Annotated in this window: 54 protein-coding genes, 1 tRNA gene and 1 riboswitch (2 of these 56 cut by a window edge); of the genes, 42 read left to right on the top strand and 13 right to left on the bottom strand. The window is 57.6% G+C overall.

Features of this window, described 5'->3' with window-relative positions:
- The 10 genes from FHW16_RS11515 to FHW16_RS28840 form a co-directional block, all read left to right on the top strand.
- Positions 1-1,088: the 3' portion of an acetolactate synthase 3 large subunit gene (locus FHW16_RS11515; RefSeq protein ID WP_182549324.1), read on the top strand. The gene continues 718 nt to the left of window position 1, outside the view; the window shows 1,088 of its 1,806 coding nt (coding positions 719-1,806); the start codon falls outside the window, past its left edge; its stop codon occupies positions 1,086-1,088.
- 23 nt (positions 1,089-1,111) lie between these two features.
- Positions 1,112-1,684 carry an acetolactate synthase small subunit gene (ilvN, locus tag FHW16_RS11510; RefSeq protein WP_091877790.1) on the top strand — a complete coding sequence of 191 codons (573 nt, stop codon included), beginning with the start codon at positions 1,112-1,114 and terminating at the stop codon, positions 1,682-1,684.
- Between the two features lie 112 nt (positions 1,685-1,796).
- Positions 1,797-2,390 carry a LysE family translocator gene (locus tag FHW16_RS11505; RefSeq protein WP_182549323.1) on the top strand — a complete coding sequence of 198 codons (594 nt, stop codon included), beginning with the start codon at positions 1,797-1,799 and terminating at the stop codon, positions 2,388-2,390.
- 37 nt (positions 2,391-2,427) lie between these two features.
- Entirely contained in the window at positions 2,428-3,045 is a 618-nt protein-coding gene (gene nthA, locus FHW16_RS11500; protein WP_182549322.1) for a nitrile hydratase subunit alpha, read from the top strand.
- Positions 3,042-3,701, top strand: coding sequence for a nitrile hydratase subunit beta (gene nthB / locus FHW16_RS11495; RefSeq protein ID WP_182549321.1), 660 nt, complete (start codon positions 3,042-3,044; stop codon positions 3,699-3,701). Before nthA ends, nthB begins: the two co-directional genes overlap by 4 nt.
- Positions 3,688-4,050, top strand: a complete 363-nt coding sequence (locus FHW16_RS11490; RefSeq protein ID WP_281410109.1) for a nitrile hydratase accessory protein — start codon at positions 3,688-3,690, stop codon at positions 4,048-4,050. Before nthB ends, FHW16_RS11490 begins: the two co-directional genes overlap by 14 nt.
- Before the next feature lies 1 nt (position 4,051).
- Positions 4,052-4,498: a hypothetical protein gene (locus FHW16_RS11485; RefSeq protein WP_182549319.1), complete on the top strand. Its 447-nt coding sequence runs from the start codon at positions 4,052-4,054 to the stop codon at positions 4,496-4,498.
- Between the two features lie 61 nt (positions 4,499-4,559).
- Positions 4,560-5,687, top strand: coding sequence for an ATP-dependent DNA helicase (locus tag FHW16_RS11480; protein WP_182549318.1), 1,128 nt, complete (start codon positions 4,560-4,562; stop codon positions 5,685-5,687).
- A gap of 24 nt (positions 5,688-5,711) precedes the next feature.
- Positions 5,712-6,113, top strand: coding sequence for a GNAT family N-acetyltransferase (locus FHW16_RS11475; RefSeq protein WP_182549317.1), 402 nt, complete (start codon positions 5,712-5,714; stop codon positions 6,111-6,113).
- Between the two features lie 82 nt (positions 6,114-6,195).
- Positions 6,196-6,879: a DUF930 domain-containing protein gene (locus FHW16_RS28840; protein WP_348643876.1), complete on the top strand. Its 684-nt coding sequence runs from the start codon at positions 6,196-6,198 to the stop codon at positions 6,877-6,879.
- Here FHW16_RS28840 and tenA read toward each other — a convergent pair.
- Positions 6,873-7,574, bottom strand: a complete 702-nt coding sequence (gene tenA, locus FHW16_RS11465) for a thiaminase II (RefSeq protein ID WP_182549316.1) — start codon at positions 7,572-7,574, stop codon at positions 6,873-6,875. The two genes, FHW16_RS28840 and tenA, sit on opposite strands and share 7 nt — an antisense overlap.
- 142 nt (positions 7,575-7,716) lie before the next feature.
- Here tenA and FHW16_RS11460 point away from each other — a divergent pair, with 142 nt between their 5' ends.
- From FHW16_RS11460 to ilvC, 5 genes are all read left to right on the top strand, one after another.
- Entirely contained in the window at positions 7,717-8,457 is a 741-nt protein-coding gene (locus tag FHW16_RS11460; protein ID WP_182549315.1) for a pyridoxine 5'-phosphate synthase, read from the top strand.
- A gap of 142 nt (positions 8,458-8,599) precedes the next feature.
- Positions 8,600-10,525, top strand: a complete 1,926-nt coding sequence (locus FHW16_RS11455; protein WP_182549314.1) for a potassium transporter Kup — start codon at positions 8,600-8,602, stop codon at positions 10,523-10,525.
- A 74-nt stretch (positions 10,526-10,599) separates the two neighbouring features.
- Entirely contained in the window at positions 10,600-11,823 is a 1,224-nt protein-coding gene (locus FHW16_RS11450) for an FAD-dependent oxidoreductase (protein ID WP_182549313.1), read from the top strand.
- 105 nt (positions 11,824-11,928) lie between these two features.
- Positions 11,929-12,573: a TetR/AcrR family transcriptional regulator C-terminal domain-containing protein gene (locus FHW16_RS11445; protein ID WP_182549312.1), complete on the top strand. Its 645-nt coding sequence runs from the start codon at positions 11,929-11,931 to the stop codon at positions 12,571-12,573.
- A 35-nt stretch (positions 12,574-12,608) separates the two neighbouring features.
- On the top strand, positions 12,609-13,628 hold the full coding sequence (gene ilvC / locus FHW16_RS11440; RefSeq protein WP_182549311.1) for a ketol-acid reductoisomerase: 1,020 nt from the start codon (positions 12,609-12,611) through the stop codon (positions 13,626-13,628).
- A gap of 53 nt (positions 13,629-13,681) precedes the next feature.
- On the opposite strand, the gene FHW16_RS11435 is transcribed toward ilvC, so the two are convergent.
- Positions 13,682-14,026 carry a BA14K family protein gene (locus FHW16_RS11435; RefSeq protein ID WP_246711719.1) on the bottom strand — a complete coding sequence of 115 codons (345 nt, stop codon included), beginning with the start codon at positions 14,024-14,026 and terminating at the stop codon, positions 13,682-13,684.
- Positions 14,027-14,196: 170 nt separating this feature from the next.
- Between FHW16_RS11435 and FHW16_RS11430 the strand changes: the two genes are divergently transcribed.
- The 11 genes from FHW16_RS11430 to FHW16_RS11380 all read left to right on the top strand — a co-directional run bounded on the left by FHW16_RS11430 (position 14,197) and on the right by FHW16_RS11380 (position 23,013).
- Positions 14,197-15,312 carry an endonuclease/exonuclease/phosphatase family protein gene (locus FHW16_RS11430; RefSeq protein WP_182549309.1) on the top strand — a complete coding sequence of 372 codons (1,116 nt, stop codon included), beginning with the start codon at positions 14,197-14,199 and terminating at the stop codon, positions 15,310-15,312.
- Positions 15,313-15,315: 3 nt separating this feature from the next.
- Complete coding sequence (locus FHW16_RS11425; protein WP_182549308.1) at positions 15,316-16,026, top strand: NUDIX hydrolase; 711 nt, start codon at positions 15,316-15,318, stop codon at positions 16,024-16,026.
- 89 nt (positions 16,027-16,115) lie between these two features.
- Positions 16,116-17,033 carry a PhzF family phenazine biosynthesis protein gene (locus FHW16_RS11420; protein WP_182549507.1) on the top strand — a complete coding sequence of 306 codons (918 nt, stop codon included), beginning with the start codon at positions 16,116-16,118 and terminating at the stop codon, positions 17,031-17,033.
- 103 nt (positions 17,034-17,136) lie between these two features.
- Positions 17,137-17,212: transfer RNA gene (locus FHW16_RS11415), tRNA-Lys, on the top strand.
- Positions 17,213-17,298: 86 nt separating this feature from the next.
- Positions 17,299-17,643, top strand: a complete 345-nt coding sequence (locus FHW16_RS11410) for a RidA family protein (protein ID WP_182549307.1) — start codon at positions 17,299-17,301, stop codon at positions 17,641-17,643.
- 250 nt (positions 17,644-17,893) lie between these two features.
- Complete coding sequence (gene rpsU / locus FHW16_RS11405; RefSeq protein WP_182549306.1) at positions 17,894-18,169, top strand: 30S ribosomal protein S21; 276 nt, start codon at positions 17,894-17,896, stop codon at positions 18,167-18,169.
- A 204-nt stretch (positions 18,170-18,373) separates the two neighbouring features.
- Positions 18,374-18,943: an NADPH-dependent FMN reductase gene (locus FHW16_RS11400; protein ID WP_182549305.1), complete on the top strand. Its 570-nt coding sequence runs from the start codon at positions 18,374-18,376 to the stop codon at positions 18,941-18,943.
- Positions 18,944-19,033: 90 nt separating this feature from the next.
- A riboswitch (TPP riboswitch) is annotated at positions 19,034-19,150 on the top strand.
- Positions 19,151-19,250: 100 nt separating this feature from the next.
- Positions 19,251-21,083, top strand: coding sequence for a phosphomethylpyrimidine synthase ThiC (gene thiC / locus FHW16_RS11395; protein WP_182549304.1), 1,833 nt, complete (start codon positions 19,251-19,253; stop codon positions 21,081-21,083).
- A complete protein-coding gene (gene thiO / locus FHW16_RS11390; RefSeq protein ID WP_182549303.1) occupies positions 21,083-22,036 on the top strand; it encodes a glycine oxidase ThiO in 954 nt (317 codons plus the stop codon). Before thiC ends, thiO begins: the two co-directional genes overlap by 1 nt.
- Before the next feature lie 2 nt (positions 22,037-22,038).
- Positions 22,039-22,236, top strand: a complete 198-nt coding sequence (gene thiS, locus FHW16_RS11385) for a sulfur carrier protein ThiS (RefSeq protein ID WP_182549302.1) — start codon at positions 22,039-22,041, stop codon at positions 22,234-22,236.
- Positions 22,237-22,239: 3 nt separating this feature from the next.
- Complete coding sequence (locus tag FHW16_RS11380; protein WP_182549301.1) at positions 22,240-23,013, top strand: thiazole synthase; 774 nt, start codon at positions 22,240-22,242, stop codon at positions 23,011-23,013.
- Here FHW16_RS11380 and FHW16_RS11375 read toward each other — a convergent pair whose 3' ends face one another.
- Both FHW16_RS11375 and FHW16_RS11370 read right to left on the bottom strand, forming a co-directional pair.
- Positions 23,014-23,613 carry a class I SAM-dependent methyltransferase gene (locus FHW16_RS11375; RefSeq protein WP_182549300.1) on the bottom strand — a complete coding sequence of 200 codons (600 nt, stop codon included), beginning with the start codon at positions 23,611-23,613 and terminating at the stop codon, positions 23,014-23,016.
- Positions 23,614-23,845: 232 nt separating this feature from the next.
- Positions 23,846-24,295: an RrF2 family transcriptional regulator gene (locus FHW16_RS11370; RefSeq protein ID WP_182549299.1), complete on the bottom strand. Its 450-nt coding sequence runs from the start codon at positions 24,293-24,295 to the stop codon at positions 23,846-23,848.
- 304 nt (positions 24,296-24,599) lie between these two features.
- Here FHW16_RS11370 and FHW16_RS11365 point away from each other — a divergent pair, with 304 nt between their 5' ends.
- The 4 genes from FHW16_RS11365 (at position 24,600) to cysW (ending at position 27,863) form a co-directional block, all read left to right on the top strand.
- A complete protein-coding gene (locus FHW16_RS11365; protein WP_182549519.1) occupies positions 24,600-24,791 on the top strand; it encodes a hypothetical protein in 192 nt (63 codons plus the stop codon).
- A 276-nt stretch (positions 24,792-25,067) separates the two neighbouring features.
- A complete protein-coding gene (locus FHW16_RS11360) occupies positions 25,068-26,072 on the top strand; it encodes a sulfate ABC transporter substrate-binding protein (protein ID WP_182549298.1) in 1,005 nt (334 codons plus the stop codon).
- Positions 26,073-26,173: 101 nt separating this feature from the next.
- Complete coding sequence (gene cysT / locus FHW16_RS11355; RefSeq protein WP_182549297.1) at positions 26,174-27,016, top strand: sulfate ABC transporter permease subunit CysT; 843 nt, start codon at positions 26,174-26,176, stop codon at positions 27,014-27,016.
- A 19-nt stretch (positions 27,017-27,035) separates the two neighbouring features.
- Complete coding sequence (cysW, locus tag FHW16_RS11350; protein WP_432652025.1) at positions 27,036-27,863, top strand: sulfate ABC transporter permease subunit CysW; 828 nt, start codon at positions 27,036-27,038, stop codon at positions 27,861-27,863.
- A 15-nt stretch (positions 27,864-27,878) separates the two neighbouring features.
- On the opposite strand, the gene FHW16_RS11345 is transcribed toward cysW, so the two are convergent.
- The 5 genes from FHW16_RS11345 to FHW16_RS11325 all read right to left on the bottom strand — a co-directional run bounded on the left by FHW16_RS11345 (position 27,879) and on the right by FHW16_RS11325 (position 34,623).
- Entirely contained in the window at positions 27,879-28,442 is a 564-nt protein-coding gene (locus FHW16_RS11345) for an alpha/beta fold hydrolase (RefSeq protein ID WP_182549506.1), read from the bottom strand.
- 148 nt (positions 28,443-28,590) lie between these two features.
- Positions 28,591-29,541, bottom strand: coding sequence for a lysylphosphatidylglycerol synthase domain-containing protein (locus FHW16_RS11340; protein ID WP_182549295.1), 951 nt, complete (start codon positions 29,539-29,541; stop codon positions 28,591-28,593).
- Positions 29,542-29,618: 77 nt separating this feature from the next.
- Positions 29,619-31,376 carry a YbaL family putative K(+) efflux transporter gene (gene ybaL / locus FHW16_RS11335; RefSeq protein WP_182549294.1) on the bottom strand — a complete coding sequence of 586 codons (1,758 nt, stop codon included), beginning with the start codon at positions 31,374-31,376 and terminating at the stop codon, positions 29,619-29,621.
- A 186-nt stretch (positions 31,377-31,562) separates the two neighbouring features.
- Positions 31,563-34,097, bottom strand: a complete 2,535-nt coding sequence (gene secD, locus FHW16_RS11330; RefSeq protein ID WP_182549293.1) for a protein translocase subunit SecD — start codon at positions 34,095-34,097, stop codon at positions 31,563-31,565.
- 109 nt (positions 34,098-34,206) lie between these two features.
- Positions 34,207-34,623, bottom strand: coding sequence for a hypothetical protein (locus tag FHW16_RS11325; protein ID WP_182549292.1), 417 nt, complete (start codon positions 34,621-34,623; stop codon positions 34,207-34,209).
- A gap of 233 nt (positions 34,624-34,856) precedes the next feature.
- On the opposite strand from FHW16_RS11325, the gene FHW16_RS11320 reads away from it, so the two are divergent.
- The 4 genes from FHW16_RS11320 (at position 34,857) to FHW16_RS11305 (ending at position 39,675) form a co-directional block, all read left to right on the top strand.
- Entirely contained in the window at positions 34,857-35,555 is a 699-nt protein-coding gene (locus tag FHW16_RS11320; RefSeq protein ID WP_246711717.1) for a 2OG-Fe(II) oxygenase, read from the top strand.
- A 263-nt stretch (positions 35,556-35,818) separates the two neighbouring features.
- Entirely contained in the window at positions 35,819-37,048 is a 1,230-nt protein-coding gene (locus FHW16_RS11315) for a urate hydroxylase PuuD (protein ID WP_182549290.1), read from the top strand.
- Positions 37,045-38,361, top strand: a complete 1,317-nt coding sequence (gene guaD, locus FHW16_RS11310) for a guanine deaminase (RefSeq protein WP_182549289.1) — start codon at positions 37,045-37,047, stop codon at positions 38,359-38,361. The genes FHW16_RS11315 and guaD overlap by 4 nt, the downstream gene beginning before the upstream one ends.
- 96 nt (positions 38,362-38,457) lie before the next feature.
- The gene (locus tag FHW16_RS11305; protein WP_182549288.1) at positions 38,458-39,675 is read left to right on the top strand and encodes an NAD(P)/FAD-dependent oxidoreductase; all 1,218 of its coding nucleotides are present in this window, start codon (positions 38,458-38,460) and stop codon (positions 39,673-39,675) included.
- 14 nt (positions 39,676-39,689) lie between these two features.
- Here the strand turns inward: FHW16_RS11305 and FHW16_RS11300 are convergent, their stop codons facing one another.
- From FHW16_RS11300 to FHW16_RS11290, 3 genes are read right to left on the bottom strand one after another with little or no spacing between them, the layout of a single operon-like run.
- Positions 39,690-40,277, bottom strand: a complete 588-nt coding sequence (locus FHW16_RS11300; RefSeq protein WP_182549287.1) for a sarcosine oxidase subunit gamma family protein — start codon at positions 40,275-40,277, stop codon at positions 39,690-39,692.
- Entirely contained in the window at positions 40,270-43,260 is a 2,991-nt protein-coding gene (locus FHW16_RS11295) for a sarcosine oxidase subunit alpha family protein (protein WP_182549286.1), read from the bottom strand. Before FHW16_RS11295 ends, FHW16_RS11300 begins: the two co-directional genes overlap by 8 nt.
- Positions 43,257-43,544, bottom strand: a complete 288-nt coding sequence (locus FHW16_RS11290) for a sarcosine oxidase subunit delta (protein ID WP_182549505.1) — start codon at positions 43,542-43,544, stop codon at positions 43,257-43,259. Before FHW16_RS11290 ends, FHW16_RS11295 begins: the two co-directional genes overlap by 4 nt.
- A 315-nt stretch (positions 43,545-43,859) precedes the next feature.
- On the opposite strand from FHW16_RS11290, the gene FHW16_RS11285 reads away from it, so the two are divergent.
- From FHW16_RS11285 to FHW16_RS11255, 7 genes are all read left to right on the top strand, one after another.
- Complete coding sequence (locus FHW16_RS11285; RefSeq protein ID WP_246711716.1) at positions 43,860-46,418, top strand: mechanosensitive ion channel family protein; 2,559 nt, start codon at positions 43,860-43,862, stop codon at positions 46,416-46,418.
- A gap of 154 nt (positions 46,419-46,572) precedes the next feature.
- Positions 46,573-46,836, top strand: a complete 264-nt coding sequence (locus tag FHW16_RS11280) for a hypothetical protein (RefSeq protein ID WP_182549285.1) — start codon at positions 46,573-46,575, stop codon at positions 46,834-46,836.
- 179 nt (positions 46,837-47,015) lie between these two features.
- Positions 47,016-48,461 carry a UbiA family prenyltransferase gene (locus FHW16_RS11275; protein WP_432652019.1) on the top strand — a complete coding sequence of 482 codons (1,446 nt, stop codon included), beginning with the start codon at positions 47,016-47,018 and terminating at the stop codon, positions 48,459-48,461.
- Positions 48,458-49,771, top strand: a complete 1,314-nt coding sequence (locus FHW16_RS11270; protein ID WP_182549283.1) for an FAD-binding oxidoreductase — start codon at positions 48,458-48,460, stop codon at positions 49,769-49,771. Before FHW16_RS11275 ends, FHW16_RS11270 begins: the two co-directional genes overlap by 4 nt.
- 99 nt (positions 49,772-49,870) lie before the next feature.
- On the top strand, positions 49,871-50,299 hold the full coding sequence (locus FHW16_RS11265; protein ID WP_182549282.1) for an EamA family transporter: 429 nt from the start codon (positions 49,871-49,873) through the stop codon (positions 50,297-50,299).
- Positions 50,300-50,311: 12 nt separating this feature from the next.
- Complete coding sequence (locus FHW16_RS11260; protein WP_182549281.1) at positions 50,312-51,322, top strand: NAD-dependent epimerase/dehydratase family protein; 1,011 nt, start codon at positions 50,312-50,314, stop codon at positions 51,320-51,322.
- Positions 51,323-51,334: 12 nt separating this feature from the next.
- The gene (locus FHW16_RS11255) at positions 51,335-52,786 is read left to right on the top strand and encodes an aspartate aminotransferase family protein (protein ID WP_182549280.1); all 1,452 of its coding nucleotides are present in this window, start codon (positions 51,335-51,337) and stop codon (positions 52,784-52,786) included.
- Positions 52,787-52,818: 32 nt separating this feature from the next.
- Here FHW16_RS11255 and FHW16_RS11250 read toward each other — a convergent pair whose 3' ends face one another.
- Complete coding sequence (locus FHW16_RS11250) at positions 52,819-54,543, bottom strand: hypothetical protein (RefSeq protein ID WP_246711715.1); 1,725 nt, start codon at positions 54,541-54,543, stop codon at positions 52,819-52,821.
- Between the two features lie 244 nt (positions 54,544-54,787).
- On the opposite strand from FHW16_RS11250, the gene FHW16_RS11245 reads away from it, so the two are divergent.
- Positions 54,788-57,237, top strand: partial view of a GcvT family protein gene (locus tag FHW16_RS11245; protein WP_182549279.1) — the 5' portion only. Its footprint extends 67 nt past the window's final position; 2,450 of the gene's 2,517 nt are visible here — the first part of the coding sequence; the start codon lies at positions 54,788-54,790; its stop codon lies beyond the right edge, outside the window.

Here is a 57,237-nt window from a genome sequence, read left to right as displayed (position 1 = left end):
TGCGTGAACTGGTCGAATTGACCAATTTTCCGATCACGTCGACCCTGATGGGACTCGGTGCCTATCCCGCATCCGGCAAGAACTGGCTCGGCATGCTGGGTATGCACGGTACCTATGAGGCCAACATGACGATGCATGATTGCGACGTCATGGTATGCATCGGTGCGCGCTTCGATGATCGTATCACCGGGCGTCTCAATGGGTTCTCGCCGAATTCCAAGAAAATCCACATCGATATCGATCCATCCTCGATCAACAAGGCGGTTCGCGTCGATATCCCTGTCATTGGCGATGTTGGCCGGGTTCTGGAAGATATGGTCCGGTTGTGGCGCGCATCATCCGAAAAGCCCGACAAGAAGACGATGGGCGAATGGTGGTCGCAGATCGACAAATGGCGGGCGCGCAAATCCTTGTCCTATACCCGCAACAAGGATGTGATCATGCCGCAATATGCGCTGGAGCGGCTGTATGAACTGACCAAGGATCGCGACACCTTCATCACCACGGAAGTGGGTCAGCACCAGATGTGGGCGGCACAGTTCTATGGTTTTGAAAAGCCAAACCGCTGGATGACCTCGGGCGGCCTCGGGACCATGGGCTACGGACTGCCCGCAGCGCTGGGCGTGCAGATTGCCCATCCGAATTCGCTGGTTATCGACATTGCCGGCGATGCTTCGGTGCAGATGACCATGCAGGAGATGAGTGCAGCGGTGCAGTATGAAGCGCCTATCAAGATTTTCATCCTGAACAACCAGTACATGGGTATGGTGCGCCAGTGGCAGCAATTGCTGCATGGCAACCGCCTGTCGCATTCCTATACGGAGGCCTTGCCGGATTTCGTCAAGCTGGCGGAAGCTTATGGCGGCCATGGCATCCGCTGCGAAAAACCGGATCAACTGGATGATGCCATCCAGGAAATGATCGACGTAAAGAAGCCGGTTCTGTTCGATTGCCGCGTGGCCAATCTGGCAAACTGCTTCCCGATGATTCCTTCCGGCAAGGCACATAATGAGATGCTTCTGCCTGATGAAGCCACGGATGAAGCTGTTGCCAATGCCATCGATGCCAAGGGACGGCAGCTCGTTTAAGAAACCGGAGAGGAAACACTATAATGAACGCTCAAAATCTAGCCTCCGGCTCGGCATATTTCATTGCCAAGGAGACCGAGCTGCCGATCACCACAGTGCTATCGGTTCTCGTTGACAACGAACCCGGCGTTCTAGCCCGGGTGATCGGCCTGTTTTCCGGCCGTGGCTACAACATCGAAAGCCTGACCGTGTCGGAAACCGAACATGAACAGCATCTGTCGCGCATCACCATCGTGACGCGCGGCACGCCGCACGTGCTCGACCAGATCCGCCATCAGCTGGAGCGCATCGTGCCGGTGCACCGTGTCGTCGATCTTTCCGTTCGTGCCGATGAACTCGGCAATGACAAGCCGATCCAGCGCGAACTCGCACTGGTCAAGGTGGCGGGGCTTGGCGAGAACCGCAATGAGGCGCTGCGTCTTGCCGATGCGTTCCACGCCAAGGTGGCTGATGCCACGACGGAGCATTTCATCTTTGAGATTACCGGTAAGGGCTCCAAGCTCGACCAGTTCATCGCGATCATGAAACCGCTTGGTCTCGTGGAAATCTGCCGGACCGGCGTTGCGGCAATGAACCGCGGTCCGCAGGGCATGTAAGCTTCCGCTGCGATCAAACTCAGGGATGCGCAATTGTATCCCTGACAAGATTGCGATTGAGCCACATGCACCCGAAGCCTAAATCTTTGCCACGCATCAGGTCTGGTTTGTCATGTCGCTCGAAATCTTTTTCACGCTTGTCGTTTTTGCTTTTGTCACGTCGATCACCCCGGGACCGAACAATCTGATGCTGCTTGCGTCAGGCGTGAATTTCGGCTTCAAACGCACCATTCCGCACATGTTCGGTATTGGCAGCGGGTTTTTTTCCCTGCTGATCGCTGTCGGGCTCGGATTGGGTGCACTGATCCAGACCATTCCGCTGATTTATACAATCCTGAAATTCGCGGGCGGCGCCTATCTCGTCTATCTCGCCTACAAGATCGCCACGTCGCGTTCGCTCGGAACGGTCGACGGCAATGCGCGTCCCATGACATTCATGGAGGCGGCGGCTTTCCAGTGGATCAACCCGAAGGCGTGGGTGATGGCGGTGACGGCCATGGCGACCTACACTTCGCCAGAGGCCTATTTCGTCACGGTGCTGATCGTGGGCATCGCGTTTGCAGTGGTCAATGTGCCGTCGGTTTCGAGCTGGGCGGCTTTCGGCCAGTTCATGCGCGGCTGGTTGTCGGACCCGGCGCGGCTGAAATGGTTCAATATCAGCATGGCCGCCTTGCTCGTTGCCAGTCTCTGGCCGATGCTTCGATGATCTTGCACTCCAGACTATAGACGCATAGGTTTTCGCTATGTCCCATGATCACGATCACCACCATGATAATGAGCTCGACCCCATGGCTGCGCGGGTGCGAGCACTCGAAACCATCCTGACCGAAAAAGGTCTTGTCGATCCCGAGGCAATCGGTGTCATTGTCGAGACCTACGAGACCAAGATCGGGCCGCGCAACGGTGCAAAAGTTGTGGCAAAGGCTTGGGTCGATCCGGAGTTTAATGCCTGGTTGAGACGCGATGCAACCTCAGCGATCGCATCGCTGAGCTATACAGGCCGGCAGGGCGAGCACATGCAGGCGGTGTTCAATACACCGGATACCCACAATCTCGTCGTGTGTACGTTATGTTCCTGCTACCCGTGGTCAGTACTCGGCCTGCCGCCCGTCTGGTACAAGTCACCGCCTTACCGGTCGCGTGCCGTCATCGATCCACGCGGCGTCCTGGCGGAGTTTGATCTGGTCTTGCCTGATACCACCAGCATCCGTGTGTGGGATTCGACCGCAGAGCTGCGCTATCTGATCATACCGCTGCGCCCGGAAGGAACGGAGGGCTGGAGCGAAGAACAGCTTGCCGCGCTGGTGACCCGCGATTCGATGATCGGGACGGGTTTGGCGTGCGCGCCGGAGGCCGCATGAACGGGCCGCAGGATCTTGGCGGGCAGATGGGCTTCGGTCCGGTCAATCCGGAAAAAGACGAGCCTTATTTCCATGCCGCGTGGGAAAGGCAGGCGCTGGGCCTGACCCTCGCTGCGGGGGGCATGGGTCACTGGAACATCGATGAAAGCCGCCATGCCCGCGAAAACCTGCATCCCGCCGACTATTATTCGTCCAGCTATTACGAAATCTGGACCAAGGCGCTGGAAGTGCTGCTCAAGCGCCATGGTTTCGTGACCGACGAGGAATTGGCGCAGGGGCACTCGCTCGGCAAGGGAACGGAGCCCAAACGTATCCTGAAAGCGGAAAATGTCGCTGCAGTTCTGGCAAAGGGTGGTCCCTGTGACCGCCCGCTCGAACAGGAACCGCGTTTCCAGCCGGGTGATCATGTTAAAACCCGCAACTTCAGCCCGCAGACGCATACGCGGCTGCCGCGCTATGCCCGTGGTCGAACGGGTGTCGTGGAAGCCGTGCGTGATGGCTTCGTCTTTCCGGATACAAATGCCCATGGGGAAGGCGAGAACCCGCAATATGTCTACACCGTCGTATTCACCGCTTCCGAAATCTGGGGTGACGGCGCCGATCCGGCCCTGACGGTCAGCATTGATGCCTGGGAGAGCTATCTTGAGTTTGCGTGACCTGATCGCGCATTCACAGGGCCTGGGCGAAGGAATCGATGCGCCGGTCTTTGCCGAACCCTGGCAGGCAGAAGCCTTTGCCATGGTACTCGCCTTGCACAATCAAGGTCTGTTTGACTGGGATGAGTGGGCACAGGCGCTTTCCACCGAGCTGAAACGGCCCGGCGCACTGGATGATGGCAGTGATTATTATCATCATTGGGTCGCGGCGCTGGAATCTCTCGTTGCTGCAAAGAAGGTGACAAGTTCCGCTGATATTGATGATCTGGCTGCTTCATGGCAACGTGCGGCCCATGCAACCCCGCATGGTCAGCCGATCAGGCTGGAAAACGATCCGGAAAGGTTTTGAGATGCATGGAGCTTTGACGGTGCGCCGTGCAGCGATTGCATTGATGCTGCTGGCGATGGGATGTTTCTCCACGCCAATACGGGCACAGGATGGTTCCTGGCCCGCGACCACCGAACAGGATCTGCGCAAGCTTCTTACGGGCGCCACGATCACCGGTGAAGTCAAAGCGGTGCCACCGTTCAACTTTACCGAGTTTCTGGGCACGGACGGGAAGTCGCGCGGCAAGCTGATCGAATGCTGCAAGCCGGACAAGGTGCTGACCAACGGCATGGCCTATGCGGGTGAGTGGACGCTGGAGAATGATACGCTCTGCCTGCTCTATGAGGGTGAAGAGCAGAAGGTCTGCTGGCGTTTGCAGGTCAAGGGCGACGAATTCCGCATGACGGACACGGAAACCGGCTATTCCGGCGCGGGCAAAATCCGGCCCGGCAATCCGGATAATCTATAGTCTAATGCCGGTACGGACCATTTTCCTTGCCCTTTGAGGCCGAATCCTGTCAGTCAGGGCGATGCAATTATCACCACAACAGGATGAGGCGCTGGGCGCTGTTTCCAAATGGCTGAAAGACGGGCGCAGCCCGATTTTTCGGCTTTTCGGCTATGCCGGTACGGGCAAGACGACGCTTGCCCGCTATTTCGCCGAGCATATTGACGGCGACGTCCAGTTTGCCGCTTTCACCGGCAAGGCGGCGCAGGTTCTCCGCTCCAAGGGTGCGGCCAATGCACGGACATTGCATTCGCTGATCTATCGTCCGCGTGGCGAAGAGGCGGTCGAGGATGAAACGACGGGGAAGACCAGCATTGCGCCGACATTTTCGCTGAACCGGCAGAGCCCCGTTTCCAAGGCGAAGCTGATTGTCGTTGACGAATGCTCGATGGTGGACGAGCAGCTCGGCCGCGATCTCATGAGCTTCGGCACGCCTATTCTTGTGCTGGGCGATCCCGGCCAGCTGCCACCCATATCCGGCGGCGGATTCTTCACGGAACATGAACCGGATTTCCTGCTCAGCGAAATTCATCGGCAGGCGCGCGACAATCCCATTCTCCGACTTGCACTCGATGTGCGGGAGGGGCGTGAGTTCGGCTACGGCGATTTCGGCGCGGCCAAGGTCATTTCCAAGAACGACGTCACGCAGGAACTGGTGCTCGGTGCCGATCAGGTTCTGGTGGGCACCAACCGGACACGCCGCCGCTACAATCAGCGCCTGCGCGAACTCAAAGGGTTCAGCGCATCTTTTCCGCAAGCGGGCGACAAGCTTGTGTGCCTGCGCAATGATCCGGCCAAGGGGTTGCTGAACGGTTCCTTGTGGAAGGTCATGACCTCATCACGGGAGACCGTCAAACCCGGCATCAATCTGCTGGTGGCGCCGGAAGATGAGGAACCGGGCAGAGGCGTCGCCAAGATCAAGCTGCTCAAGGCGCAGTTTGAAGATCCAGAGGCGGAAATTCCGTGGCAGACCAAAAAACGCTACGACGATTTCGACTATGGCTACGCGCTGACGGCCCATAAGGCGCAGGGCTCGCAATGGAACGAAGTCGTGCTGTTCGACGAGAGCTTTGCTTTCCGCGACACGCGCGACCGCTGGCTTTATACGGCCATCACCCGTGCGGCGGAACGGTTGACGGTGGTGCGTTAAGGCTTGTCTGCCGGGGGAGCGGGTATGGATTTGCAGTGGATCGACCGCATTGAAGGCAGGCATCAGCAGGAGCTTCATACGCTCTACCAGAACGAATGGTGGACCAAGAACCGGCAGTTCGACGATGTGGTGCGCATGCTGGACCACTGCGATATTGTCATTGGTTGCTGTGCAGAAGGAAGGCTGGTCGGTTTTGCCCGCGTTCTGACTGACTATGTCTACAAGGCCATGATCTTCGATGTGATCGTCGATACGACGTTCCGCGGAACCGGACTGGGGCAAAAGATCATGGAGCGCATCAAGGGGCATGAGAAGCTGCAATCCATGGCAAGCTTCGAGCTTTACTGCCCGGATCGCCTTATCCCGTTCTATGAGAAAATGGGCTTTATGACGGGCACATCCTCTCTGCTGCGGCATCAACCCTGACTCTGATCCCGGAGTTGCGTTCGCTCGAAGAGCGTGTCTTTGTTCTGCCTGATGTGAACAGTCGGCCGGGAGAGAGATTTCGGTGAGCTTGGTGGCAGGCGAAACCTTTGCGAATGTCCCGTCAAGGGAAGCAAGCACGAGCGGCGTTGTCGTCTCTGCCGTGCTGCATCTTCTGCTTGTGCTTGCACTGATCGCCCTGGCGAGGCCATTTCGTTTCAATGCGCCCGTGGAAGAAACCATTGATCTTCAGATCGTACCGGCAGTGCCTCCGGAAACAAAACCCGCCGCTCAGCCTATTCTCCCACCTGCGTCAACGCCGCTTCCCGATGTCCTGCCGGCACCAAGACAGGAGGCCGCGCCTGATGCAACAGAGCAACCAGCCATGCACAAGGCGACGACCATGCTGTCGGCCGGTGTGCTGGCCGATCCGCGCAGCCGGCAGACACGCGAAGCCCTGCCGACGCTGGAACTTGGCACAAGGCTCGAACAGATCTGCAATCTGGAGGCCATGGCACAGGTGGCGAAATGGGACAAAAGCTTCAAGCCGGATCGGGTTATCGCCTATGCCATGGCCAATACGAAGGTTAAGTCCGGTGTCATAACCGCCACGGGCGCGGCCATGCGCAGCGGCGGAAACTGGTACAATCTTGCATTCAACTGCGCAATATCTCCGGAAACGCAGCAGGTTCAATCCTTTGAATTCACTGTGGGCAAGCCCATTCCGCGCGAGCAATGGGCCGGTCACGCGCTTGCCCCGGTCTATTGAGCAGATGGCGCACCCCGCATTCCCATAGACCAGAATCCGGCTTCCAGCCGGGTCGCCACACGAAACCGGCGATTGAGTGTCTTCCAGCGGCCGGATGTTTCAGGCGATGAGCCGAGACGGGCATGCACACTGCTTTCTATAAGCCGGCCGACCGCGTGGCAGGCGTCCTGATATTCCTTGCCGGCATAGGTATCGATCCATGGCTGGTAGGGATTGCCCGCTGACGCGGTGGCTGCGAGGCGGGTGCCGATTTCGCCATAGCCCATGACGCAGGGTGCAAGAGCAGCGATGAGATCAAGGAAGTCTCCTGACAATCCGGCATCGATGACATAACGGGTATAGGAGAGGTTTTCTGGCTCCTCCTCGGTGTCCAGCAGCATCGCGCGGGAAATTCCTGCTTTCGCGCATAGTTCCACATGCAGTGGCATTTCGTGGTTGACCAGTGCGTTGACAGTCGCCGAGGCCAGTTCCAGTTCCTCATGGCTTTCCGCCTTCAGGACGGCCATTCCCCAGGCCCGCGAGAAGTGGAAAAGAAAGATGTAGTCCTGCACCAGATAATGCAGAAAAATCTTCCGGGGCAGAGTTCCGTCGCCGAGTCCGCGCACGAAGGCGTGGTCCACGTAGGTCGACCAATCGGCGGCCGCGTGCGCGCGCCATTGGGCAAAGATGGGAGATGAAAAGTTGTTCGGTTCCATGAAACTGCACTCTTTGCGGGCAAGAAATTGCGGGGCGGGGGCCTGGCCGGTGACCATCTTGCGAGGAAGACCAGATTCCAATGTTTAATGTTCTTTTTCTGCTGTAAAGATCAGGACAACATTTCCTGCAGTGGATTCCAGCATGACAGCTTCTCTTTCGGTGAACCTCAACGCAATTGCCATGTTGCGCAATCGCCGTGACCTGCCGTGGCCCAGTGTGACCGGTCTCGGGCGCATCGCCCTGGCCGGCGGTGCGGGTGGATTGACCGTGCATCCGCGTCCGGACGAGCGGCACATCCGTTTCTCCGATCTGCCTGATATCCGCGCTTTGATCGACGACGAATTTCCGCAGGCCGAGTTCAACATCGAGGGATATCCGACGGCGGAATTCCTGCAACTCGTCATCAAGAACGAGCCCGAGCAGGTCACTCTGGTGCCCGATGATCCGGCACAGGTGACGTCGGATCATGGCTGGGATCTGGAGAAGCATGCTGATTTTCTGCGGCCAATCATCCAGCAGTTGAAACACCAGTCAGCCCGCGTGTCCCTGTTCATCGATGCCGATCCAAAAGCACCTGAACTGGCAAGGGCGCTCGGGGCCGATCGTGTCGAACTTTACACCGGGCCCTATGGCGGCGCGCATGACGATCCGCGCCGGGAGGCGCTGGAACTCGACAGGCTTGCGCAGACGGCCGAAGCCGCTGTGAAAGCCGGAATTGCGGTCAATGCCGGGCATGATCTGACGGTCGCCAATCTGCCTGCACTCGTCAAAAAAGTGCCGAATCTGGTGGAAGTTTCAATCGGTCACGGACTGACGGCCGACGCTTTGACGCATGGTATGGCGCGTGCTGTGGAAAGATTCATGAATGCGCTTCAGGCCTAGCGCCTTGATTCGCGTACAGGATTTGCGTTGCCATGCGTTTTTGCATAACGTGGGATGACAGCTATGTTAAAATGGCGATTGATATTGCGGTGCAACACGACTAACTCGTCCGCCCACGCTGTCAGAGCGAGGGAAAACCTGTATGAGTGACCAGCAAGTTGGCGACGAGAACTGTTTAAACGGTACCGCCGCCTATGAACCGGAACCGCATCACAAAGAAGCATTTCCGGTTCTTGTGCTTGGCGCCCTCGGCGTTGTCTATGGCGACATCGGGACAAGCCCGATCTACGCCTTTCGCGAAGCGCTTCATGCCGCATCGCTGGATGGATTCCTGAGCCGCACCGATGTGCTCGGCGTTGTCTCCATGATTTTCTGGGCACTGACCCTGATTGTTACGATCAAGTATGTTTTTTTCGTGCTGCGTGCCGACAATGACGGCGAAGGCGGCATTCTTTCGCTGATGGCGCTGGCACGATCCAGTTTCAAATCCCGTCCGCAGCTTATTCTCGGCCTTGGCATTGTCGGCGCGTCGCTGTTTTACGGCGATGCCGTCATTACGCCGGCCATTTCAGTGCTCTCGGCGGTTGAAGGTCTTGAGATCGTCACTCCGGCGCTGGAGCCATTCATCGTCCCCATTACGCTGGTCATCCTGCTGACCCTGTTTTCGGTCCAGCGCTTTGGTACCGCCCGCGTTGCAACGATTTTTGGCCCCATTACCCTGTTGTGGTTCCTTGCCATCGGTTTCTTCGGCGCCTGGCACCTGTTCGATGATCTGAGCGTCTTTGCCGCTGCAAATCCCTATTATGCCGTTGAGTACATCATCCAGAATCCGGGCACGGCGTTCCCGACCATCGGTACGGTGTTTCTTGCGGTGACCGGCGCGGAAGCGCTCTATGCGGATCTTGGTCATTTCGGCCGCAAGCCCATTGCGACGGCCTGGGTCTGGGTCGTGTTCCCGTGCCTTCTCCTGAACTATTTCGGACAGGGCGCCTTCATTCTGGCGCATGCGGAATCGGCCAAGAATCCATTCTTCGAAATGTTCCCGCATTGGGCGCTTCTGCCCATGGTGCTATTGGCCACAGCAGCGACCGTTATCGCCAGTCAGGCGGTTATTTCAGGAGCCTATTCGCTGTCGCGTCAGGCGGTACAGCTCAATATTCTGCCACGCCTCAACATCGAACATACGTCAGAAAAGCAATCTGGGCAGGTCTATCTCCCACGGGTCAATATGCTGCTTGGTCTCGTGGTGGTCCTTCTCGTGCTTGGCTTCGAACGCTCAACCAATCTCGCATCAGCGTATGGCATCGCGGTTACCGGCAATATGCTTGTGACAACCATCCTGCTCTTCATTGTCATGACACGCATCTGGAAATGGCGTTTGTGGGTTGCCGTCAGCCTGACTGCCTGCTTCCTGATTATCGATCTGACATTTGTCAGCGCGAATCTGATCAAGGTCGTGGATGGCGGTTGGGCTTCCCTGGTTGTCGCGTTCCTGATCATTTTGATCATGTTCACCTGGGTACGTGGCAGCCGCCAGCTGTTCGAAAAAACCCGCAAGGGCGAAGTACCGCTTGATCTCATCTCAAAGAAGATGGCGCAAAATCCGCCGCCGCTCGTCCCCGGAACTGCTGTGTTCCTGACGGGCGATCCCAAGAGTACCCCAACAGCCCTGATGCACAGCCTGAAACACTACAAGGTTCTGCATCAGAACAATGTGATCCTGACGGTCATCACAGCGCCGTCACCGCTGGTCAAGAAAAGCGAGCGGGTCAAGATCGAACCCATCAATGACCTCTTCATGCGGGTCACGCTGACCTTCGGCTACATGGAACGCCCGAATATTCCGCGCACGCTGGCGATCTGCCGCAAGCAGGGCTGGAAGTTCGACATCATGACAACCTCCTTCTTCCTGTCACGCCGCTCGCTCAAGGCATCGGCGCGCTCGGAAATGCCGCATTGGCAGGACCGCCTGTTCATTGCGCTGGCGCGTACGGCCAGCGACGCCACCGAATATTTCCAGATTCCGACCGGCCGTGTCGTCGAAATCGGAACACAGGTGAACATCTGAACCGCTAGACGCGATATCAGGTTGAAAGACCCGTATCGCGTCTGTATGCCCGTACCAGCAGAGGGACGGGCAGATTGAAAAAACAGCAGATTGCCATTGTTGGTGCGGGGCCCGCAGGGCTCGCCGCCGCGCTCTATCTTCATCGCGCCGGTCATGAGGTAAAACTGCTTGAACGGTTTGCCGCCCCGTCGCCTGTTGGGTCCGGGCTCATTCTTCAGCCAACGGGCTTGACGGTGCTTGACGATCTGGGGCTGTTCGATCGCATTGCATCCCTTGGCAGCCGCATCGACCGGCTCTATGGCGCCGATGCGCTGTCAGGACGCGCGGTGCTCGATGTCAGATATTCCGCGTTAAAGGGTGGGCGTTACGGTATTGCTGTGCATCGTGCTGCCCTGTTTGAGCTGCTGTATCAGGCGGTTCTGCAGGAGCGCATCGACATCGAGACCAATGTCAACGCGATTTCCATGCAGGCGGGCAATGGCCGGGCGTGGTTGATGACCGATACCGGACGCAGCATCGGTACGTTCGATCTGGTCATCGATGCGAGCGGATCACGCTCCAGGCTCAAGCGCTTTGCCATCCACCCCTGCGAGCCCGCGCCCTTGGCTTACGGAGCATTCTGGACATCGTTGAAATGGCACGGTCAGGGCTTTGACGAACGCTCGCTGTTGCAGCGTTACCGGAAAGCCGGCGTAATGATCGGTGTTCTGCCGATTGGCAGAACTGATCCTGCCGGTGATCCCATGGCAGCCTTTTTCTGGAGCACGAAGCCGGATGAGGCGGATGCCCTGCGTGCCGCGGGGATCGAGAGCTGGAAGGACCGGGTATTTTCGCTTTGGCCGGAATGCTCGGTCTATACCGATCAGATCGGCGGGTTCGATGATATGACGCTGGCGCGCTATGGGCACCACACGCTTGCCATGCCTGTTGGTCGCCGTCTCGCAGTCATCGGTGACGCAGCCCATTCCACGAGCCCGCAACTGGGGCAGGGCGCTAACATGGCGCTTCTAGATGCACGGGCGCTCGCCCATGCGCTGACCACGTCCATGGAGCTTGATGCGGCGCTGTCTGCCTACGCAGCCTCCCGCCGGGCGCATGTGCGCGGCTTTCAGGCCCTGTCGCGAGCGTTCACACCGTTCTATCAATCGGATTCAACGGTTCTGCCTTTCGCGCGGGACTGGGTGGTGCCGACAGTGGCGCGCGTTCCACCGGCACCGCAACTTCTGGCATCCATGGTATCGGGTACCCTGATCGACCCGTTCCGGCCAATAGGCTTGCGGGAAAAAGCCTGGATTTAGAAATCTTTTTCATCCCCACTTGCCAAACGATTTTCATCGCTTTAGAACCGAACCGTAACGTACGGTACGGCATTGGAACCGTACAGATTGATTGGAAAAAGCCTCGTGCAATCGGTAGCAGAACCCAGTGACAGCCCATTGACAGAGCGTCAGCGCGACGTTCTCGATGCGGCGCTTGGCTTGCTGGTTGAGGCGGGCGATACGCTGACAATGACGAGTGTGGCGCGCCGCGCCAGCTGCTCCAAGGAAACCCTCTACAAATGGTTTGGCGACAGGGACGGGCTGCTGACGGCGACTGTCCAGTGGCAGGCGTCAAAAGTACGCGGCGTCACTGTCAAACGCGACGGGCTCGACCTGATATCGCTGACATCAGGGCTCGAACGCTTTGCCTCAGATTGGCTGCGCGTTCTCTCCGGCAAGATCTCCGTGGCGCTCAATCGCATTGCCGTGAGCCATGCAGGCAGTGACAAGCGTGATCTTGGTGCCATCGTTCTGGAGAATGGCCCGTTTGCCATGGCGCGCCGCCTGATGCCGCTGCTCGAGGTCGGGCGCGAAGCCGGCCTGCTGGCGTTTGACGATACGGAAGAAGCATTTCGCACCTTTTTCGGACTGGTCGTCCGGGATGTGCAAATCCGGCTGCTGCTTGGCGACCGGTTCGAGTTGACTGAGGTGGCAATCGACGGCGAGGCCCGGCGCGCGACACAGCAGTTTTTCGCTCTTTATGGAGCTCATACCAACGGGGCCGGTTAAGGCCGCTGTACGCAACGCTTGAAGGGAAGAAACCAATGCGCGTATATTATGACCGCGATGCAGACATCAACCTGATCAAATCGAAGAAGGTTGCCATTATCGGATACGGTTCGCAGGGCCGCGCCCATGCGCTGAACCTGAAGGACTCCGGCGCCAAAGACGTACGCATTGCCCTGCGTCCGGGCTCGGCAACCGCCAAGAAGGCCGAAGCTGATGGCTTCCAGGTCGTCAGCGTTGCGGAAGCTGCAAAATGGGCCGACCTGATGATGATGGCGACCCCGGACGAACTGCAGGCCGACATCTACAAGGATCACATCGCCGACAACATCCGCGATGGTGCTGCGATTGCTTTCGCCCATGGTCTCAACGTGCATTTCGGCCTGATTGAGCCAAAGAAGACGGTTGACGTTGTCATGATCGCCCCGAAGGGCCCGGGCCACACCGTTCGCGGCGAATACCAGAAGGGCGGCGGCGTACCCTGCCTCATCGCCATCCATCAGGATGCATCGGGCAACGCGCATGATCTCGCGCTTTCCTATGCCTGCGGCGTCGGCGGCGGCCGTTCCGGTGTTATCGAAACCAACTTCCGCGAAGAGTGCGAAACCGATCTGTTCGGTGAGCAGGTTGTTCTGTGCGGCGGTCTGGTAGAACTGATCCGCGCCGGTTTCGAAACGCTGGTTGAAGGCGGCTATGCGCCCGAAATGGCCTATTTCGAATGCCTGCACGAAGTGAAGCTGATCGTCGACCTGATCTATGAAGGCGGTATCGCCAACATGAACTACTCGATCTCCAATACTGCCGAGTGGGGCGAATATGTCTCCGGTCCGCGTATCATCACGGCTGAAACAAAGGCCGAGATGAAGCGTATCCTGACCGACATCCAGACCGGGAAGTTCACGTCCGACTGGATGCAGGAATACAAGGCCGGCGCATCGCGCTTCAAGGCCATCCGCCGCAACAACGACAGGCACCAGATTGAAGAAGTTGGTGAAAAGCTGCGCGGCATGATGCCATGGATCGGCAGCAACAAGCTCGTCGACAAGGCAAAGAACTAAGGTTTCCGGACCTTTCGAAAACGGGGCCGGTAGAGCAATCTACCGGCCTTTTTTCATCGCAGCGTGCACGTACGGCGCGGGCCGCTCAGGGGTTGATAGGTGTTGTCGAAGGCGCGGTAGGATTGATAGCGATCCTGACAGATTTGCGACCGCGTGCGTGTCGGGGGCGAGATGATGGGCCGGCTGGTGCGGAAATCATTGCAGCGCGACGATCCCGTGCAATTGGGGCTGGCAAGATTGGCCGGGCTGTTGTTACCCAGAACCAGCGGCTGCCTTGGAACGACATCATTGCCGCGCGGTGCGGGGCGATACGGCTGCACCTGTGCCGACGCGACACCCGCACCAACGGTCAGGACAAGGCCGAGGGCGGCAAGGGCGGTGATCAGGGTCTTTTTCATCGTCATATCCATTTTGTTCCCCTCAATATAGGCATTCGCACAGCCTGCTGCTACCGCTTTGCGGAAATCCTTGCGGTAACGGTTTCGGCACTGGTTGTAGTGCGGCAATCAGGCTAGGCTCGCGTCAACGTCCTGCTTCGACCATTGGTTTCATAATTCAGGGTATTTGAATGTCTGTACGCATCGCCACGTTCAATGTCGAAAATCTGATGAACAGGTTCGATTTCTCAGGCTTCAAGAACAATCTGAACAAGGACCGGACGCTGCAGCTGTTCCAGATCAACGACGAGGAACAGTACCGTCAACTGGAACAGGCCCGGGCGATCGCTCATGCGGACGATACGCGGCAATTGACGGCACTGGCGATCGCCGAAACCCATGCGGATATTCTCTGCCTGCAGGAAGTCGATAATATCGGTGCACTGAATGCCTTCGAGTTCGGTTACCTGTTCAAGATGGTTGGGGAAGGCTACCGGCACAAATACATGCTGGAAGGCAATGACAGCCGCGGCATCGATGTCGCCGTGCTGATGCGCGACCAGACACGGCATGGCGAGCCTATCGAATTCATCGAAATGACCAGCCACGCGCATGTGACGTATAATGATTTCGGCCTCTACAATGCCGATCTGGCGGCGCTTGGCCTTGAGCCGCACGAGCGTATTTTCAAGCGGGACTGCCTGGAGATCGATGTCCGCATCGGCGGCCGGCCGCTGACCTTGTTCGTCAGTCACTTCAAATCCATGGGGCCTCCGCGCAACGGGCTTGACGGGCGCACGGCATCGATGCCGGTCCGTACGGCGGAAGCGCGGGCGGTGCGGCGGATCATCGAGGATCGGTTTGCCGATAGCGGCGGTTCGGCCAGCAAACATTGGGTCATCTGCGGTGATTTCAACGATTACCGCGAGCGCGTGATTATCGGCGGGGATTCGCTCGCCGGATACACGTTCAATCCGGTGCGTGAGCCAGCCAGCAGTGTGGATGTCTTGCTGGAGGGCGGGTTCTGCGAAAATCTGGTGGAGCGCCGCCCGGTGATGGATCGCTGGACACTGTACCACACGCGCGGCCCGGAGGAGCGCCATCTGTGCCAGCTGGACTATATCCTGGCGTCTCCGGCACTGGCCCGGACCAACGGCGATGCCGTCCCCGATATTATCCGGCGCGGCCAGCCATACCGCACGATTTTCCCGCCCGACCAGAAGGTTGAGATGTTTCCGCGTATCGGCTGGGACCGCCCCAAGGCAAGTGATCATTGTCCCGTCGCCGTCACCTTCAACGTTGTCTGACTCATGCTCGATGTTCCCGAAGAAACCGTCATTCCGATCACGCGGGCTGTTGTGCGCGTGGAAGAGGGGCCCCTCGCCTATGTCGTCGCGCATCGCGATGCCATCGCGGCGAACTGGATACAGGAAGTTTCCGCAAATCCCGCGCTCTTTGACGGTTCGTTCTTCATGGCCGAGCAGGCGGAGATCGACGATGGTATCTTTCATGCTGTTTATAAACGCACCACCTTTGCCACGATGATGCACTGGAAGCGCAATGCGAGCAGTAACAAACCGTGGCACATATTCGGCGTGGGCGTCATTGTCTCCAGCGACAACCAATTGATAGCCGGACAGATGGGTACAACGACGTCCGCTGCGGGACGCGTGTATTTCCCGGCGGGCTCGTTTGATGCAAACGATCTGGTGGGTGATCAGGTCGATTTTGATGGCAATGCATTGCGCGAAGTCGCGGAGGAAACCGGGCTCGATCTTGCCGAAGCCGGACGGCGCGATGCGACACCCTTTCTCGTAAAGGTTGGCCGCAGTATTGCTGTGTTCCGGCGTTATTATTTCCCCAGACCGGCCGATGAACTGCTCGCCGCCATTCGCGCCACGATAGCATCGCAGGCGGAACCGGAGCTGGACGGTGTTTGCGCAATTTCCGCAGCCGGCGAGATGGGCGAGGCAACGCCACGTACATTCAGCACGTTCGCCGATTGGCATTTTACACCCTAACCACACTGGAATGTCACCGTCACAAGGTTTAACTTGAACAGCTTCCTCCAGTCTCTACTTTCGCCACAGGTTTGACGAGGAGCTTCATGATGGGCGGCAGGCACTACCAGGTTTATGATGTTTTCACCGACACGGTCCTGACGGGCAATCCACTTGCTGTCGTTCACGATTCGGCAGATCTTGACGACGATGCCATGCAAAGGATCGCCCGGGAGTTCAATTTTTCCGAGACGGTTTTCGTTCTGCCCGCGCAAAACCCAGCCCATACGGCACGTATCCGGATTTTTACACCCGAATATGAAATGCCGTTTGCCGGGCACCCGACCGTGGGCTCCGCAGTCGCTCTGGCCCAGAAGCGATTCGCCGATGTTTCACAGGATCAGGAAGCACTGATCATTCTGGAAGAAAACGTCGGCCCCGTTCGCTGCGGCGTCAAATTGACCAAAGGCGGGGCATTTGCCGAGTTTGATCTGCCAAAGCTGCCGGAACCGATGCCCTATGACTACGACAAGATCGCGCTGGCGCGGGCATTGGGTCTGGAGCCGAAAGAAATCGGCTTTGAGAATCACGTTCCAATGATCTGGGATGCGGGCGTGCCTTATCTCCTGATCCCGGTTCACGGACTGGCGGCGGCGGGCCGCATTCGGATCGATCAGGCCGCCATGAAAAATGTGGCGCCGACAATCGGCCTGCGCCAGCTTCCTGCCTATGTTTATTGCCGTGAGACCAGCCTGCATGACAGCAATTTTCACGCGCGCATGTTTGTCAGCGATGACGGGACTTATGAGGACCCGGCCACGGGATCGGCCACCGCGGCATTTGCCGGTGCGATCCATTATTTCGATGCACCGCTTGACGGGTTGTTGCGGCTGTGGCTGGAGCAGGGGCAGGAAATGGGCCGTCCGTCGCGTCTGCGTCTGGAACTGGATATCGCCGACCAGAAGCTTGTGGGCGGGCGTATCGGCGGTTCGGCGGTCAAGACGGCTGAGGGACAGCTTTTCGTTTAAACGACTTATTGTTCAAAGCTGACATAAAGTTTTCAAGAAGGGCTGGACAGGCCGGATTTGCCCCGTTATAGAGCCCCCACCTTCGGTCGTCACAACGGCTGACGGGCACATAGCTCAGTTGGTAGAGCAGCTGACTCTTAATCAGCGGGTCGTAGGTTCGATCCCTACTGTGCCCACCAATTCTTTGAAAAAAGGGCCGTATGGCCCTTTTTTCTTGTACGCCAGTCAAACATCGATCTACCCAAGCCGCTAGAGGAGACTTTCCATGAGCATTCGTCGTATTGAAGTCGGTCCACGCATGAGCCAGGCCGTTATCCATGGCAACACGGTTTATCTCGCAGGTCAGGTAGGCACACCCGGCAAGAGCGTTACCGAGCAGACAAAGGATGTTCTGGCTTCGGTCGACCGTCTCCTGAAGGAAGCGGGCTCCGACAAGTCCAAGCTCCTGCAGGCCATTATCTGGATGGCTGACATGAAGGACTTTGCCGAAATGAATGCGGTTTGGGATGCCTGGGTCGATCCGGCCAACACACCTGCCCGCGCTACCGGCGAAGCCAAGCTCGCAACGCCTGACTATCTGGTTGAAATCATCATCACTGCTGCGATCTGATTCCCCGGGCAATTTTGCCCGGTACATCAGCATCTGCAGGAGTAACTGCTTCATCCTGTCATAAATCGAACGATTTGCGGGATGAAGTGAGGTGCAGGGCAGTAATTCTGCACCGGTGCACTGGATTTTTGGCGCGGGAATGAATAAAGTCCGCGCTTCTCGTGATTACCACTGTGGTAATTCATCAAACGCTTGTCTGATTGTGCCGCTTGAATGCGCAAGACGAGACAAGCATGGGTAAGGAAAACGATTGCAAGTTCTCGTCCGTGATAACAATGTTGAACAGGCCCTTCGGGTTCTGAAGAAGAAGATGCAGCGTGAAGGTCTCTTCCGCGAAATGAAGGCGCGCCAGGCTTTTGAAAAGCCATCCGAGCGTCGTGTCCGTGAAAAGGCTGAAGCCGTCAGCCGCGCCCGCAAGGCAGCGCGCAAGCAGGCACAGCGTGAAGGTCTGCTTCCTGGACCGAAGAAGAAGGAACGGGTTGCCCGTCCCGGCGCCCCTACCAGCGATTTCAGCAACAACCGATAATCAATGACCGGAGTTTCCGGTCCTTGTAAAACGCGACAGAACCCGCACAGCGTCGCTGGAGCGGGTTTCGTTTTATGAAGAATCCGCCATAAGTATCGTCTTCACATCGATATTACCCGGTTTCAAAAAAGTGCCTTCTTGTGCGCTGTGTCATGCGACGCCTATTCATGGTCAATAGTTTTCAAGCCCTATGGAGACCTTTCAATGGCACCCAAGCTCAACATCGTCCACGTCAGCACCCGTCCGGGCCGCGCCGGTTCACCGGTTTCGAAATGGTTCTATGAGTTCGTCAAACAGGACGGTCAGTTCGAGCCTGTTCTGATCGATCTGGCAGATCTCAACCTGCCAATTTTCGACGAGCCCAACCATCCACGTGCCAAGAAGTACGAGCACGCCCATACGAAAAAGTGGAGCGCGCTGATCGAAGCGGGCGATGCGATTGTGTTCGTGACGCCTGAATATGACTATTTTGCCCCACCATCCCTGACCAATGCGATCATCTATCTGTGGCAGGAGTGGAACTACAAGCCGGTCGGTTTTGTCAGCTATGGCGGCGTGTCCGGCGGCCTGCGCTCGGTCGAATCGATCAAGGGCCTCATCGCGGGTTTGCGGATGGTTCCCATTCCGGAAGGCGTTCCTGTCCCGGCGTACCAGCAGTTCATCAATGATGAAGGTGTGTTCCAGGCCAATGAACTGGTGACGACAGGGGCTAACACCATGATCGGCGAATTGCTTAAGTGGAGCAATGCGTTGAAGCCTTTGCGGGCTTCCTGACGTCATCGGTGGCGGCCCGCATTAACGAGGCGCCACGCATATGTTTTTTCCGATCCGCTTGACAAATGGCGGATCGGGCGTTCAATTCAAGACATTCACCAGGGGGGTCCCGACAAGGGGCTGAGATTCTGCTGGCTTTTGCAGCGCAGTGACCCGTTGAACCTGATCCAGTTCATACTGGCGTAGGGACGGTGCGAAAGTCATGCGAGTCAGCCTCGGCACAAAATCCGTATCCGGATTCGCAATCTCTTTTCATCCTTCCGGCACAGAACTGGGTTTCCACGCTTAACCGCCTAGGAGCCTGATGATGACCGTACATACCCCAACCGTTTCGGCAGGACCGCTGCCGGCCTCGATCAAAATATACAAACCGGGCCACATCCATCCGGATATCCGTGTTCCGTTGCGCCAGATATCCGTGCACCCGACAGCCGGCGAGCCGCCGGTAACGGTATACGATTCGTCCGGGCCCTATACGGACGCCAATGTTACCATCGATATCGCCAAGGGCTTGCCGCGCATCCGCGAAGGCTGGCTTGCCAATCATGCGGATCTGGCCGCCTATGACGGCCGCCACATCAAGCTTGAAGACAATGGCTTTGTCACTGGGGAACGGCTGACGCCGGAATTTCCGGTGCGCAACCGGCCATTGAAGGCAAAAGACGGGAAAGCCGTCACGCAGCTTGCCTATGCCCGCGCCGGCATCATCACGCCTGAGATGGAATATGTGGCGATCCGCGAGAATCTCGGCCGTGACGCGGCGCGCGCAAAACTTGAGCGGGACGGCAATTCTTTCGGCGCTTCGGTGCCGGATTACGTCACTCCGGAATTCGTCCGCGAGGAAATTGCCCGGGGCAGGGCGATCATTCCCGCCAATGTCAATCATCCCGAACTCGAGCCCATGATCATCGGCCGCAATTTTCTGGTCAAAATCAACGCCAATATCGGCAATTCAGCGGTGACCTCCTCCATGGCGGAGGAGGTGGAGAAGATGGTCTGGGCCATCCGCTGGGGTGGCGATACGGTGATGGACCTGTCGACCGGCCGCAATATCCACAATATCCGCGAATGGATCATCCGCAACGCCCCGGTGCCAATCGGTACGGTGCCGCTCTATCAGGCGCTGGAAAAGGTTGGCGGCATTGCCGAAGACCTGACATGGGAGGTCTATCGCGACACGCTGATCGAACAGGCCGAGCAGGGCGTCGATTACTTCACAATCCATGCGGGTGTTCGGTTGCACTACATCCCACTGACCATCAATCGTGTAACAGGCATTGTGTCGCGTGGCGGCTCGATCATGGCCAAGTGGTGTCTGCATCATCACCGGGAAAGTTTTCTCTACGAGCATTTCGACGAAATCTGCGACATCTGCCGTGCCTATGATGTCAGCTTCTCTCTGGGTGATGGCCTACGGCCCGGTTCGATCGCCGATGCCAATGATGCGGCGCAATTCGCCGAGCTGGAAACGCTGGGTGAACTCACACAGATTGCCTGGGCCAAGGACTGTCAGGTGATGATCGAGGGTCCCGGCCATGTGCCGATGCACAAGATCAAGGCGAACATGGACAAGCAGCTTGCCGTCTGCGGCGAAGCACCGTTCTACACATTGGGACCGCTCACCACGGATATCGCACCGGGCTATGACCACATCACGTCGGGCATCGGTGCGGCGATGATCGGTTGGTTCGGAACGGCCATGCTTTGCTATGTGACGCCGAAGGAGCACCTCGGACTGCCCAACCGTGATGACGTGAAGATCGGGGTGATCACCTACAAGATTGCGGCGCATGCGGCGGACCTTGCCAAGGGACATCCGGCTGCACAGGTGCGGGATGACGCCCTGTCACGGGCACGCTTCGAGTTCCGCTGGGAAGACCAGTTCAATCTGTCGCTTGATCCCGAAACGGCGCGGCTGTTCCATGACGAGACGCTGCCGAAAGAGGCACACAAGGTGGCGCATTTCTGCTCGATGTGCGGGCCGAAATTCTGTTCCATGCGAATTTCCCACGACATCCGTGCCGAAGCGCAGAAGGAAGGCATGTCTGCCATGGCTGAGAAATTCCGGCAGGGCGGCGATCTCTATATGCCGCTGAAATCGACAGCTGCGCCAACCCCTGTTGCGGGCGACGAGTTCTGATGCGTGTTCTTGTCAAAGGCGCGGGGGTGGCTGGGCTTGCCGCCGCGCATGAACTGATGGCGCGGGGCGCTGATGTGACCGTCTTCGACCCGCGCCGCAGCACATCCTCGACAGCCTCCTGGTATGCGGGCGGAATGCTTGCACCCTACTGCGAGCGTGAAAGTGCCGAGGAACGGGTGCTGGACCTCGGATTGAAGGCTGCCTCCTGGTGGGAGGCGGCCCTGCCGGGGAGCGTTGTTCGCAACGGTACTCTGGTGCTGGTGCCGGCGCGTGATGTCAGGGAGCTGGATCGCTTCGGTTCGCGCACGTCGGGTTTTGCCGATGTGAACGAACAGGAACTAAGCAATCTCGAACCTGACCTTGAAGGAAGATTCCGCAGGGGATTGTTTTTCAAGGATGAGGCCCATCTGGACCCGCGCCACGCTCTCACTGCTTTGACCGCCAAGCTGGCTGCATTGGGCGTTCAATTCGAGAGCGAGCGGGATGATGGCAATTTCGACAGAATTGTCGATTGCACCGGTTATTCCCCAACCAGACCGGGCCTGCGTGGGGTGCGCGGTGAAATGCTGATCCTGCAGACCCGCGATATCTCGCTGGCGCGGCCTGTCCGGCTGATCCATCCGCGCTTTCCCGTCTATATCGTGCCGCGCGCGGATCATATCTTCATGGTGGGCGCGACGATGATCGAGAGCGATGCGACAGGGCCGATCACCACGCGCTCCATGATGGAATTGCTCAATGCCGCCTACAGCTTGCATCCGGCTTTTGGCGAGGCGGCGATCATCGAGACGGGTGTCGGCGTGCGCCCGGCCTATGCGGATAATTTTCCGCGTGTGGGGCGGCACGGCAAGGTAATCAGCATCAACGGGTTGTACCGGCACGGATTTTTGCTCGCGCCCGCCATGGCCATACAGGCGGCAGCAATGGTTTTTGACTACGAGAAGGCAACTTGATCATGAAACTTATCGTCAATGGAGAACCGCACGAGGTTGCTTCGAAGACGTTGAGCGATTTGCTCGGCGAACTGGAATATGAGGGCGACTGGCTGGCGACAGCGCTCAACGGCGAACTGGTGCGGGCGTCAGCGCGTGCGACGTTCACGCTGAACGAAGGTGACAGGGTGGAAATCCTCACACCCCGGCAGGGGGGCTGAGCCATGCTGACATTGTATGGCACCGAATTGTCCTCGCGGCTTCTGCTCGGTACAGCGCAATATCCGTCTCCGGCGATCCTGATGGACGCCGTAAAAGCATCGGAAACCAAAATCGTCACGGTGTCCCTACGGCGGGAAATGGCTGGTGGGAAATCCGGCGACAAGTTCTGGTCACTGATCCAGTCGCTTGGCGTGCACGTTCTGCCGAATACGGCCGGCTGCCACACGGTCAAGGAAGCTGTGCTGACCGCGCAGATGGCACGGGATATTTTTGCCACCGACTGGATCAAGCTCGAAGTCATCGGCAATCACGATACGCTGCAGCCGGATGTGTTTGCGCTGGTTGACGCGGCGCGCATCCTTACCACTGACGGCTTCAAAGTGTTTCCATATATGACGGATGATCTGGTCGTGGCGGAACGCCTGCTGGAAGCCGGGTGCGAGGTGCTGATGCCGTGGTGCGCTCCGATTGGATCAGCCTTGGGCCCGCTCAATCTCCACGCCCTACGCGCTTTGCGCGGCCATTTCCCTGACGTGCCAATGATCGTCGATGCAGGCCTGGGTAGACCCTCCCATGCGGCAACAGTGATGGAACTCGGGTTTGACGCAATTTTGCTCAACACCGCGGTTGCCAAGGCGGCCGATCCGGTTGCCATGGCCGCGGCCTTTGCCAAGGCTGTGGATGCCGGGCATATGGCCTGCCATGCGGGTATGCTGGAGCCGCGCGACGTGGCGGTCCCGTCAACGCCGGTGATCGGAAAGGCCGTCTTTAGCTGATCAGCGCGGTTTGGTGGCGATGACGTGGAGCCATTGCGTCGGCTCATTGTCATAGCCGCCGCCCATCCGCGCTGCTATGTCGATATCGTGCCAGCGTTCTTCCCTGTAGGTTTCACGCAGCCATTCGGGTGAGGGGTAGTTGAAATAGCGGCCGAACCGGTCCCGGCCCTCGGCAGTTCCCGCCTTGAAACTCGCAAAGAACCGTCCGCCAGGTCTGAGGGCGCGGTGAACGCGGCTGATAATATCGGGCAGGGCGGTCCGGGGCACGTGCAGCAGGCAGGCGCTGGCCCACACGCCATCATAGGCATTCTCGTCCGCAATGTCCTGAAACTGCAGCACATTGACCGGAATACCCAGGCGCTTCTGTGCCTCGGCGGCAATTTCCGGTGAACCATCTGTCGGCACCACATCGAAGCCATGGGCAAGCATGTGGGTCGTGTCATCGCCGCCACCGCAGCCGAGTTCCAGTATTCGGGAGCCGGGAGACAGCAGGGCGAGATAGGCATCCAGATGGTCAAACGAGCGCGCCTGCGACCGGTTGGCATAACGCACCGCTTCATCAGCATAAAATGCCAGTGTTTCCGGATCATTGGCGGTCATGGTGTTCCTCGATGCAGGTGGTGGGCTGCATATTGCGTGGTTCGTGGTTCGACAAGCTCACCATGAGGGAGAGTGGTGCTGTAAGGCTACTCGGAAACATTGCGGCATGAGTAAATTTGCAGAATCAGCAATCTTGCAGAATTAGTTCCCTGCAATCCTCCATCTCCCTCATGGTGAGCTTGTCGAACCACACACCTAACGCCATGCAATCAGCGAATCCCACTTCAAAGATCTAACTGTCGAGCGCCGCTGTCAGCTTACCACCGCCGCCATAGGCAAGGCAGTCGGCAATGGTGGTCTTGTCAAGCACCCCGCGGGTGACGTTGGCGACCTCGCTGAAGACATGGCGGATTTCGCAATTGTCTTCGCTGTCACAATCTTCGCAACGCCGATAAGCAATCTTGCTGAGACAAGGCAGAGGTGCGATCGGCCCGTCGATCAGTCTGAGGACCTCACCAAAGGTAATGTCTTCCGCCTGCTTGAGCAGCAGATAGCCACCCATCTTGCCGCGACGGCTCATGACAATGCCCTGATGTTTCAGATCAAGAAGTATCTGTTCCAGGAACTTCTTTGGAATATTCTGCTCTTCCGCGATATCCGAAATGAAAAGGGCCTTTTCGGCATCGGCTCTAGCAAGAACGACAAGCGCCCGAAGAGCATATTTGGCTTTCTGCGAAATCATGATTGTTGCCTGACCACCCTATGAGATGCAGTCATAGTCCCTCGCTCGACATTTTCTAGTGCTAAATTGTTAAAAAATTGAGTTTTTTCATGGCGGACAAATGTCTTAAAAATGGCTGTTAAGACTCTGAAAAATAATAACTCATTAAGAATTGAGCGCTTGAAAAGTTGCGAAAGCGTTAAAATCGATACACGATTAAACAGGTAGTGATTGTTGACAAATTTTTTCAACCGGTCATCATTGAGTATCGGTTGACCCTAGAGGCAACTGCACTCTGCAACCCAATTGTTCCTTGGAGGTCGCAATGTACAGTGAAGTATCAGGCATCTTTAATCGGGCAGAACGTCTGTGGCGCGAGGTATTTACCTCAGAAACGCTGGATATCGATACACGCGATTCCAAGAAGCGGGACAGCGACGAAGCTTCCGCCAAACGCCACCGCAACTGGACGGAGGAAGATTTCCTCTGGTGCTGGCAGCATCGCGGCTTCTGGTAAGAACCACTTTCCCATCAAAATGCTGCCTCGTGCTCCGGCGGGGTAGAAACGGATTGCAGAATCGCCCCGCAGTATTCAGGGCGATTATTCCATTTCAGATATTTATTGGAATAAAGTTTTAATTGGCTGACAATTGTTGGAATTCCAATTCTTTCGCTCCCGGAAATTTGACGGCATTCTCAGAAAAAATATCCGTTCTCCTATGAAATCGTTGGGTCGGATGGGGCTGGGTCAATAAGGGCGGCACGAAGCGTGCCGGCTGCTTGGGAGAATGCAATGAAAAGATTGTTCGTCTATGCCACAGTTGCACTGGCGCTGGGTCTCGGACCGGTGAAAGCTGCAGAGCCGACTGAAATCCTCAATGTTTCCTATGATATTTCGCGGGAGCTTTACGAGCAGATCAACAAAGCCTTCACCGCAGCTTACAAGAAAGAGGCGGGCAAGGACATAACGGTCAGCCAATCGCATGCGGGATCATCGAAGCAGGCACGGTCCATTCTGGAAGGGCTCGAAGCCGACGTTGTGACCTTCAATCAGGTCACCGACGTACAGGTTCTGCATGACAAGGGAAACTTCATTCCCGCCAACTGGCAGTCGCGCCTGCCGAACAATTCGTCGCCGTATTATTCCCTGCCGGCATTTCTGGTTCGCGCCGGAAATCCGAAGCACATCAAGAACTGGGATGATCTGGTTCGCGACGATGTGAAGGTGATTTTTCCCAATCCGAAGACATCCGGCAATGCGCGCTACACCTATCTGGCGGCCTATGCCTATGCGCTTGAAGCGTTCAACAAGGATGAGGCCAAGGCGCAGGAATTCACCAAGAAGCTGTTTGCCAACGTACCCGTCTTCGATACGGGCGGCCGTGCCGCAACCACGACTTTTGCCGAACGCGGCATCGGCGATGTGCTGATCACGTTCGAAGCTGAAGTTCTGGGGACACGCAAGCAGCTGGGCGAAGACAAGTACGAGGCGGTGGTACCGCCGGTCAGCCTGCTCGCGGAGTTTCCAGTCACCGTTGTCGACAAGGTGGTCGACAAGCGCGGATCGCGGGCAATTGCCGAGAGCTATCTGAAGTTCCTCTACACGCCGGAAGGGCAGGACATTCTCGCCCAGAACTTCAATCGCGTGCACGACGAAACCGTCAAAGCCAAATATGCCGCACAGTTTCCCGAGACGCGCCTGCTGACCGTGGAAGATGTATTCGGCGGCTGGGACAAGCTGTCGAAGGAACATTTTAGCGAAGGCGGTATCCTAGACAAGGTTTTCACCAAGCGCTGATCAACGGCTGATCGCCCCGAAGGCGGCATGGCATTGGCTATGCCGCCGCATTCTTTACAACCCCTGCTTGCTTTCGTGTGGGCACGTATTAGAACCCGAGCATGTCGTTGTTTTCAAAATCCAGCCAGCGCGGAATATTGCCGGGGTTCAGCCTGACCCTTGGCGTGACGTTGCTGTATTTCACGATCATCGTGGCTTTGCCCCTGCTGGCGATGCTGTACAAATCGGTGAATCTCGGCTGGACGGATTTCTGGACCATCATCTCTTCCGAGCGAGCCGTCGCGACCTACAAGATAACCATCGGCGCCGCGCTGCTGGCAACTTTGTTCAATGCGCTGTTCGGCTTGCTGCTCGCTTGGGTACTGGTGCGTTATGAGTTCCCCGGGCGGCGGCTGCTGGATGCGGTGGTCGATCTGCCCTTTGCCCTGCCGACTGCGGTGGCAGGTCTTGCGTTGGTTACCGTCTTTTCCGTTAATGGCTGGTTTGGCCGGTATCTGGAGCCATTGGGGGTGAAGATTGCCTATGCGCCGCTCGGTATCGCCATTGCCATGATGTTCACCAGCATTCCCTTCGTGGTCCGTACCGTGCAGCCGGTGCTCGAAGATGTGGCGCTTGATGTCGAGGAAGCGGCGCGCTCGCTTGGGGCGACGAACTGGCAGATTTTTGCGAGGGTGATTTGGCCAGCGATTTTCCCGGCATTCATTGCCGGTTGCAGCCTGTCCTTTGCCCGCAGTCTGGGAGAATTCGGCGCCATTGTCTTCATCTCCGGCAATCTGCCATTCCAAACCGAGGTCATGTCCCTGCTCGTCTTCATCCGGCTCGATGAATATGACTATCCGGCAGCAGCGGCGATCGCCACGGTGATGCTGGTCCTTGCCTTCCTCATGCTTTTCGTCACCAACTCCATTCAAGCCTGGCAGCTCCGTTATGCAGACCGCAACTGATCTCGCCACCGCCGCGAAGATGCAGTCCTCCCGACGGCATGGTCAGCGCCCGGGGCGCTGGTCGCATTGGCTGCTGATCCTTGCCGCCATGGCTCTGTCTGCGCTGTTCATCGGCGTGCCGATCGCGGTGATCTTTACCTATGCATTGCGCGAGGGTGTGGCGGTCTACTTCTCGCAGATCGCCCAGCCGGCCACGCTGCATGCGATCTGGCTGACCGTGCTGACGGCAATCGTCGTGGTGCCAATCAACATGATCTTCGGTATCTGCGTGGCATGGCTCGTGACGCGGTTCCGCTTTCCGGGGCGGGGATTGCTGATCACCTTCATCGAGATTCCGTTCTCAGTCTCGCCGATTGTCGCGGGTGTGACCTACCTCTTTCTTTATGGCAGTCAGGGCCTGTTGGGTCCGCTGCTGGAAACCTATGACATCAAGATCATGTTCACGGTGCCGGCGATCTTTCTTGTCAGCCTGTTTGTGACCAGCCCGTTCGTGGCGCGGGAACTCATTCCGCTCATGCAGGCGCAGGGGAGTGAGGACGAGGAAGCGGCCATCACCCTTGGGGCGTCAGGACTGCAAACTTTCTTCTATGTGACACTGCCGAATATCCGCTGGGCGCTGCTTTATGGCGCCGTGCTGTGCAATGCGCGCGTCATGGGTGAATTCGGCGCGGTATCGGTTGTCTCAGGCGCCATTCGCGGCCAGACCAACACGCTGCCGTTGCAGATCGAATTGCTGTTCAACGACTACAATGTGACCGGGGCCTTTGCTGCTGCATCGACTCTGGCTCTGATTGCGGTGGTCACCCTCGTGCTGAAGTACTTCCTCGAACGCAAACAGGCAGGTTAGATCCTACCCGTCGCTTCATGCGGCGCGTCTGGTGCGAAAAGGTTCGTTCTGCCGCCGCATCGAGTCCGCCAGAATGTATCCTTCCGGCCATGTGCCAAAACCGCTGGCGACATTGATGTGCCCGGCATGGCGCATATCAACAAATCCCGAACCCCAGGTTTCCGCGAGTGCCCGCGCCTTGTTGATTGACATGTAGGGGTCGTCCCTGCTGGCGGCGACGATCGAGGGAAAACTGAAGTCGTGGCGCGGCAAGGGGGCAAAGCTGCGGAATTTGGGGTCCTGCACGGCCATGCGCTCGGCATCGGCTGGCGCCACCAGAACCGCGCCGGCCACATGGGCGGCGGAAGGGCGGCTTGCCAGATGTGCGACGAGAACACAACCAAGGCTATGGGCAACAAGAATGGCGCCGGGTGTTTCCGAGATCGCAGCTTCAAGCACGTGCAGCCACTGTGAGAGAACAGGGTTCTCCCAGTCCTCCTGTTCGACAAGGCGGGCAGCATCGTCATCGGCAAGCCACTGCTGCTGCCAATGGCCTTTTTCAGAGCCGCGATATCCCGGAATAATCAATGTTGTCATCAGGCACTCATCCTTCCAGTTTCGGGAGGAAATGTTGAAGTCAGAGCCTGAAAATAGGTGCGGGCCTCCATTTGTTGAAGGAATGGGGGTCTAAAAGGTGCTGGGAATGGAAAAAAATTCCAATGCCAAAATCCGAAATCGCGAAATTGCTCTAGCTCTCGGGGTCTTTTTTGTACCAGCGCAGCAGCAATTGCGAGCGTTCGAAGAACAGGACAACAAGCAGCGACAGGGCGAACGGGATCAGCAGGTAGAACAGGCGGAAAATGATGAGCGCCGCCAGTACATCGGCCTGATTCATATCGGGCAGGCCGGTGAGGAAAACCAGTTCCAGTACGCCAAGGCCACCGGGCGCATGGGAAATCAGTGCCGCAGAAAATGAGATGAGAAAGATTCCGAGAATGATCAGGAAGCCGGGATTACCCGCTTCCGGCAGGGTGAAGTAGATGATGGCTGCAGCACCGATCAGTTCCACCGGTCCGACAATCAGCTGCTGGGCAACAACGGACAGTCTCGGATATTCCAAGGTGAATTTGCGGATGCGCAGCGGGCGCAATTGCAGCCAGCTGCCGAAGACGTAGAGCAGGACCAGCGCGAGAGCGCCGAAGCCGAGGAGGTAACTGACATAGAGCGGCGTTTCCTCGTTGAAGCGCTGCAGGATATGCGGTTCGAGCAGGAGGACAACGGCGCTCAGGGTTATCGTGCCAAGCATGAAGGTGAAGGAACAGAAGGCAATGAGAAGTGCGATCTCGGGTGCGCTCATGCCCTGTGAGGAATAGGCGCGATAGCGCACCACGGCACCCGATATCACCGATGCACCGATATTGTGCGATAGAGCGTAGGTGGTGAACGAGCAGAGTGTGATGAACAGCCAGGAAATCTTGCGGCGCAGGTGCAACAGGGCGATGCGGTCGTACCCCGCAAGTGCCGCATAGGCGACCAGCGAACCGAGTGCCGCCAAAACCCACCGATGGGCCGGAATGGCATAAAGGCTGTGGATTACGTCATCCAGCGAAATGCTGCGCAACTCCCGATAGAGGAGCCATGCGGAAATACCGACTGCAGCCAGTCCGACAACTGGCCATACATAATCCTTTAACTTCATACCTATCCCTGTCTCGTCATTCTCACTCGGCCTGCGCAGTCCCACCAAACGCACGCCACGAACCCCATTTCTTGTTGTTATGCCGGTAACGGTTCCTCCGGCTTAGGTTTGTCCAGATCGAGAATATGCGCGACTATACCACGGGCGATCTCCCGTTCGCCCATGATGACCGCATCGGCACCGAGATCCTGCAAATGCTGAACCTCCGCATCGGAGTGCGCCCGTGCGAGGATGCTGATCGCCGGGTTGGCCGCCCGTGCCTTGACGACAATCTGCCCCGCTTCAAAGGCATTCGGAATGGCAATGATAAGCTGCCGTGCCTCCGCAAGGTTGGCGGCTGCCAGAACATCGCCATTCGCTGCATTGCCGACGATGGTTTCAACATCATCATCCCGCAGTTTTGCAACAGTCTTGTCTGCATCTTCAATTACGAGGAACGGCTTGCCGACCTCTTTCAGCGCATCGCCCACCAGACTGCCGACACGGCCATAGCCGATGAGGACCGCATGGTCCGTCAGAGTCGTCTGATGCAGCTCTTCCACATCAGGCTCTTCAACAACGGCGATTTCCGGACCTGTCTCGGCCGTGGAGGCATAGCGCTTTTCCAGCCAGGGTTTGAGATATCCCACGCCTGCAAACACAACCGGATTGAGCAGGATTGACAGAATGGCACCGCCGAGAATGAGATCGCGTCCTTCCTCGGGCAACATGCCGAGCCCGACACCGAGCTCCGCAAGGATGAACGAGAATTCGCCGATCTGCGCCAGACTGGCCGAAATGATCAGGGCCGTTCCCGTGGGATAGCCGAACGCCAGAACAATGAAGAATGCTGCCAGCGATTTACCGACCACGATGATCGCCAGCGTCGCCAGCAGAGGCAGCGGATCATTGATGATGGTCATCGGGTCGAACAGCATGCCGACGGAAACAAAGAACAGAACGGCGAAAGCATCGCGCAGTGGCAGGGATTCTTCGGCTGCACGATGGCTGAGTTCGGATTCGCTCATGATCATGCCGGCAAAGAAGGCGCCAAGTGCCAGCGATACGCCGAACAGTTTCGACGCACCGAAGGCCACGCCAAGGGCAATGGCGAGCACGGCAAGCCGGAAAAGTTCGCGTGATCCGGTATGCGCGATGGCATGCAGGGTCCACGGAATGACGCGGCGGCCGACAATGAGCATGACGGCGACGAAGGCAGCGACCTTGCCGAGCGTGAGAGCAATGATCCCGCCAATGCCGAGATTGAAATAGGTGGCAATGGGGTCACTCGCCACATGGGCCGCGGCCTCGGTCACCGGGTTCTTGCCGTTGAGGGCACCGGCAATGGCTGGCAGCAGCACCAGTGCCAGAACCATGGCCAGGTCTTCGACGATCAGCCAGCCGACGGCGATGCGGCCACGCTCGGTCTCGATCAGGCGGCGTTCCTGCATTGCGCGGAGCAGCACAACGGTACTGGCGACGGACAGGGCAAGGCCAAAAACGAAACCGGCCTGCATGTTCCATCCGAGTATCCAGGCAAGACCGGCGCCAAGCAATGTTGCAACGACGATCTGTACGATCGCACCGGGAATGGCGATTGCCCGGACGGAGAGCAGGTCTTTCAGCGAGAAATGCAGCCCGACGCCGAACATCAGCAGGATAACGCCGATCTCGGCAAGTTCCGCGGCGAGTTCCTGATCGGCGACAAAACCGGGGGTGTGGGAGCCGGCGAGAACGCCGGCGATGAGGTATCCGACAAGGGGAGGAACGCGCAAACGGTTGGCAATCGCACCGAATATGAAGGCCAGAACGAGGCCCACTACGATTGTCGCAATCAGCGGCGTTTCATGAGGCATATGTCGGTGTCTCCCCCTGGGTCGTGATGAAAAATAATCATGTCAACTGCGAACAGCTAATGACTGCTTCAGTATTGCGTACGCATGATGTCTTGCAAACAACTTTTGTCATTCTGCGGCGTAGGAAATGCAATTTTTTTCATACGCCGCAGATATTTAGCCTGAAGAGCTCAGATCAGAGACCGATCAGCTCTTCACAGCCGGTGTCTCGCTCGAACCGATGCGGTGCGTGTGGTTCTTTTCCCACCAGGTTCCCAGCAGCAGAAGGATCGGTGCTGCAATGAAGATCGAGGAACTGGTGGCGATCACGACACCGAACAGCATGGGAAGTGCAAAGTTTTCCACGGCCTTGCCACCCCAGATTGCCATGGGGAGCATGGCAAGGAAGATGGTGACGGAGGTGTAGATACAACGTGCCAAGGTCTGATTGATACTCATATCAATGATCTCGCGCAGCGGCATCTTCTTGTGAATGCGCAAGTTCTCGCGCATGCGGTCATAGACCACCACCTTGTCGTTGACGGAGTAACCGATCATCGTCAGCAGCGCCGCAATGGCGGTGAGGTTGAAGTCGAGCCCCATGAGGGCGAAGAAGCCAACAGTCTTGGTCGTATCGAGGATCAGCGTGGCAATTGCACCGAGGGCAAAGTGCCACTCGAACCGCCACCAGATATAGAGCAGCATGGCGATACTGGCGAGGATAACCGCCAGAACGCCTGACCGTGCCAGTTCCTGACTGACCTTTGGTCCGACGACTTCCGAGCTTTCGATCTTCACACCGGCATCGAGCTTTTCAACCGCTGCCTTGACCTTGGTCACGGCAACCGTCTGGGCTTCTTCGCCTCCATCCTGACGCTGGACACGAATCAGAACCTGATTGTCGCCACCAGCTTGCTGCAGCACGACTTCACCGAGCCCGAGTTCTTCGAGCGAGCTGCGCATGGTTGCAAGATCGGCAGGCTTGGATGTGGTGATCGCAACCTGAATACCGCCCTTGAAGTCGATGCCGTAGTTGAGGCCCGGATGGATGAACAGGATAATCGAGGCAATCGACAGGAAGATCGAAACGCCGATACCGAAGAAACGCGCGTTCATGAAGGAGATCTTTGTCGTCTCCGGAACGAGCTTGACCACGTGTTCGATGTGGATGGTCTTCATCTTGCGGCGACGAACGATGGCCGTCATGACGATACGCACCACCGTAACGGCGGTGAACATCGAAATGAGCGTGCCGATGACCATGGTGACCGCGAAACCGCGGATTGGGCCGGTGCCGAAGAGGAACAGCAGCAGCGTGGAAATCAGGTGCGTTACGTTCGCGTCGACGATGGTCGCGTAAGCGTGCTTGAAACCGCGGTCGACCGCGGCCATGGCGCCAATGCCCTTGCGGGCTTCTTCCCGGATACGTTCATTGATGAGAATGTTCGCATCCACCGCAAAACCGATACCAAGGATAATAGCGGCAATGCCGGGCAGGGTGAGGGTGGCGCCGATAAGGCTGAGGACGCCGAATGTCAGGATGACGTTGAGAGCCAGAGCCAGATTGGCGATGAAACCCCAGGTGCCATACAGAACAAAGATGAAGCCGACGACGAGCGCGAAGCCGACAAGACCGGTCAGAATACCCATCTTGATGACGTCGCCGCCAAGATCAGGACCGACAGTGCGTTCTTCGATAACCGTCAGCGGAGCGGGCAGGGCACCGGCACGCAGCAGGGCCGCCGTTGTTACCGTATCCTGCACCGTGAAGTTACCGGTGATCTGGCCGGAGCCGCCGGTGATCGGCACCTGAATGACCGGAGCGGTCAAGACCTTGCCGTCGAGAACGATGGCGAAGGGGCGACCGACGTTCTGGCTGGTGATATCGGCAAACTGACGGGCACCGACATTGTCAAAACGGAACGAAATGATCGGCTGGTTGGTCTGCGGATCGAAGGCCGCGCGGGCGTCGGTGAGACGTTCACCGCTCAAGGCAACACGGTCCTCGACGGGATAGGTCTCACCGGGATTTTTTGCATCCGGCAGGATGGAAACGCCGGGAGGCGGCGTGTCACCGAAATTGCGATCGGCGACCATGTGGAATGTCATCTTGGCCGTGCTGCCGAGCAGTGCGCGCAACTGGGATGGATCCTGCAGACCCGGAAGCTGGACGACGATACGATCCGAACCGACACGCTGGATGGACGGTTCGGCCACGCCGACCTGATCGACGCGCCGCCGGACGATTTCAAGACTCTGCTGCAGGGCGTTATCGAGCCTGTCCTTCATGCCCGCATCCGTCAGGGTAAGGCGGATCGTGTTGTCGGCCGAAGTGATGTCGATATCGCTGACCGGAGCAGCAAAGCCGACCTGCGCGACCTGCGCTGTCAGTTCCTTCAAAACGGTCACCGCACGGTCACGCTGGGCCTGATCGGCAATCGTGACGATCACGGAATCACCGGCAATACGGACCGACTGTGCCTGAATGCGTTCAGTGCGCAACTTGTTGCGCGCATCATCCAGCATGGCGCGGATGCGGTCTTTTTTGAGCGCTGCTGCGTCTACTTCGAGAACGAGATAGGAACCGCCACGAAGATCGAGACCAAGCGAGATCTGCTTCTTGGGCAGCCAGTTTGGCAAGGCATCAAGCTGTGCTTTGGTGAAAATATTGGGGAGTGCGAGGATAATGCCCGCAATAATGATGAAAATATAGGTTCCCAGAACCCATTTCGAAGTGCGCATATCAGTGTTCCGTTATGAATTGCGGCGCTGCTGCCGAGAGATGATCACATCTGGTCCAGGCGGCTGCCGATTGTGTTGCGTTGAGACCGTTGCCAGGCAACGGACTGCCTCAGGCAAGCGTGGCGGGTGGTGCCCGGGCGCTGAAAACGCCGATTCGGTCGAGCGCGAGGCTCGATCCGGGTTCAGAAGATGAGGTCAGCGTTCCGCCAACCAGAAACAGGGCCTTGCCATCCGGCAAAATGCCGTCGTGCGAGCTCGCATCCGCGCGCAGACCGCCCTTCATTTTCAGATGCAGGGCTTCCAGCGCGGCAATGCGCATGGAATTCTGCACGGGCGTGGAGCGATTGTCATTTTCGTGCGCGACACGAGCATCATCGCGAACTGGTGCGCTGGCACGATTGTTGCGCAAATCCGCTTCCGGAGCGGCGATATAAACGGCGCCCAAAGTGGCAATAAGCCAGAATATAGAAATCAGCAGCGGAGCGGACCCACGCCTTTCTGATTTGCCATTTCTGTTCAAGCCCATATGCGTTTCCAACAGTTCTCTGTCGCGGTCTGTCAGACCCCGTTGCGACTCTATTTATGAAGTCCGGCAAGCTGAGTCACTTAAAATCGTCGTGTGACTGGCCTCGTGGACAAAAAAACCGTCCTTTTTGTGAAGCGCTGGGCCTTTCAACACGCCCTGTGCAGGAATCGGGTGGCAGTTGTGGTGGAATTGCGCTCGATTGCTCGGAACTTTTGATGATCGAGGAAGCTGCAATGCCCGAACTGAACTCAGTAGACTGGACCGCTGCGGAAACGGAGATGGATGCCTGCGGCTGCACGATCCTGCGCAATGTTCTGTCGCAGTCGGAATGTGAGACACTGGCTGGCAGCTATCCGGATGATACGATTTTTCGCAAGCGCATCGTCATGGCACGGCATGGCTTCGGGCAGGGCGAGTACAAATACTTCTCCTATCCGCTACCGGAAGTAGTCCATGGGTTGCGTGAAGCGCTATACCCGCCGCTGGCCGGCATAGCCAACCGCTGGAACGAGCAGATGGGCATCGACATCCGTTATCCGGATGCACACCAAGCATTCATCGAGCGTTGCCATGCCGCCGGACAGGACCGGCCAACGCCGCTGCTGCTGGAATATGGCGCGGGGGACTACAACTGCCTGCATCAGGATATTTACGGCGTTCACGTGTTCCCGTTGCAGGTGGCGTTTCTGCTGAAAGAGCCCGGAACGGATTTCACCGGCGGCGAATTTGTCCTGACCGAACAGCGTCCGCGCATGCAATCCCGAGCGGAAGTCGTGCCGCTTCGGCAGGGTGATGGTGTGGTCTTTCCGGTCAGCCAGCGCCCCGTCAAGGGATCGCGCGGCTATTACCGGGTCAACATGCGCCATGGTGTGAGCCGCGTGCGTAGCGGCAAACGCAACACGCTCGGGATCATCTTTCACGATTCGAAGTAAGTACGTGCATTGTTCGTGGTTCGACAAGCTCACCATGAGGGAGAGTGGTGCTGTAAAGCTAATCGGAAGCATTGCAATATGCGCAATCAAACAGAATATAGCTCCCTGCAATTCTCCACCTTCCTCATGAAGAGCCTCACTCTCCCTCATGGTGAGCTTGTCGAACCACGAACCACCCACCATAAACCACGCATTGATCTTGCAGCCATCACCTTGCATCGGGCAGCGAACACACGCATTGTGATGCTTTGCATGAGGCCTCGATGGATTATCTTATTTTCTGGGAATGGCTCAGCTTTGCCGCCCGCTGGTTGCATGTGATCACTGCAATCGCCTGGATCGGATCATCCTTCTATTTCATTGCGCTTGATCTGGGGCTGCGCCGCCATCAGGGCTTGCCGCAGGGAGTGAACGGCGAGGAATGGCAGGTGCATGGCGGCGGTTTCTATCACATCCAGAAATATATGGTCGCGCCGCCGAACATGCCGGAACATCTGATCTGGTTCAAATGGGAGTCCTATGCCACGTGGCTCTCCGGCTTTGCGCTTCTATGCATCGTCTATTATGCTGGCGCCGACCTTTATCTCATCGACCGCAATGTTCTTGACGTCTCAACGCCGGTCGGCATCCTGATTTCGCTTGCATCCATCGGTCTTGGCTGGCTGATCTATGATCTCCTGTGCAAGTCGCCGCTGGCAAACAATGACACGGCCTTGATGATCATTCTCTATGCGGTCATCGTTTTCATGACGTGGGGCTATACGCATCTGTTCACAGGGCGCGCGGCCTTCCTGCATCTTGGTGCATTCACCGCCACGATCATGTCCGGCAATGTTTTCCTGCTGATCATTCCGAACCAGAAAAAGGTGGTTGCGGATCTGATCGCCGGAAAGACACCCGATCCGAAGCTGGGCAAGCAGGCCAAGCAGCGCTCGACCCACAACAACTATCTGACGCTGCCCGTTATTTTCCTGATGCTGTCCAACCACTATCCGCTGGCAAGTTCGACGGAGTTCAACTGGATCATCGCCGCGCTGATTTTCATCATCGGCGTGTTGATCCGTCACTACTTCAACTCAAAACATGCGGGTAAGGGCAATCCGCACTGGACATGGCTGGCCTCGGTCGTGCTGTTCATTGTCATCATCTGGCTGTCGACCGTGCCGAAGGTTTTGACAGGCGAGGAAAAAGTATCGAATGCGGCTGCGCCTTTTCTGGCTGCGACGAACTTTCAGCAGGTGCGCGACACAGTGATGGGACGCTGTTCCATGTGCCATGCGGCGGAACCGTCGTGGGACGGGATCATGCATGCACCCAAGGGAATTCGCCTCGATACGGATGAACTGATTGCGACTCATGCCAGTCAGGTCTATCTGTTCGCCGGTGCCAGCCACGCCATGCCACCGGGAAACCTTACTCACATTACAGATACCGAGCGGGCCCAGATCGTATCGTGGTATCGCGCCGCGGTATCGGGAAAATCCACGCAATGACCGAACTTCTGTTACGCGGACGTCTGCTGACGTTTCACGATGAGCCGCTGGCCGGGGAAGCCAGTCCTGACGCGTTCACCTATATTGAAGATGGCGGGCTGCTGATCCGCGACGGCAAGATCTGGGCCATCGACGACTATGCCCGCCTGCGCGCCGGGGAAGGCCGGAATGTGGAAGTCATCGACCATCGCCCGCACCTGATCATGCCGGGCTTCATCGATACGCACATCCATTATCCGCAAATGCAGGTCGTCGCTTCCTATGCGGGCGAACTGATGGAATGGCTGAATAAATATACCTTCGTCGAGGAACAGAAATTTTCCAATCAGGGGCACCCGGAGCGGATTGCCTCGGCCTTTTTTGATGAACTGATCCGCCACGGCACCACGACAGCCGCCGCCTATTGCACCGTGCACAAGGCGTCGGTCGAGGCGTTTTTCACCGAGGCGAACAGGCGCAACATGCGCATGGTCGCGGGCAAGGTGATGATGGACCGCAATGCGCCTCCCGGTCTTCTGGACACGGCGCAGTCGGGTTATGACGACAGCAAGGAGCTGATCCGCAAATGGAACGGTGTCGGGCGTCAGCTCTATGCCATCACACCGCGTTTTGCGCCGACATCGACGCCGGAACAGCTGGAAATGAGCGGGGCACTCGCCCGTGAATATCCTGATCTGCATGTGCAGACCCATCTGTGCGAAAACACCGCCGAGATTTCCTTCGTGGCCGAACTTTTCCCGTGGAGCCGCGACTACACGCAGGTTTATGAGCATTATGGTCTGCTTGGCCCGAAGACATTGCTTGGGCATTGCATCCACCTGACCGATGTGGAAATCGCTGCCATAGCGAACAGCGGGTCGGTCGCGGTTTTCTGCCCGACCTCGAACCTGTTCATTGGCAGCGGACTGTTCAATCTGGCTCGTCTGGAAGCATCCAACCCGCCGGTGCGCCATGCGATTGCCACCGATATCGGCGGCGGCACGTCCTATTCCATGCTGCGCACGCTGGACGAGGGCTACAAGATCCTGAATATTCAGGGCCAGCGTTATCATCCCCTGCGCTCGTACTATCAGGCGACGCTCGGCAATGCCCGCGCACTGTCGCTGCAGGGTATCATCGGTTCATTCACACCCGGTGCCGAGGCGGATTGCATTGTGCTCAACGCCCGTTCAACCCCGGCCATGCGCCTGCGCATGGAGACGGTCGAAACGCTCGTCGAAGAGCTTTTCCTGATGCAGACGATGGGCGATGACCGCACGATTGCTGAGGTTTACGTGGCGGGAAAACCTGCGAAGAGCACATTGACCTTATAACAAGCCATTGATTTCACGGGAATATCCGGTGGTACGGAACCAAGTGCGGTTCCGCACCGTTCGGCTTTGTCACTTTCTCGCAGATCAGGGTTTTCCATGGCGACACAGCACCGAGATTTGAGAACCGGCCAGCCGATCTGGTTGGGCCGACCGGCCGAAACCGTGCGCTACGACGCACTGACCCAAGATATCACAATCGATGTGGCCATCGTCGGTGCAGGTGTCAGCGGGGCGCTCGTCGCCGAGAGCCTGACCGATGCGGGAATGTCAGTTGCGGTGTTTGACCGGCGCAAACCGGTGACCGGTTCAACACCCGCCAGCACGGCTCTGCTGCAGTTCGAAATCGACATTCCCCTACACGTCCTTGCCAGGAAGATTGGTCTTGCCGATGCAGAGCGGGCGTGGCGGCGTTCAAAACTATCTGTCGACATTTTGCGGGAGCGGACCCGCCGTCTTGGCATATCCTGCGAAATGAAAAACCGGGATTCGCTTTATCTTGCCGGGGATATGCTCGATGCGGATGGACTGCAGCGGGAAATGAATGCCCGCCGCCATGCGGGATTTGAAATAGAGCTGCTGAACCGTAAAGAACTGAAGGAGCGGTTCCGTATCGATCGCGCTGCCGCCCTGATGTGCTTTGACAATATCGAAGCCAATCCACGCAAGCTGGCGCATGGTTATCTCCGCGCTGCTGTTTCTTTCGGGGCTGCCGTTTATGCGCCGGTTGATATCATCTCGGTCGAATCCTATCCCCGGCATGTGATCGCCACCACCACGGACGGGCAAACCATCCGCTGCAAGCACCTTGTCTATGCCACGGGCTACGAAATTCCCGATGTGGTGCCGCAAAAGGGTCATCAGATCATTTCCACCTGGGCTTTGGCAACGCCCCCGCAAAAGCAGAACCTCTGGCCGGAGCGCTGTCTGATCTGGGAAGCGTCGGAACCCTATCTCTATATGCGAACGACACGGGATGGACGGATTATCGTCGGCGGCGAGGATGAGGAATTCGAGAACGAAGCGAAACGTGATGCCAAGCTCCCGGCCAAGACAAAGGTCATCCTGCGCAAGCTGAAAAAGATGTTTCCCGATGTGGTCGCGGAAGCCGATTTTGCCTGGACCGGGTGCTTTGGAGCCAGCGATACGGGCCTGCCTTCAATCGGCGAGATACCCGGAATGAACCGCTGTTATGCCGTGCTCGGCTATGGCGGCAACGGGATCACCTTTTCCATGGTCGCCGCACAGGTGATCCGCGGGCTGATCGCCGGGACGGGCGATGCGGACGCCGATCTTTTTGCCTTCAAGACGGGCTAGGGTCTGGACCCTAATCATTCGACGCGATAGCCGACTTCCGCCGCCGCGTGACCCAGCGTCTGCCAGAACGAACGGGCAAAGGTCCGGAACACGTAGAGGTCAAACGTTTCCGCATCGATACGCTGGATATTGGTGTGAATATCGTGATGCAGCGTGGCGCGGCCAAAGCCAACGGGAAAACCGTGCTCGGAAAAGTCTATGGCGAAAAGCTTCGATAGCACCCATTCGGACCAAGGACCCTTGATGCGAATGGCCGTGCGGCCATGGGTAAGATCGATGATCGTACCGGTTTCGAGCGGTATGGCCTTGCGGAGACGTTCTTCGAGATCATCGGACGGGGCCACGATGAAATAGCGGCCGGGGGAGAAACCGAAGGCGGATTTCTCGCCCGCACTGCGTCCGGCGCCGGGTTTGTCCGGGACGTTCAGTCCGGTCACATCGCTGATGGCGGCCAGAATGGCGGGGATGGTACCGCGCCATGCGGTGACCTGCACGATGGAAACGTCGTTGCGCTCGGTCAGGACGAGGCCGATACCCCCGGCGGAGTTGCCGTGATCACCGGGAACGAACGTGTGCCCGAGTGGCGATTGTGGTTCAGCCATGCATCCGGCTCCCGTCTGGATCAAACATGTGGTGACTGACGATCTCGACGGCGCCGTGCTTGCCGCGCAGAAGGTCGGTCGCATAGGCGCGGTTGCCGATCATCGATGTGCCATGCTTGACCAGAGCCAGCGCAATATATTTGCCAAGCGCCGGGGAATAGCACGCCGCTGTGACGTGGCCGAAACTGTCGGCGGGTTCGCGCGGCGCCGCATCGCTGACAATATGGCTGCCGCCATTGATCGACTGGTTGTCAAGCGAGATCAGGCCGACGAGCGACAGACGGTTTTCATCGTTCAATCCCGCACGGTCCTTCATGCCGGAGCCGATATAGGGCTTCTTCTTCGACAGCATCCAGTCGAGATGCAGGTCATGGGCTGTGGTGCGGCCATCGATTTCGGCACCGGTGACGTGACCCTTTTCAATGCGCAAGGTGCCAAGCGCTTCCAGCCCGTAGGGCATGATGTCAAAAGGCTTGCCTGCTTCAAGCAGCGCTTCCCAGACCTGCGTTCCGAACCCGGCGCCGCAATAGACTTCATAGGCGAGTTCGCCCGAGAAGGAGAGGCGGCAGACCATGACCGGTACATCGCCGATCAAGCCATGGACGATACCCATGAACGGCAGTGTGGCATTGTCGATTGCGGTGTCCGTGACGCAAGCTTCCAGAACGGCGCGGGCTTTGGGACCCGACACGGCCGATCCGGCCCAGACATCGGTGACCGAGGTCAGATGCACGCGCAGGTCAGGCCAGACGCAATCCAGATAGAATTCCAGATGCTGCATGACGTTTCCGGCATTGGCCGTGGTCGTCGTCATAAGGAACTGCGTTTCACTCAGGCGCCATGTCGTGCCGTCATCATAGACAATGCCGTCTTCGCGCAGCATCAGGCCGTAGCGCGCCTTGCCGACGGGCAGGGTGGAAAACATGTTTGTGTAGACGCGGTCGAGGAACACGCCTGCATCGGGACCCTGAATGTCGATCTTGCCGAGGGTCGAGACATCGACGATGCCGACGCTCTGGCGTACGGCGCGGGCTTCGCGCACATAGGCCTGCTCGACCGTTTCGCCGTGGCTGCCGTAGATCATCGGGCGGTGCCACAGGCCAGCTTCATAGGTCCTGGCACTGTTGGCCAGATGCCAGTCATGCATCGGGGTGAGCCGGTGCGGTCGCAGGTCGCCATAGCGCTCACCGGCAATCGCACCGAAGGACACCGGCGTGAACGGTGGTCGGAAACGGGTGGTTCCTGCTTCCGGAATGGTGATGCCACGCACATCGGCCATGATGGCCAAGCCGGGAATATTCGATGTCTTGCCCTGATCCGTGGCCATGCCGAGCGTCGTGTAACGCTTCAGATGCTCGACGGAATGAAAGCCTTCGCGATAGGCGAGGCGGATGTCGTCGGCGGTGACGTCGTGTTGAAAATCGACAAACGCCTTTTGCGATTTGACCGCAGGCTCGATTTCAAACACCGGAGCCGGCGATGCGTCGAACATCGGAGCGTCGACGGCTGGCAGTTTCGGTTTGGTCTTGGATGACGAGCCTTTGGTCGCGCCATCGGAAAGCACACTGACCGTATCCATGTAACCGGCCGCCGATCCCGCCGTGACCCAGTTCTGGTTGGGTTCAGGCGGCAGGAAAGCTTGCAGGTCCTCATCCCATTCCGGTTTGCCACCCGCCTGGCTGGCGAGATGGATAGCCGGGGACCATCCGCCGGATACACCAAGGCAGTCGGTTTTGATTTCCCGAGGTGCGCCGGAGACATGGCCGGTCTGTGCATTGAAATGCTGCACGGTGATGGAGCTCAGCGTCTTGCCCGCATGGGTACCGGTCACGGCATGGCCAAGGATCAGCTCTGCTCCCGCCGATGATGCAATCTCGATGCAGGCGCCGGACACATCGGCGCGTACGTCGACGATGGCAACGATGTTGATGCCTGCCTGCGCCAAGGCCCGTGCTGCTTCATAGGCACTGTCATTGTTGGTGAACAGCGTCACATTGTTTCCGGCAGCAACACCGTATTCGATCGCGTAGCGCCTGACAGCATCGGCCAGCATGACGCCGGGACAATCATTGCCAGGAAAGACGATCGGCCGCTCGAATGCACCCGTGGCCAGAATGGTCTTGCCGGTGCGGATTACCCAATAGCGCTGGCGCGGCTGTCCCTTGGTGCGGTTGGGCTTGAAATCCGAGACATGCTCGATGGCCGTCAGGACATTGCCGTCATAATAACCCCAGACGGAGGTGCGGGTGAGAAAACGCACATTGGGGAGATTGGCGAGTGCCGCCGCCTTTTCCCGCGCCCAGACAGCGGCATTGCGTCCGTCAATCAGTTCCGCCGATGCCAGAAGCGAGCCACCGGCAACCGGTTTTTCCTCGGCAATGATCACCTTTGCGCCGGTTTCCGCAGCAGCTTCTGCAGCCAGCAGTCCGGCAGGCCCGGTGCCCACCACGAGCACGTCACAGAATGCATTCATGCGCTCATAACGGTCGGGGTCCGCTGCAATGCCTGCCCTGCCAAGACCGGCGGCGCGGCGGATGAATTTCTCGAAGAACATCCAGACCCTGGTGCTGCGCAGCGGACCTATGGCCGGTCCCATGAAGGTCTTGTAGTAGAAACCGGCCGACAATATCGGTCCTGCCAGCTGGTTTATGGCCATGAAATCATGTTCGAGTGATGGAAAGCGGTTCTGGCTTTCGGTGACGAGTCCGTCGTGAATTTCTAGTTCCGTGGCCCGGACATTCGGCTCGCGCACATCGCCGGAGAGAATGGTTACAAGCGCGTTGGGCTCATCACTGCCAGCGGCAAAAACACCGCGGGGCCGATGATACTTGAAGGATCGGCCGAACAGCGTCACACCATTGGCGAGCAGCGCAGAGGCAAGTGTATCATCCTGATGGCCGCTATAGGCCTTTCCGTCGAAGGTGAAACGGACTGTTTTCGTACGGTCGATCCGCCCGCCCTGGGGGAGTCGCGAGCTGGTCATGGGCGGTCACCCTCTCTCCCCGAAGAAACAGCGTCACGGGCAAAGCCCACGGACGAAATGACATGGGTTGCCATATCCCGGGTGATGATCAAATGCTGGCGGCATCCGCCGGCGTGCAGCCAGAATTCGCGGTGCGAGCCCATAGGATTGGTCCGGTCATAGACATAGGCATTCCATGCGGTCTGATCGGATGAGGCCGGATCAGGACGCTGGCGCGTTGCGTCGCCCTGATAGGTGAATTCGATGACGTCACGCGGTCCGCAATAGGGGCATTTGATGATCATGGTCTTCTTGTCTCGAAAGCGAATCTGTTGCGGTGGCGTTTGTTTCTCGATTGTGCCAGTCAACAGTGTGTGTCCGGACTGGTCAAGATGAGTGCGAAGAGAAGGTGAGCAAAACTGTTACTTTGACAAGGTTTTCGGCTTGCCTGATGAGTGACGATTCATGATTACCCCGGCATTATGCTACTGTTGGATCATTAGGATGGTCACCACGATAGCGGCGAGCACTATCAACAAGCCGACCACTCGGGGGAATGAAAGCAGAAAGTGCCTTGATTGTGCCGACATGAACGGGCAAATCGGCGAAGCAAACTATTCATGAATGGATCTAGACCTGTGATCGCATCTTTTCTTCGGCAGATTCTTCTGACGATTCTTGCCGTGATGTTTCTGGCGGCCCCGGTTCAATTGGCTTTGGCGCAAACGCCTGCACCCGCTCCGGCAGCGACTCAATCTGCGCCAGTTGCAACCGAACAGGCACCTGCGGCTGCGCCGGCTCCTGTTGTCGTCCCCGTAGAGCCTGCACCTGCGGTTCAATCGGGTATTGTCGCCGAGCAGCGGCCGGCCATTGACGCGTTGAAGAAGCAGATCTCGGCCTACGAACAGAAGTTCAAGGAAAAAGCCGACGCGGATGCGGCGCTGGCCAATCTTCGCCTTGATCTGGAAGTGACCGGCAAGAAGCTGCTGGATATCGGTGTTTCATTCCGTCCCCGCATCACGGAGATCAATGCCCGTCTCGAACAGCTGGGATCGCCGCCGCCGCAAGGACAACCGGCAGAGGCGAAGATCGTTACAGACGAGCGGACACGCCTGACGACAGAAAAGGCCGAGATCAATGCGGTTCTCGGTGAAACCGAAGACCAATTGCTCGAAGTCAACAAGATGATCGATGCGATCAGCGACGCACGGCGCGAACTCTTTGCCAATACCCTGTCGCAGCGCGTTGACATCAATTATTCCCTCGGCAGTGAAGTCATGGAAGCCTACGGCCAGGAAATGAGCACGATGAATCAGCTCATTTCGTCCTGGTGGCGCTTCGTCATCACGTTCAAATGGCAGTCGATGCTTGCCGCCGCTTTCTTCGCGGCAGTTGCTGCACTCGTTCTTCTTATCGGCGGCCAGCGGCTTCTGGGGCATCTTTACCTGCGCGATCCCGCGATTGAAGAGCCGTCGTACCTGAGCCGTTTGGCGGTCGCCTTCTGGTCAACCCTGATGCGGTCGCTGACAGTTGTGGTGTTTCTTGCCACCACTTACTTTTTTCTCGGCTATTTCAATGTGTTGCGGCCCGATGTCGGTTCGCTTTTCTACACGCTCTTTTCCGTGATCGGCATCGTCTATTTTGTGCATGCCCTGGCTCAGGCTGTCATTTGTCCCGGTGCACCGAACTGGCGTCTGGTGCGCGTCGCACCGCGTCCGGGCCGTATTCTCATGGTTCTGATCACAGCGACGGCGACCATTACGGGGCTTGATTATCTTGCCAATACAGTCAACCAAATAGCAGCATCACCCCTCTCGCTGACAGTGGCGAAAAGTCTCTTTGCAACTGTTCTGGTCGGGCTTCTGATTATCGCCATGGCGCTGCTGAAGCCGTTGGAGGATCAGGAGACCGGAGCGGCAAAGCGCTGGCCAAGGCCGTTGCGGCTGTTTCTCTACGCCATCGGCCTCATCCCGATCATTGCCGCCTTGCTCGGCTATATCGGTTTTGCACGCTTCGTGTCGCAGCAGATCGTTATCAATGGCGCCGTGCTCGTGACAATGTATCTGGGCTTTCTGACGGCCCGTGCCGTGGCCGATGAAAACGCTCTGGGTGGAACTGTGCTCGGCCGTACCATTCAGACGCGGTTTGGCATCGATGAATCGACACTCGACCAGCTTGGCCTGATCGCGAGCATTGTCATCAACGTCTTTGTGCTCCTGCTCGGTATCCCCGTGATCCTGCTGCTCTGGGGATTCCAGTGGAGCGAGATGACGGTCTGGTTCCTCACCATCGCCACGGGATTCCAGATCGGTTCGGTGACTATCTCGCTGGTCGCGATCGCCGTCGGCATCCTGCTGTTTCTTCTGTTCTACTTCTTTACGCGCTGGTTTCAGGGTTGGCTGGATGTTCGCGTCATGTCGCGTGGCAAACTGGATTCCGGTGTGCGCAACTCGATCCGTACCGCGGTAGGTTATCTCGGCCTTGGCATAGCTGGCCTCATTGGCATCTCGGCAGCGGGCATCAATCTTTCCAGCCTGGCACTGGTTGCCGGCGGTCTCTCGCTCGGTATCGGTTTCGGTATGCAGGCGATCGTTTCCAACTTCGTCTCCGGTTTGATCCTTCTCGCCGAGCGTCCCTTCAAGGTAGGTGACTGGATTGAAACCAGTGGCGTCGGGGGAATCGTCAAGAAGATCAGTGTTCGCGCAACGGAGGTCGAGACCTTCCAGCGCCAGTCGATCATCATTCCGAACTCGTCCTTCATCAATGGCAATGTCGGCAACTGGACCCATCGCAACAAGCTGGGCCGTGTCGAAATTCCGATTGGCGTTTCCTACAAGGTCGATCCGCGCCGCGTGCATGCCATCCTCATGGATATTGCGCGCAGCCATCCGCTCGTTCTGAAAAACCCCGAGCCGTTCGTTGCATTCAAGGCACTGGCAGACTCGACCATGGATTTCGAAATGCGGGTGCATCTGGCTGATCTGTCGAATTCCGGCACCGTGCAGAATGAAATCCGCTTTGCGCTGGTCGATCGCTTTGCCGAAGAGGGCATCGAGATTCCATTCCCCCAGCGGGACGTCAATATCCATCTGGATGACGCGGATGCGATCGTGCAGATGATCACGGAGCGCGTAAAGGAACAGCTTGCCGGCCAGCCGAAGAAGACAACAAAGTCTTGATCATCGGGGTTGATGCCAGGTTTGGTACTTTAGTCTAAATCACGGAAAAATAACGAGACGTTCAGTTGCCGTTCAGTTTCACCCCGTTATAACTACTGTCGAAAAGGGCACGTTGAGCTCGACTTAACAGGGGCGGTGGAAGCACCGGGGTGAAATGAAAAAGTTTGCTGTTGTTATTCTTACAAGCACCATTTTGGCCGGACCAGCTTTCGCAGCCAGCCTTAAGAACAGCGATGCCAGCGCTCAGACCATTGTCGTTACCGAAGGCTCCAGCAAGACCCAGTTGCAGGTTGCTGCAGGCGATACGGTTGAATTTTGCAGCAGCGGTTGCTTTGTCACTTTCCCCAACGGCGACCGTGAAGCTCTGACGGGTGGTGAAAGTATCGAAATCAAAGGCGGCAAGGTTTCGATCAAGTAGACGAAACCCGGCTATTCGCATAAATATAGGCCCGTACTGTTCCAAACAGTTCGGGCCTATTAATTTCTCGTTCACTGTCGACATTGTTTTCAAGGCTATTTTTTTATCTTTCACAAGCAGTTCACTCTTCATTTCTACTTTCCCGATAGGTCGTTGCATGGGGAATAACGCATGGGGATGTGTCGGTGAGCGTGCAGTCGGGCAAGCAATTTGTGGATCTCGTTGTTGATCTTGATGGCACGTTGATCGCCACTGATCTTCTGTGGGAGAGTATTTTTCAGCTGCTCAAGCAGAATATGCTTTATCTTTTTGTCGTGCCGTTCTGGGCATTGAGAGGAAAAGGCTATCTGAAGCACCAGATTGCCGAGCGCGTGCGCATTGATCCGGCTCTTCTTCCCTACAGACAGGATTTTCTGAATTATCTGCGCGAGGAACACGGCAAGGGCAGGCGGATCGTTCTGGCGACCGGTGCCGCGCGGCGGTTTGCCGATGACATTGCCGCCCACATCGGGATCTTTGATGCGGTTTATGCCACCGACGCAACGCGAAACCTGACATCGAAGCTCAAGACGCAGTTCCTGATCGAGACATTTGCCGGAAGAAGCTTTGCCTATGCGGGCAACAGCAGGGCCGATATCCCGGTCTTCGAGGCTGCAGGTGAGGCCATTGTAGTTGCGCCTGACAGAGCTGCCGCCAAATGGCAGCGCGCGCATCCTACCCGATTGTTCGAAACACCGAAGAGGAGCTGGAAAGCATTCTTTCGTATGCTGCGGGCGCATCAATGGATGAAGAACACTCTAATCTTCGTGCCACCCACGCTCGACCATGAACTCACGAACTGGTCTGTCCTGGGCAACGCCCTGATCGCTTTCTGCGCGTTCTCTGCGGCAGCTTCGGCGATTTACATCGTCAATGATCTCTTTGACCTGCCGCTGGACCGGCAGCACGCCCGCAAAAAAAGCCGTGCCTTTGCCAGCGGGGCTTTCTCCATACCGTTCGGGCTGCAGATGGCATTTGTGCTTCTGGCGATAGCCGTGCTTCTGGCAACCCGGTTGCCCCTGGAATTCGGTATCGTTCTCGGCGTCTATATCATCGCAACCACAGCTTATTCTCTGGCGTTGAAGCGCATGCTGCTGATCGACGTGCTGATGCTTGCGGGACTTTATACGGTGCGTGTACTGGCCGGTGCTGCCGCGACGCAGATTGAAGGGTCGTTCTGGCTTCTGGCATTCTCGTCGTTTTTCTTCCTCTCGCTGGCTCTGGTCAAACGCTACGTGGAACTGCAGCACACCGCCTTGTTTGAGAAAAACCGGATTGCAGGCCGGGGATACCGGGCGGATGACCGTGAAATGGTTGCGCAATGCGGCGTTGCCTCGGCGTTCGCCGCTGCGCTGGTGCTTGCACTCTATGTCGACAGTGATTCCGTGGTGCGGCTGTATTCCTATCCCTGGATGATCTGGCCGCTTTGTCCCATCGTTCTCTATATCAATATCCGCATCTGGATTCTGGCGCATCGCGGCGAAATGCACGAAGATCCGGTGGTTTTCCTTATCTCCGATTGGCGCAGCCAGATCATGATCGCGATCGGTGCTGCCCTCCTGCTCTACGGTGGCGCAAGGGCATGACCCGCGAATACGAAAGCTTCGGCCGGATAGACCGCCGGCGCCGGTCCGCCATCTCGCTGGAGGAAGCGCGGCAGGCTTTCGAGCTGGCATTGCCCGGATCCTACCTGCCGTTCGGCAATGGCAAATCCTATGGTGACAGCTGTCACAATGACCGCGGCCTGCTGGTGGACATGCGGCCGAACAACCAGCTTATTTCTTTCAGTGCCCGTACGGGCATCCTGCAGTCGGAAGCGGGTATGCTGCTGTCGGACGTTTTGGCCATTGCCGCGCCGCAAGGCTATTTTCTGCCCGTGACACCCGGCACCCGCTTTGTCACGCTGGGCGGCGCCATCGCCAACGACGTGCATGGCAAGAACCACCATCGGCGGGGTACGTTCGGCTGTCATGTCGACAGTTTCGATCTCCTGCGCTCGGACGGCAGCGTCACGGCCTGTTCGGCAACGGAGAATGCCGACCTGTTCCGTGCGACGATTGGCGGGCTCGGCCTGACGGGGATCATCCAGACCGCCTCAATCCGGCTGATGCGGGTCGGTTCGCTCGACATCGAGGAGCGCGTCACGCGTTTCAAAAACCTGGACGCCTATTTCGATCTTGCCGCCAAGGCGGATGACGATAATGAATATGCCGTTGCCTGGGTGGATCAGCTGAGCGGCGGACGTGATGCCGGGCGAGGGGTGCTTCTGACCGGAAACCATGCCGATAACGGCAATTTCGACATCAGCACGGGTACGACCCGGTTTCGCGTGCCGGTCGACCTGCCGGTTTCGGCGCTGAATTTCCCCAGCCTGAAACTCTTCAATGCCGCTTATTACCATCGCAAGGGCAGCAGGGCCGGCACGGGGCTGACGGGCTACGTGCCCTTCTTCTATCCGCTTGATCAGGTGCGCAACTGGAACCGCCTTTACGGCCGTGCCGGGCTCTATCAGCATCAGAGCGTCATTCCCGAGATGATTGCGCGCGAGACGATAGCCGCCATGCTGGCGGTGACACGGCAGGCCGGGCAGAACTCGTTCCTGACAGTTCTCAAGCGTTTTGGCGCCGCCGCCTCGCCGGGCATACTGTCGTTTCCGCGTGCGGGTTATACACTCACGCTGGATTTCCCCAATCGTGGCCGCAAGACGCTGGCCCTGCTGGCGCAGCTTGACCGCATGACGATAGACGCAGGCGGCAGGGTCAATCCCTACAAGGACCAGCGGATGAGCGCGGCGGTGTTCAAGGCGGGATTTCCGCAATGGAGCTCCGTGGAGGCATTGCGCGACCAGAAGTTCGTTTCGAACTTCTGGGACCGGACTGCCCTGTCCGGGGAATGAACGGGATTGGGCAGATGGTTCAAGTTTTAACGATGGTTTTCGAAGCTCTTCAACGTAAGGTTGATATGAGCGGGGCTGGCAAGAGGGGGTAGTGTTGGCATGACAAAATATATTCCGTTCATTCTCTTTACCGTCATGACCAATGCTGCGGCGCAGGTCATGCTGAAATACGGGATGATCACACTCGGACCGATCAGTTTCAGCGCGGACAGTTTCATCCAGCGTGTGTTTCAGATTGTCTTTAACCCCTGGGTTTTCGCCGGACTTTTCACCTTCGTCATTTCCATGGCGTCGCATCTTTATGTGCTGTCGAAGGTTGATCTCTCCTTCGCCTATCCGTTCCTCAGTCTCGCCTATGTGGCGGTCGCGCTGTTTGCATGGGCTGTCTTCAAGGAGGAGCTGGGTGCCTACAAGATTGCCGGAATTGCGCTTATCATGCTGGGCACGATTTTCATTGCGCAGAGTGGCCGGCATGGTGCCTCCGAGCCCGGTGACCAGTCACCGCCAGCGTCCACCGCATCATCCTGAGTGAGCAAAACCATGAGACATATCATTTTTGGCGGTGACGGTTTCGTTGGACGTCATCTGGCACCCAAACTGGTGGCGGACGGAGAAGAGGTCATTGTCGCGGATATCGTCAAGAGCGATCTGCCGCATTATGCCAATGTCGCCTTCATTGCCTGCGATGTGACCGATCCACAGGCAATCGCCGTCGTCGGCATCAAGGCGGACGACATGGTGTACAATCTTTCGGCGAAGATGCTGTCGCCGCTGCAGGTGCGTGCCAAACGGCATGATTTCTTCTTTCCGGTGAACTATTTCGGCACTGAAAACATCATTAAGGCGATGGACAAAGCTGGGGCCAAGAAGCTTGTCCATTACACCACAGACATGATCTATGGTCACACCTATGTCTGGCCGCAGACGGAAGAACATCCGGCGGCGCCATTGGGTGAATATGGCCTGTCAAAGCTGAAAACCGAGGAACTGGCGGCTGAATGGCGAACAAGAGGCATGGACATCTCGCTGTTTCGTCCGCGCCTGATCATCGGTCCGGGACGGCTTGGTATTCTTGAAAAGCTGTTCAAGCTGATCGACTACAATCTACCGGTTCCGATGATCGGTTCGGGCAAGAACCCCTATCAGTTCATTTCGGTGTTCGATTGTGCCGAAGCCGCGCGCGCCGCTTGGAAGGCGGGGGTGCCAAACGAGGCCTATAATCTTGGCTCGCTCAACCCGCCGCCGGTGCGCAAGCTGCTGGGCGACCTTGTGAAGTTTGCCAATTCGAAATCTCTTCTGCTTCCGACACCCGCTTGGGCGGTCAAGAAAACGCTGGATATGTTTGACTGGCTGAACATGCCCATCATGGACCCGGAACAGTATCTGATCGCCGACGAAATGTGCGTTCTGGATGTCTCGAAAGCCGAGCAGCAACTCGGCTGGATACCGCAATACCGGGACGAGGACATGCTGATCGCGGCCTATCGCGAATATCGCAACAAGCGAGATGGCAAGGTTGTCGAGCAACCATCATCGATCACGGCGCAATAACAGGGAAGACCGATGAACAAGCTGACACTACTGCCAAAAGACGAAGCGCCCGGATCGGTCGCACAGATCGCAAAGCCGGATCTGTTGACGGTCGAAGAGGCCAAGGTGATGACGCTGCCGCGCATGACGGAGCTTTTCACCAAACATCTCAATCCGGGTCAGCTGCACTTCATGAAGCTGCTGGGCTTCCACAAGATCAAGATCGAGCATGCGGAGGGCATGTATTATTACGATCAGAACGGCCGGGCCATTCTGGATTTTTTCGGCGGTTTCGGCTCACTGGCCTTTGGCCACAACCATCCGCGGATCGTCGCTGCGCGCAAACAGTTCCAGGACGAGCGGCGTCAGGAAATCGCCATTGCCTTCATGTCGCAATATGCCAGCGCACTGGCCCATAATCTCGCTGCCTGTTCGCCCGGTGATCTCGACATGGTTTTCCTCGGCTCTTCCGGTTCGGAGGCCATGGAGGCCGCAATCAAGGTGGCGGAGCGTGCAGCGGGCCCGAAGAAGCCAAAGATCGTCTATGCCGAGAATTCCTTCCACGGCAAGACCAAGGGCGTGCTCTCCATCACAGACGGTCCGCTTTATCGCGGTGACTTCAAGCTTGTCGACAATACCGTGCGTATTCCGTTCGGCGATATCGATGCGGTGGAGACCGCATTCCGCTCGGAACCGGAAATCGGTGTCATCGTGCTTGAGACAATTCAGGGCGGCGGCGGTATCATTCAGGCGCCGGATGCCTATTGGCAGAAGCTGCGTGCCCTGTGCGATCAGTATGGCGTGCTCTGGGTCGCCGATGAAGTGCAGTGCGGCTTTGGCCGTTCAGGAAAATTCTATGCGTTCGAGCATGCGGGTGTCGTGCCCGATGTGACGGCGCTGGCAAAATCGCTGGGTGGCGGAAAGGCCGCTGTTGGCGCCATGATTGCGCGGCGCGAGGTCTATATGAAAGCCTATGGCACGCCCAAGACGGCAATGATCCACGCCATGGCAACTTTTGGTGGTATCGGCGAAGCCTGCGTCACGGCAATCGAAGCGATCAACATCCTCTATGACGAGCATCTGATCGACAATGCAGCCGAGACCGGTGGCTATCTGCTGGAGCAGCTCGACGGGTTGAAAGCCAGATATCCAGCCATGATCAAGGATGTTCGCGGCAAGGGATTGATGGTCGGCCTCGAATTCCACGATTTTTCCAAAACCGTTCCGGTCGTCCTGCGTCCGGTGCTCGCCATGCTTGACGACAAGCTGAAGGGATCTCTCCCCGGCTTTATCGGCAGCCATCTCCTGCGCGATCACGGCGTTCTGGTGGCTTTCACGGAGTACAACCGGAATGTCGTGCGTCTCGAGCCGCCATTGATCTGCCAGCAGGAACACGTCGACAGGTTCATCACGGCCCTCGATGAGGTGCTCGCGCGCGGCATCGTTCGGATCGTCAAGGATTTCGTCAAAGCGCAGGTGAAATGAAGCCCGAAAGGCCGGGCAACTGTTCCGGCCTTTTACTTCCGCAGCACGGCAATGCCCGGACGCAACAGTAGATTCCAGCATTCGTTCAGCTTGACGACGGTGCGGTCATCCAGGGCCTTCCCGTAGACTTTCCAAAGCTTCAAGCGTGCCGTGGTTACCGGACAGCTTGGCCGCAGCACCCCGTCAGTCGCCCTTACGGCCTCTTCTTCCTGTGCGGTCAAGTCGCCGACAGTGCGGAAGGGGTCAGCACCGATCTGTATGTAACGCGTTGCGTCGCGATCAAGAATCCACGGAAACGGGTTAGTGAAATCGAGTGTCATCAGGCTGTTCAGACGTATGCCATTGGCAGCCTCGAACTGCTTGATCGCCTTGACTGCCCGATCTGCCGACACGAGCCAGAACATCTGGTAATCCAGCTCGGAATAGAGTTGCCAGCTTGGAAGCTGCCCCTGTTCCGCCAGTTCCTGATAGGTAAGGGCATTCCTGGCGTAATGCGCCTGCAGGAGATCGACCCGTTCCATGATGTCCCTGTGTGTCGATACAAGGCCCATGGATTTCACGTCGGTGACGGGCGCTGCTGTGTAGGTCGGCGCCACTGCCGCCATGCGCAGGGATTCGTGGGTGACCTTGGTGACGGTGGGGATCGCCGTGAATGCAACGAGAGCGTAGATGGTGAGGCGCTGCCGTTCCGGCAGGGCGGTGGACTTGACGATGAGAGCCAGAAGGACGGGCCAGAGGAAGATGAATTCCTGGCTGCCGGTGTTCTGGGTTTCGAGAAATATTCCCGCGACCATCACGACACCGATCCAGAGAAAATCCTGATCGAGAACGGCTGCGGCCGCCTTGGACGAAGGCTGGCTCGCCAGTTTTCTGATCAGGGCGGCGAGGCTGTTGCGATTGGTCCAGAACAGAAACACCGCGAGGACTGCCGAGGCCAGGATGACGTCAAGCTTGGTGGAGAAAACGGTCAGGAACCGCGGCAGGAGCATGTCCTGGTTCATGCCGACCAAGGTGATGATGCTCGACAGATAGCCCGATACCATGCGGTGGTTCAGCTCCAGAACAGCCAGAACCGCGAGCACCACTGTGATGGCCAGCAATACATGGCGCCATTTCAACCGGCCGGTGAATATTGCAAACAGACCGATCAGGCCGCCCGCGAGAAAGCCGGTGATCTTGGTCAGAAACAGGGCGAGCATTGAGAGAGCCGCGATGACGGCGAGCTTGCGTGCGTTCGGCAGGAAGATCAGCGCGCTGGTCAAGACGTAGAGCAGCAGCGACGTGTGCCGGTTGTAAATGCCGACACCATTGGATCCGGGATAAGAGTGAAAGCTCTGGGTGTTGGTCGGGCAGATGGCAAAGACCAGAAAGGGAACGAGCACGGCAAAGGCGAGATTGCGGCTTCGCTTGTCCAGATCCAGAACGATTACAGCCATAAGAGGGGCGGCAACGATGAGAGCGGACCATTGCGCCAGGAGCGTCGGTTGACCATTCGGAAAAAGCCATTGCAGCCAGTAGAATTGGTAATAATCCAGTGCGCCGACCGGCGCCAGAAAATCTACGGCCGGAATCTGGCCCATCTTTATGCGCTGGGCCGCATCCAGATAAATATAGGTGTCCCAGTACATCGGCCCGATCGGCACGACGAGACGCAGGCTGAGCAGAATAGCCAGCAGCACCAGCACCACCAGCAGCAGGGCCAGCGGGGAGAACAGAACGCGTGGCGGTTTGGTCATACCGGTGGAAATGTCTGACATTGTCCTTCGATTCAGGCTCGGCGGCGCTTGAAGACCATCATTACGATGGCAAGTCTCCATATTGCGTTAAATCGGCGTGGTAGTTTGAGCAGAAATTCATGCAAAATGCAGCCAGTTTGCCGCGCGTCGCGGCGTGTTTTGGCCATGTCGCAAACAGGCCTTAGCAATGGACAGTACGAACGGCATAGTGCAGAAAATGGCGCGTGCCGCCTGACCACCGATTGATATCAGAGGATTGAATGAAATGAAGACCCAAGCGCGTGTAGTTGTTATCGGCGGTGGTGTGGTGGGTGTCTCGACACTCTATCATCTGGCCAAGAAAGGCTGGAGCGATGTCGTACTGATCGAGCGCAAGGAACTCACCTCAGGTTCGACATGGCACGCGGCTGGGCTGTTGCCGCTGTTCAACATGAGCTATTCCGTTGGCCAGATTCACAAATACTCGGTAAAATTCTATCAGGAGCTGCAGGAAGAGACCGGCATGAATGTCGGCTTCACCAATTGCAGCAATATCCGTCTCGCCCGTACCAAGGATCGCTGGGACGAATACATGTACTATGCCGGTGTTGCCGAGACGATCGGCGTGCCGGTCAAGCTGCTGACGCCCGAACAGGTCAAGGAAATCTGGCCGCTGGCGGAAATGGACGGCATTCTCGGTGCTATCCAGCATCCGGAAGACGGCTACATCCAGCCAGCCGATCTGACGCAGGCCCTCGCCAAGGGCGCGCGTGATCGCGGTGCAACCATCTATCGCTACACGACGGTTCTCGGCATCGAGCAGCTGCCCTCAGGCGAATGGCTTGTCAAAACTGACAAGGGCGACATCACCGCTGAACACGTTGTTTCGGCAACCGGCAATTTTGCCCGCAAGACCGGCAAGATGGTCGGCCTCGACGTGCCTGTCATTCCGGTTGAACACCAGTATATCGTCACCGAGCCGCATCCCGCCATCGTCGAGCGCAAGGCCAAGGGCCTGCCTGAGATGGGCGTACTGCGTGAAAGCGATTCGTCCTGGTACATGCGCGAGGAAAACGGCGGTCTGCTGCTCGGGCCATATGAAAAGGGCGCGCCTGTCTGCTATGTCGACGGCCCTTCCGATGCCAGCGAATACGAGCTGTTCCAGGAAGATCTTGATCGCCTCGAACCCTATATCGAGACAGCCATTGCCCGCGTTCCGGCCTTCGGTGAAGTCGGTATCAAGAAGGTCTACAACGGCGCCATCGCCTATACGCCGGATGGTTCGCCCATCATCGGACCTGCGCCGCGCCTGAAGAATTTCTGGCTCAACGAAGGCCATTCCTTCGGCGTCACCGCCGCGGGTGGTGCCGGCTGGCAGCTGGCCGAATGGATCGTCGAAGGCGAGCCCTCCATCGACATGATGGGCGTCGATCCGCGCCGCTTCGGCCCCTATGCGACTGAAGGCTACCTGAAGGAAAAGAACGAGGAAGCCTATGCCGAGGTGTTCTCGGTGCACTATCCCGATGAAGAGCGCGGTGCTGCCCGTCCGCTCAAGCGTTCACCGTCCTATGATCGCCAGAAGGCACTCGGCGCCGTGTTCGGCACCGTCTATGGCTGGGAACGCGCCAACTGGTTTGCGCCGCAGGATTATGGCCTCGACGTCGCCAAGCTGGACAAGCCGGATGTGCTGATGAACCACAATCATCCGAAGCCGGATGCGGATGGCAAGGTGAAGGAGATCTGGTCCTTCCATCGTTCGAACTATTTCGAGCATGTCGGCAACGAGATCAAGAACGTCACCAGCAATGTCGGCCTTCTCGATATGTCAGCCTTTGCCAAGATTGAAGTGGCGGGCCCCGGTGCGCGCGAATGGCTCGATTCCATTCTGGCAAACCGCATCCCCAAGAAGCAGGGCCGTATTGCGCTTTGCCACCTCCTGACCAAGCAGGGCGGCGTGCGCTCCGAGTTCACGGTCTACGAATGGGCTCCCGGCAAGTTCTATCTGGTTTCCGCCGGTGCCTACGAGAACCATGATCATGATTATCTCGTCAAGCTGCTGCCAGCCGATGGTTCGGTGACGCTTCGCCCGATCACGCAGATGTATGGCGTTCTGGTGCTTGCAGGCCCCAAGAGTCGTGAGGTTCTGCAGAAGATCACCCGTGCCGACCTCTCCAATGAAGCGTTCCCCTGGCTGTCAGGCAAGGAAATCAGCGTTGGTACGGCAACGGCTCATGCCCTGCGCGTCAACTTTGTCGGCGAACTCGGCTGGGAACTGCATCATCCGATCGAACAGCAGAACAGCATCTATGATCTGCTGCTCGAAGCCGGTGCGGAATTCGGCATCAAGCCGTTCGGTATCCGCGCGATGACGGCAATGGCGGTCGAAAAGTCCTATCGCCTGATCCCGCGCGAACTGTCGATCGAATATAATGCCTTCGAAAGCGGTCTCGATCGTTTCGTCCATCCCAACAAGGGGGATTTCATCGGCCGCGATGCGGTTGTGAAGGCTCGCGAGGATGGCCTGAAGTGGAACTTTGTGACGCTTGAGGTGCATGTGCCCGGTGTGTCCGATGTGGATGCGCGGGGCAGCGAGCCGATCTATGCCAATGGCCAGCTTATCGGCCGTGCGACCCATGGCGGTTATGGCTGGCGTCTGGGCAAGAGCCTGGCTCTTGCCATGGTCAAGCCTGATTACTCGGCACTGGGCACACAGCTGGAGATCAAGATCCTCGGCAA

Origin of the sequence: Phyllobacterium myrsinacearum (genome assembly GCF_014138285.1) — a bacterium.
Classification (GTDB): Bacteria; Pseudomonadota; Alphaproteobacteria; order Rhizobiales; family Rhizobiaceae; genus Phyllobacterium; species Phyllobacterium myrsinacearum_A.
Note: the sequence above shows the minus strand (reverse complement) of the source record. Positions and strands in the feature narration are given on the sequence as shown.

Excerpts from the sequence above, each read along its gene's own strand:
- FHW16_RS11270 (WP_182549283.1), top strand. The coding sequence starts at position 48,458 with ATGACCCGCGAATACGAAAGCTTCGGCCGGATAGACCGCCGGCGCCGG.
- FHW16_RS11325 (WP_182549292.1), bottom strand. The coding sequence starts at position 34,623 with ATGGGCTTGAACAGAAATGGCAAATCAGAAAGGCGTGGGTCCGCTCCG.
- cysT (WP_182549297.1), top strand. The coding sequence starts at position 26,174 with ATGTCGTTGTTTTCAAAATCCAGCCAGCGCGGAATATTGCCGGGGTTC.
- FHW16_RS11265 (WP_182549282.1), top strand. The coding sequence starts at position 49,871 with ATGACAAAATATATTCCGTTCATTCTCTTTACCGTCATGACCAATGCT.
- FHW16_RS11380 (WP_182549301.1), top strand. The coding sequence starts at position 22,240 with ATGCTGACATTGTATGGCACCGAATTGTCCTCGCGGCTTCTGCTCGGT.
- ilvN (WP_091877790.1), top strand. The coding sequence starts at position 1,112 with ATGAACGCTCAAAATCTAGCCTCCGGCTCGGCATATTTCATTGCCAAG.
- guaD (WP_182549289.1), top strand. The coding sequence starts at position 37,045 with ATGACCGAACTTCTGTTACGCGGACGTCTGCTGACGTTTCACGATGAG.
- cysW (WP_432652025.1), top strand. The coding sequence starts at position 27,036 with ATGCAGTCCTCCCGACGGCATGGTCAGCGCCCGGGGCGCTGGTCGCAT.
- FHW16_RS11460 (WP_182549315.1), top strand. The coding sequence starts at position 7,717 with ATGACAGCTTCTCTTTCGGTGAACCTCAACGCAATTGCCATGTTGCGC.
- FHW16_RS11300 (WP_182549287.1), bottom strand. The coding sequence starts at position 40,277 with ATGGCTGAACCACAATCGCCACTCGGGCACACGTTCGTTCCCGGTGAT.
- thiC (WP_182549304.1), top strand. The coding sequence starts at position 19,251 with ATGACCGTACATACCCCAACCGTTTCGGCAGGACCGCTGCCGGCCTCG.
- FHW16_RS11340 (WP_182549295.1), bottom strand. The coding sequence starts at position 29,541 with ATGAAGTTAAAGGATTATGTATGGCCAGTTGTCGGACTGGCTGCAGTC.
- FHW16_RS11255 (WP_182549280.1), top strand. The coding sequence starts at position 51,335 with ATGAACAAGCTGACACTACTGCCAAAAGACGAAGCGCCCGGATCGGTC.
- nthA (WP_182549322.1), top strand. The coding sequence starts at position 2,428 with ATGTCCCATGATCACGATCACCACCATGATAATGAGCTCGACCCCATG.
- ilvC (WP_182549311.1), top strand. The coding sequence starts at position 12,609 with ATGCGCGTATATTATGACCGCGATGCAGACATCAACCTGATCAAATCG.
- tenA (WP_182549316.1), bottom strand. The coding sequence starts at position 7,574 with ATGGAACCGAACAACTTTTCATCTCCCATCTTTGCCCAATGGCGCGCG.
- FHW16_RS11320 (WP_246711717.1), top strand. The coding sequence starts at position 34,857 with ATGCCCGAACTGAACTCAGTAGACTGGACCGCTGCGGAAACGGAGATG.
- FHW16_RS11375 (WP_182549300.1), bottom strand. The coding sequence starts at position 23,613 with ATGACCGCCAATGATCCGGAAACACTGGCATTTTATGCTGATGAAGCG.
- FHW16_RS11370 (WP_182549299.1), bottom strand. The coding sequence starts at position 24,295 with ATGATTTCGCAGAAAGCCAAATATGCTCTTCGGGCGCTTGTCGTTCTT.
- thiO (WP_182549303.1), top strand. The coding sequence starts at position 21,083 with ATGCGTGTTCTTGTCAAAGGCGCGGGGGTGGCTGGGCTTGCCGCCGCG.
- nthB (WP_182549321.1), top strand. The coding sequence starts at position 3,042 with ATGAACGGGCCGCAGGATCTTGGCGGGCAGATGGGCTTCGGTCCGGTC.
- FHW16_RS11485 (WP_182549319.1), top strand. The coding sequence starts at position 4,052 with ATGCATGGAGCTTTGACGGTGCGCCGTGCAGCGATTGCATTGATGCTG.
- FHW16_RS11455 (WP_182549314.1), top strand. The coding sequence starts at position 8,600 with ATGAGTGACCAGCAAGTTGGCGACGAGAACTGTTTAAACGGTACCGCC.
- FHW16_RS11425 (WP_182549308.1), top strand. The coding sequence starts at position 15,316 with ATGCTCGATGTTCCCGAAGAAACCGTCATTCCGATCACGCGGGCTGTT.
- FHW16_RS11365 (WP_182549519.1), top strand. The coding sequence starts at position 24,600 with ATGTACAGTGAAGTATCAGGCATCTTTAATCGGGCAGAACGTCTGTGG.
- FHW16_RS11280 (WP_182549285.1), top strand. The coding sequence starts at position 46,573 with ATGAAAAAGTTTGCTGTTGTTATTCTTACAAGCACCATTTTGGCCGGA.
- FHW16_RS11480 (WP_182549318.1), top strand. The coding sequence starts at position 4,560 with ATGCAATTATCACCACAACAGGATGAGGCGCTGGGCGCTGTTTCCAAA.
- FHW16_RS11430 (WP_182549309.1), top strand. The coding sequence starts at position 14,197 with ATGTCTGTACGCATCGCCACGTTCAATGTCGAAAATCTGATGAACAGG.
- FHW16_RS11505 (WP_182549323.1), top strand. The coding sequence starts at position 1,797 with ATGTCGCTCGAAATCTTTTTCACGCTTGTCGTTTTTGCTTTTGTCACG.
- FHW16_RS11420 (WP_182549507.1), top strand. The coding sequence starts at position 16,116 with ATGGGCGGCAGGCACTACCAGGTTTATGATGTTTTCACCGACACGGTC.
- FHW16_RS11435 (WP_246711719.1), bottom strand. The coding sequence starts at position 14,026 with ATGAAAAAGACCCTGATCACCGCCCTTGCCGCCCTCGGCCTTGTCCTG.
- thiS (WP_182549302.1), top strand. The coding sequence starts at position 22,039 with ATGAAACTTATCGTCAATGGAGAACCGCACGAGGTTGCTTCGAAGACG.
- FHW16_RS11410 (WP_182549307.1), top strand. The coding sequence starts at position 17,299 with ATGAGCATTCGTCGTATTGAAGTCGGTCCACGCATGAGCCAGGCCGTT.
- FHW16_RS11290 (WP_182549505.1), bottom strand. The coding sequence starts at position 43,544 with ATGATCATCAAATGCCCCTATTGCGGACCGCGTGACGTCATCGAATTC.
- FHW16_RS11475 (WP_182549317.1), top strand. The coding sequence starts at position 5,712 with ATGGATTTGCAGTGGATCGACCGCATTGAAGGCAGGCATCAGCAGGAG.
- ybaL (WP_182549294.1), bottom strand. The coding sequence starts at position 31,376 with ATGCCTCATGAAACGCCGCTGATTGCGACAATCGTAGTGGGCCTCGTT.
- secD (WP_182549293.1), bottom strand. The coding sequence starts at position 34,097 with ATGCGCACTTCGAAATGGGTTCTGGGAACCTATATTTTCATCATTATT.
- FHW16_RS11285 (WP_246711716.1), top strand. The coding sequence starts at position 43,860 with ATGAATGGATCTAGACCTGTGATCGCATCTTTTCTTCGGCAGATTCTT.
- FHW16_RS11260 (WP_182549281.1), top strand. The coding sequence starts at position 50,312 with ATGAGACATATCATTTTTGGCGGTGACGGTTTCGTTGGACGTCATCTG.
- FHW16_RS11305 (WP_182549288.1), top strand. The coding sequence starts at position 38,458 with ATGGCGACACAGCACCGAGATTTGAGAACCGGCCAGCCGATCTGGTTG.
- FHW16_RS11360 (WP_182549298.1), top strand. The coding sequence starts at position 25,068 with ATGAAAAGATTGTTCGTCTATGCCACAGTTGCACTGGCGCTGGGTCTC.
- FHW16_RS11250 (WP_246711715.1), bottom strand. The coding sequence starts at position 54,543 with ATGTCAGACATTTCCACCGGTATGACCAAACCGCCACGCGTTCTGTTC.
- FHW16_RS11295 (WP_182549286.1), bottom strand. The coding sequence starts at position 43,260 with ATGACCAGCTCGCGACTCCCCCAGGGCGGGCGGATCGACCGTACGAAA.
- FHW16_RS11315 (WP_182549290.1), top strand. The coding sequence starts at position 35,819 with ATGGATTATCTTATTTTCTGGGAATGGCTCAGCTTTGCCGCCCGCTGG.
- FHW16_RS11400 (WP_182549305.1), top strand. The coding sequence starts at position 18,374 with ATGGCACCCAAGCTCAACATCGTCCACGTCAGCACCCGTCCGGGCCGC.